This window comes from Tenacibaculum sp. IB213877, from assembly GCF_034043975.1.
In the GTDB taxonomy this organism is placed as follows: Bacteria; Bacteroidota; Bacteroidia; order Flavobacteriales; family Flavobacteriaceae; genus Polaribacter.
In genome coordinates this window covers 57,672-115,342 of sequence record NZ_JAXCHH010000008.1, presented here as the reverse complement: position 1 = coordinate 115,342, position 57,671 = coordinate 57,672, and the positions used below count along the sequence as shown (strand labels likewise).

The 57,671-nt window shown below is 31.3% G+C and carries 49 protein-coding genes (1 of these 49 only partly in view); 29 read left to right on the top strand and 20 right to left on the bottom strand.

The features are described 5' to 3' along the window. Together SLH33_RS09920 and kynU are read right to left on the bottom strand one after the other, a co-directional pair. Nucleotides 1-1,315, bottom strand: the 5' portion of a protein-coding gene (locus tag SLH33_RS09920; protein ID WP_320418936.1) for an NAD(P)/FAD-dependent oxidoreductase. 83 nt of this gene lie to the left of the window's left edge; 1,315 of the gene's 1,398 nt are visible here — the first part of the coding sequence; it begins with the start codon at nucleotides 1,313-1,315; its stop codon lies beyond the left edge, outside the window. Nucleotides 1,316-1,436: 121 nt separating this feature from the next. Then, complete coding sequence (gene kynU / locus SLH33_RS09915) at nucleotides 1,437-2,699, bottom strand: kynureninase (protein WP_320419003.1); 1,263 nt, start codon at nucleotides 2,697-2,699, stop codon at nucleotides 1,437-1,439. A 181-nt stretch (nucleotides 2,700-2,880) separates the two neighbouring features. On the opposite strand from kynU, the gene SLH33_RS09910 reads away from it, so the two are divergent. Then, entirely contained in the window at nucleotides 2,881-4,251 is a 1,371-nt protein-coding gene (locus SLH33_RS09910) for a hypothetical protein (RefSeq protein WP_320418935.1), read from the top strand. A 28-nt stretch (nucleotides 4,252-4,279) separates the two neighbouring features. On the opposite strand, the gene serA is transcribed toward SLH33_RS09910, so the two are convergent. Beyond that, nucleotides 4,280-6,172: a phosphoglycerate dehydrogenase gene (serA, locus tag SLH33_RS09905; RefSeq protein ID WP_320418934.1), complete on the bottom strand. Its 1,893-nt coding sequence runs from the start codon at nucleotides 6,170-6,172 to the stop codon at nucleotides 4,280-4,282. A gap of 134 nt (nucleotides 6,173-6,306) precedes the next feature. After that, on the bottom strand, nucleotides 6,307-7,128 hold the full coding sequence (locus SLH33_RS09900) for a hypothetical protein (RefSeq protein WP_320418933.1): 822 nt from the start codon (nucleotides 7,126-7,128) through the stop codon (nucleotides 6,307-6,309). A gap of 119 nt (nucleotides 7,129-7,247) precedes the next feature. Between SLH33_RS09900 and gcvP the strand changes: the two genes are divergently transcribed. Further along, the gene (gene gcvP, locus SLH33_RS09895; protein ID WP_320418932.1) at nucleotides 7,248-10,103 is read left to right on the top strand and encodes an aminomethyl-transferring glycine dehydrogenase; all 2,856 of its coding nucleotides are present in this window, start codon (nucleotides 7,248-7,250) and stop codon (nucleotides 10,101-10,103) included. A gap of 111 nt (nucleotides 10,104-10,214) precedes the next feature. Then, nucleotides 10,215-11,129, top strand: coding sequence for a mechanosensitive ion channel family protein (locus tag SLH33_RS09890; RefSeq protein ID WP_320418931.1), 915 nt, complete (start codon nucleotides 10,215-10,217; stop codon nucleotides 11,127-11,129). A gap of 124 nt (nucleotides 11,130-11,253) precedes the next feature. Here SLH33_RS09890 and SLH33_RS09885 read toward each other — a convergent pair whose 3' ends face one another. Next, complete coding sequence (locus tag SLH33_RS09885) at nucleotides 11,254-11,541, bottom strand: hypothetical protein (RefSeq protein WP_320418930.1); 288 nt, start codon at nucleotides 11,539-11,541, stop codon at nucleotides 11,254-11,256. 418 nt (nucleotides 11,542-11,959) lie between these two features. After that, nucleotides 11,960-13,597 carry an ABC-F family ATP-binding cassette domain-containing protein gene (locus tag SLH33_RS09880; protein ID WP_320418929.1) on the bottom strand — a complete coding sequence of 546 codons (1,638 nt, stop codon included), beginning with the start codon at nucleotides 13,595-13,597 and terminating at the stop codon, nucleotides 11,960-11,962. 245 nt (nucleotides 13,598-13,842) lie between these two features. On the opposite strand from SLH33_RS09880, the gene SLH33_RS09875 reads away from it, so the two are divergent. From SLH33_RS09875 to SLH33_RS09855, 5 genes are all read left to right on the top strand, one after another. Further along, the gene (locus tag SLH33_RS09875; protein WP_320418928.1) at nucleotides 13,843-13,974 is read left to right on the top strand and encodes a hypothetical protein; all 132 of its coding nucleotides are present in this window, start codon (nucleotides 13,843-13,845) and stop codon (nucleotides 13,972-13,974) included. A 4-nt stretch (nucleotides 13,975-13,978) separates the two neighbouring features. Then, complete coding sequence (locus SLH33_RS09870) at nucleotides 13,979-14,449, top strand: DUF6169 family protein (protein ID WP_320418927.1); 471 nt, start codon at nucleotides 13,979-13,981, stop codon at nucleotides 14,447-14,449. A gap of 296 nt (nucleotides 14,450-14,745) precedes the next feature. Beyond that, nucleotides 14,746-15,918 carry a histidine decarboxylase gene (locus SLH33_RS09865; RefSeq protein WP_320418926.1) on the top strand — a complete coding sequence of 391 codons (1,173 nt, stop codon included), beginning with the start codon at nucleotides 14,746-14,748 and terminating at the stop codon, nucleotides 15,916-15,918. Between the two features lie 477 nt (nucleotides 15,919-16,395). Beyond that, complete coding sequence (locus tag SLH33_RS09860; protein WP_320418925.1) at nucleotides 16,396-17,922, top strand: GH3 auxin-responsive promoter family protein; 1,527 nt, start codon at nucleotides 16,396-16,398, stop codon at nucleotides 17,920-17,922. 125 nt (nucleotides 17,923-18,047) lie between these two features. Next, nucleotides 18,048-18,533 carry a ferritin-like domain-containing protein gene (locus SLH33_RS09855; protein ID WP_320418924.1) on the top strand — a complete coding sequence of 162 codons (486 nt, stop codon included), beginning with the start codon at nucleotides 18,048-18,050 and terminating at the stop codon, nucleotides 18,531-18,533. 435 nt (nucleotides 18,534-18,968) lie between these two features. Here SLH33_RS09855 and SLH33_RS09850 read toward each other — a convergent pair whose 3' ends face one another. From SLH33_RS09850 to SLH33_RS09840, 3 genes are all read right to left on the bottom strand, one after another. Then, nucleotides 18,969-20,060, bottom strand: a complete 1,092-nt coding sequence (locus SLH33_RS09850; protein WP_320418923.1) for a class I SAM-dependent methyltransferase — start codon at nucleotides 20,058-20,060, stop codon at nucleotides 18,969-18,971. A gap of 17 nt (nucleotides 20,061-20,077) precedes the next feature. Next, a complete protein-coding gene (locus SLH33_RS09845) occupies nucleotides 20,078-21,607 on the bottom strand; it encodes an FMN-binding glutamate synthase family protein (protein ID WP_320418922.1) in 1,530 nt (509 codons plus the stop codon). A 93-nt stretch (nucleotides 21,608-21,700) separates the two neighbouring features. Then, on the bottom strand, nucleotides 21,701-21,952 hold the full coding sequence (locus tag SLH33_RS09840; protein WP_320418921.1) for a type B 50S ribosomal protein L31: 252 nt from the start codon (nucleotides 21,950-21,952) through the stop codon (nucleotides 21,701-21,703). A gap of 188 nt (nucleotides 21,953-22,140) precedes the next feature. On the opposite strand from SLH33_RS09840, the gene SLH33_RS09835 reads away from it, so the two are divergent. Next, on the top strand, nucleotides 22,141-23,184 hold the full coding sequence (locus SLH33_RS09835) for a glutaminyl-peptide cyclotransferase (protein WP_320418920.1): 1,044 nt from the start codon (nucleotides 22,141-22,143) through the stop codon (nucleotides 23,182-23,184). Between the two features lie 3 nt (nucleotides 23,185-23,187). After that, nucleotides 23,188-24,693 (top strand): hypothetical protein, encoded by a 1,506-nt coding sequence (locus tag SLH33_RS09830; protein WP_320418919.1) that lies wholly within the window; start codon nucleotides 23,188-23,190, stop codon nucleotides 24,691-24,693. On the opposite strand, the gene SLH33_RS09825 is transcribed toward SLH33_RS09830, so the two are convergent. Continuing rightward, nucleotides 24,694-25,974, bottom strand: coding sequence for an amidohydrolase family protein (locus SLH33_RS09825; RefSeq protein WP_320418918.1), 1,281 nt, complete (start codon nucleotides 25,972-25,974; stop codon nucleotides 24,694-24,696). A 117-nt stretch (nucleotides 25,975-26,091) separates the two neighbouring features. Between SLH33_RS09825 and SLH33_RS09820 the strand changes: the two genes are divergently transcribed. The 5 genes from SLH33_RS09820 (at nucleotide 26,092) to SLH33_RS09800 (ending at nucleotide 30,627) form a co-directional block, all read left to right on the top strand. Continuing rightward, the gene (locus tag SLH33_RS09820; RefSeq protein ID WP_320418917.1) at nucleotides 26,092-27,063 is read left to right on the top strand and encodes a YjgN family protein; all 972 of its coding nucleotides are present in this window, start codon (nucleotides 26,092-26,094) and stop codon (nucleotides 27,061-27,063) included. 6 nt (nucleotides 27,064-27,069) lie between these two features. Continuing rightward, nucleotides 27,070-28,164: a M48 family metallopeptidase gene (locus SLH33_RS09815; protein ID WP_320418916.1), complete on the top strand. Its 1,095-nt coding sequence runs from the start codon at nucleotides 27,070-27,072 to the stop codon at nucleotides 28,162-28,164. Between the two features lie 3 nt (nucleotides 28,165-28,167). Continuing rightward, nucleotides 28,168-28,851 carry an SDR family oxidoreductase gene (locus SLH33_RS09810; protein ID WP_320418915.1) on the top strand — a complete coding sequence of 228 codons (684 nt, stop codon included), beginning with the start codon at nucleotides 28,168-28,170 and terminating at the stop codon, nucleotides 28,849-28,851. An 84-nt stretch (nucleotides 28,852-28,935) separates the two neighbouring features. Further along, complete coding sequence (locus SLH33_RS09805) at nucleotides 28,936-29,529, top strand: SprT-like domain-containing protein (protein ID WP_320418914.1); 594 nt, start codon at nucleotides 28,936-28,938, stop codon at nucleotides 29,527-29,529. Nucleotides 29,530-29,550: 21 nt separating this feature from the next. Continuing rightward, a complete protein-coding gene (locus SLH33_RS09800) occupies nucleotides 29,551-30,627 on the top strand; it encodes a mannose-1-phosphate guanylyltransferase (protein ID WP_320418913.1) in 1,077 nt (358 codons plus the stop codon). A gap of 32 nt (nucleotides 30,628-30,659) precedes the next feature. On the opposite strand, the gene SLH33_RS09795 is transcribed toward SLH33_RS09800, so the two are convergent. Together SLH33_RS09795 and lpxK are read right to left on the bottom strand one after the other, a co-directional pair. Further along, complete coding sequence (locus SLH33_RS09795) at nucleotides 30,660-31,133, bottom strand: thioredoxin family protein (RefSeq protein ID WP_320418912.1); 474 nt, start codon at nucleotides 31,131-31,133, stop codon at nucleotides 30,660-30,662. A gap of 71 nt (nucleotides 31,134-31,204) precedes the next feature. Further along, a complete protein-coding gene (gene lpxK / locus SLH33_RS09790) occupies nucleotides 31,205-32,227 on the bottom strand; it encodes a tetraacyldisaccharide 4'-kinase (protein ID WP_320418911.1) in 1,023 nt (340 codons plus the stop codon). Nucleotides 32,228-32,279: 52 nt separating this feature from the next. On the opposite strand from lpxK, the gene SLH33_RS09785 reads away from it, so the two are divergent. The 6 genes from SLH33_RS09785 (at nucleotide 32,280) to SLH33_RS09760 (ending at nucleotide 39,285) form a co-directional block, all read left to right on the top strand. Beyond that, complete coding sequence (locus tag SLH33_RS09785) at nucleotides 32,280-33,374, top strand: Nif3-like dinuclear metal center hexameric protein (protein ID WP_320418910.1); 1,095 nt, start codon at nucleotides 32,280-32,282, stop codon at nucleotides 33,372-33,374. A gap of 2 nt (nucleotides 33,375-33,376) precedes the next feature. Next, nucleotides 33,377-34,147, top strand: a complete 771-nt coding sequence (locus SLH33_RS09780; protein WP_320418909.1) for a hypothetical protein — start codon at nucleotides 33,377-33,379, stop codon at nucleotides 34,145-34,147. A gap of 227 nt (nucleotides 34,148-34,374) precedes the next feature. After that, nucleotides 34,375-34,755, top strand: a complete 381-nt coding sequence (locus tag SLH33_RS09775; protein ID WP_320418908.1) for a hypothetical protein — start codon at nucleotides 34,375-34,377, stop codon at nucleotides 34,753-34,755. Further along, nucleotides 34,641-36,260: a hypothetical protein gene (locus SLH33_RS09770; protein ID WP_320419002.1), complete on the top strand. Its 1,620-nt coding sequence runs from the start codon at nucleotides 34,641-34,643 to the stop codon at nucleotides 36,258-36,260. The genes SLH33_RS09775 and SLH33_RS09770 overlap by 115 nt, the downstream gene beginning before the upstream one ends. A 309-nt stretch (nucleotides 36,261-36,569) precedes the next feature. Then, complete coding sequence (locus tag SLH33_RS09765) at nucleotides 36,570-37,589, top strand: hypothetical protein (protein WP_320418907.1); 1,020 nt, start codon at nucleotides 36,570-36,572, stop codon at nucleotides 37,587-37,589. 79 nt (nucleotides 37,590-37,668) lie between these two features. After that, nucleotides 37,669-39,285: a family 20 glycosylhydrolase gene (locus tag SLH33_RS09760; RefSeq protein ID WP_413818266.1), complete on the top strand. Its 1,617-nt coding sequence runs from the start codon at nucleotides 37,669-37,671 to the stop codon at nucleotides 39,283-39,285. 41 nt (nucleotides 39,286-39,326) lie between these two features. Here SLH33_RS09760 and SLH33_RS09755 read toward each other — a convergent pair whose 3' ends face one another. The 5 genes from SLH33_RS09755 to SLH33_RS09735 all read right to left on the bottom strand — a co-directional run bounded on the left by SLH33_RS09755 (nucleotide 39,327) and on the right by SLH33_RS09735 (nucleotide 48,408). Further along, nucleotides 39,327-41,168 (bottom strand): DUF349 domain-containing protein, encoded by a 1,842-nt coding sequence (locus SLH33_RS09755; protein WP_320418905.1) that lies wholly within the window; start codon nucleotides 41,166-41,168, stop codon nucleotides 39,327-39,329. A gap of 158 nt (nucleotides 41,169-41,326) precedes the next feature. Further along, entirely contained in the window at nucleotides 41,327-42,085 is a 759-nt protein-coding gene (gene aroE / locus SLH33_RS09750) for a shikimate dehydrogenase (protein ID WP_320418904.1), read from the bottom strand. Further along, nucleotides 42,063-43,073, bottom strand: coding sequence for a DUF368 domain-containing protein (locus SLH33_RS09745; RefSeq protein ID WP_320418903.1), 1,011 nt, complete (start codon nucleotides 43,071-43,073; stop codon nucleotides 42,063-42,065). The genes aroE and SLH33_RS09745 overlap by 23 nt, the downstream gene beginning before the upstream one ends. Nucleotides 43,074-43,094: 21 nt before the next feature. Then, on the bottom strand, nucleotides 43,095-44,015 hold the full coding sequence (locus SLH33_RS09740) for a DUF368 domain-containing protein (protein ID WP_320418902.1): 921 nt from the start codon (nucleotides 44,013-44,015) through the stop codon (nucleotides 43,095-43,097). After that, a complete protein-coding gene (locus tag SLH33_RS09735) occupies nucleotides 43,999-48,408 on the bottom strand; it encodes a translocation/assembly module TamB domain-containing protein (protein WP_320418901.1) in 4,410 nt (1,469 codons plus the stop codon). The genes SLH33_RS09740 and SLH33_RS09735 overlap by 17 nt, the downstream gene beginning before the upstream one ends. Nucleotides 48,409-48,596: 188 nt before the next feature. Here SLH33_RS09735 and tsaD point away from each other — a divergent pair, with 188 nt between their 5' ends. Both tsaD and SLH33_RS09725 read left to right on the top strand, forming a co-directional pair. Next, nucleotides 48,597-49,625, top strand: a complete 1,029-nt coding sequence (gene tsaD / locus SLH33_RS09730; RefSeq protein WP_320418900.1) for a tRNA (adenosine(37)-N6)-threonylcarbamoyltransferase complex transferase subunit TsaD — start codon at nucleotides 48,597-48,599, stop codon at nucleotides 49,623-49,625. 4 nt (nucleotides 49,626-49,629) lie between these two features. Beyond that, nucleotides 49,630-51,483: an LTA synthase family protein gene (locus SLH33_RS09725; protein ID WP_320418899.1), complete on the top strand. Its 1,854-nt coding sequence runs from the start codon at nucleotides 49,630-49,632 to the stop codon at nucleotides 51,481-51,483. A gap of 33 nt (nucleotides 51,484-51,516) precedes the next feature. Here SLH33_RS09725 and SLH33_RS09720 read toward each other — a convergent pair whose 3' ends face one another. From SLH33_RS09720 to SLH33_RS09710, 3 genes are all read right to left on the bottom strand, one after another. Next, nucleotides 51,517-52,134: a thioredoxin family protein gene (locus SLH33_RS09720; protein WP_320418898.1), complete on the bottom strand. Its 618-nt coding sequence runs from the start codon at nucleotides 52,132-52,134 to the stop codon at nucleotides 51,517-51,519. Between the two features lie 12 nt (nucleotides 52,135-52,146). Continuing rightward, a complete protein-coding gene (locus SLH33_RS09715) occupies nucleotides 52,147-52,665 on the bottom strand; it encodes a TlpA family protein disulfide reductase (RefSeq protein ID WP_320418897.1) in 519 nt (172 codons plus the stop codon). A 104-nt stretch (nucleotides 52,666-52,769) separates the two neighbouring features. Then, on the bottom strand, nucleotides 52,770-53,552 hold the full coding sequence (locus tag SLH33_RS09710; protein WP_320418896.1) for a S1/P1 nuclease: 783 nt from the start codon (nucleotides 53,550-53,552) through the stop codon (nucleotides 52,770-52,772). Between the two features lie 116 nt (nucleotides 53,553-53,668). Here SLH33_RS09710 and SLH33_RS09705 point away from each other — a divergent pair, with 116 nt between their 5' ends. From SLH33_RS09705 to SLH33_RS09680, 6 genes are all read left to right on the top strand, one after another. Continuing rightward, on the top strand, nucleotides 53,669-54,529 hold the full coding sequence (locus SLH33_RS09705; protein WP_320418895.1) for an SPFH domain-containing protein: 861 nt from the start codon (nucleotides 53,669-53,671) through the stop codon (nucleotides 54,527-54,529). A gap of 91 nt (nucleotides 54,530-54,620) precedes the next feature. Continuing rightward, nucleotides 54,621-54,779, top strand: a complete 159-nt coding sequence (locus SLH33_RS09700) for a DUF4177 domain-containing protein (RefSeq protein ID WP_320418894.1) — start codon at nucleotides 54,621-54,623, stop codon at nucleotides 54,777-54,779. A 2-nt stretch (nucleotides 54,780-54,781) separates the two neighbouring features. Continuing rightward, nucleotides 54,782-55,294: a hypothetical protein gene (locus tag SLH33_RS09695; RefSeq protein WP_320418893.1), complete on the top strand. Its 513-nt coding sequence runs from the start codon at nucleotides 54,782-54,784 to the stop codon at nucleotides 55,292-55,294. A gap of 89 nt (nucleotides 55,295-55,383) precedes the next feature. Continuing rightward, a complete protein-coding gene (locus SLH33_RS09690) occupies nucleotides 55,384-55,548 on the top strand; it encodes an Arc family DNA binding domain-containing protein (protein WP_320418892.1) in 165 nt (54 codons plus the stop codon). A gap of 65 nt (nucleotides 55,549-55,613) precedes the next feature. Continuing rightward, on the top strand, nucleotides 55,614-56,879 hold the full coding sequence (locus SLH33_RS09685; protein ID WP_320418891.1) for a DUF819 domain-containing protein: 1,266 nt from the start codon (nucleotides 55,614-55,616) through the stop codon (nucleotides 56,877-56,879). A gap of 40 nt (nucleotides 56,880-56,919) precedes the next feature. Beyond that, a complete protein-coding gene (locus SLH33_RS09680) occupies nucleotides 56,920-57,621 on the top strand; it encodes a DUF4369 domain-containing protein (protein WP_320418890.1) in 702 nt (233 codons plus the stop codon). Nucleotides 57,622-57,671: the final 50 nt, after the last annotated feature.

Sequence of the window (57,671 nt, the reverse complement as noted above, 5' to 3'; positions counted from 1 at the left end):
TAACTCCATCAAAATCGTGATGAGCCACTAAATTCAACAATGCCTTGTCTTGTGCACGACCTCTTTTCATGGCTTCATGATAGCCTATATCTTCATTGAAAGTAACCAATGAATACTTTGAAAAATATTGCGTTGGATAGTTTTTTTCCAACTCCATTTCAATTTTTCGTTTCTCTTTAAAAATAGGGTTTGCCACGTGATCTCGCATTTCAAAATAGTTTTCTACAGCTAAATCACCAATAGCATCAGCATCTTGTTTACGCGCTTTTTCATACTCTTTGAAAACGGTTCCCCAGTCTCCTTCAAACTCATTCAACACACTATCTAACACCCAAACATCTTCAAAAGACGCATTCATTCCTTGTCCGTAAAACGGTACCACCGCATGGGCTGCATCACCAAGTAACATGGTTTTATTTTGATAATGCCAAGGCGAGCATTTTATAGTTCCCAAGGCTCCGGTTGGATTGTTAGCAAATTCTTCTGCAATATTTGGTATCAGTGCTAAAGCATCTGGAAATTGCTTCTGGAAAAATGCTTTTATTTTTTCTTCGGAATCTAACTCTTTGAAGTTATATTCTCCTTCTTCATGACCTAAAAATAAGGTAACGGTAAAACTTCCGTCCATATTTGGTAAAGCGATTAACATATATTGTCCACGAGGCCAAATGTGTAAATAATCTTTACTGATTTGATGTTTTCCGTTAGCAGCTGCTGGAATTTCTAATTCTTTGTATCCGTGAGTCAAATAGTTTTGCGAAAAGCTAAACAAAAATTTCTTTTCTAAGTAATAGCTTTTACGCAACACAGATCCTGCTCCGTCAGTACCAAAAATGATATCGGCATCTACCGAAAATTTTTCTTGAGTATCGTAACTTTTAAAATGTGCTACCGTATTTTCAATATCTACCGAAGTACATTTATTATTAAAATGAACATTTACATTTTCGTGTTTTTCGGCTTCGTCTAACAACAACGCCGTTAAATCTTGACGAGAAATAGAATTGATATATTCACCTTGTCTACCCGAATAATTAGAAGCAAAGGTATTACCCTCAACATCATGAATTAAACGTCCGTACATAGGAATACATAACTCTTTAGCTTTATCTTCAACACCTGCTAAACGCAATGCTTTGAATCCGCGATCGGAAAGTGCTAAGTTGATAGAACGTCCTGCCGAAATATCTACTTTTCGTAAATCGGGACGACTCTCGTACATTTCAACTTTATATCCTCTTTGAGCTAAACGAAGCGCTAATAAGCTTCCGCATAAACCCGCTCCTATAATTAGTATTTTATCTTTTTTGTTCATTTATTTTTCCTGTCATTCCGAACTTGTTTCGGAATCTTATTATTTTATTTCTAGTTTTTAGATTCCTGCCTACGCAGGAATGACAAATTTTATGAGAAGCTGAAATAAATTCAGCTTGACGCTATAATAATCCTTTTAAAATCTCAACCATTCTATACACATCTTCAAAACTGTTATACATCGGTACCGGTGCACAACGGATTACATCTGGTTCGCGCCAATCGGTAATTACATTATTTTCAGTTAATTGATGATGTAAACTTTTATCGGCATTGATTACCTGAATTGATAATTGACAACCTCTTTCTTTTGGATTTGAAGGTGTAATAATTTTGATGCTGGCGGTATCAATTTGATTGACTAAGTACTCAAAATAGCCTGTTAGTTTTTCTGATTTCTCTCGCAAAGCGTCCATTCCTACTTCATCAAACATATCTAACGAAGCTCTAATCGCTGCCATGGATAAAATTGGCGGGTTACTTAATTGCCAACCTTCTGCTCCAGGCATTACGTCAAACGGTTGACGCATATTAAAACGTGTTTCTTTATTATGATTCCACCAACCCGCAAAACGTGGTAAATCTTTATTATAGGCATGTTTTTCGTGCACAAACAATCCTGCTAAACTACCGGGGCCAGAGTTTAAATATTTATAGGTGCACCAAGCAGCAAAATCGACTCCGCTTTCGTGTAAATTAGGCTGAATATTTCCTGCTCCATGTGCCAAATCAATACCAACCATACAATTTTTAGCGTGACCTAATTCGGCAATACGTTTTAAATCTAAATACTGACCTGTGTAATAATTTACACCACCAATCAACAACAACGCAATTTCGTCTCCTTGTTCACCCAGAATTTGCTCCAAATCTTCCATTCGAAGTAATTCTTCTCCTTCTCTTGGCTTCCATTCTATCAATCCTTCTTCAACATCAAAACCATGAAATTTTAATTGCGATTGAACTGCATATCTATCCGAAGGAAATGCATCACTTTCAATAACAATTTTATATTTCGTTTTAGTAGGTTGATAAAAAGACGCCATCAACAAATGCAAATTGGTTGTAAGCGTATTCATCACTACCACCTCAATAGGTTTTGCACCAACTATTTTTGCCATTTTATCAGTTAAAAACTCATGATATGGCAACCATGGATTTTTAGCCTCAAAATGACCTTCTACTCCGTAGTGAGCCCAATCATCCAATTCTTGCTGAATGTATTGTTGGGTTTGTTTCGGTTGTAATCCGAGTGAGTTTCCTGTAAAATATAACCAGTTGTTACCGTTTTTATCTTTTGGAATATGAAATTGATCGCGTAAGTAAGAAAGCTTATCTTCTTTGTCTAACTGTTGTGCGTATGCTAACGTATTTTGGTAGTTCATCAAATAAAAAAATGATTGTTTTCAAATATAAAAAACTAAACATAATTATTTCTAACTTACCTATTTCTTTTCATGACTTCTTTTGGTGTTCTTATACCTTAATTAAAATCGTTTGTACCTTTTTAAGATAGTTTCATTCATTTAAAATTTAATTTTATAACTGAAATCAAATCATTTACCTATGAAAACTATCAAACTTTTAACTTTGGTATTTTCTTTTCTAATTGTAGTTTCTTGTAATGAAGAGAATAAAAAAGAGGTTTACTCTAAAAAAGAAACGCTTGTAGAAAATTATCAATACCCTTCAGATTCCACAACTATTAATAAGTGGATAGCAAACAATAATTTTAATGCCATGTATAAACATAGTTGGTATATATGGAAACATTTGACCACACCTGTTGCAAATGACAAATTACGTTATCAAACATGGTCAAGTCCGGCTCAGATATTAGAAAAGATGAATCATCCGGAAAAAAACATGGTATCTGGAATAAAATTCAAAAAACCTAATCAATTTAGTCATGCTAAAATCAAACAAACTAATTTTGATGATACTGACATTGTTGAAATTGTAGCCTATAATGAAGCAGCAGAGAAATATGCTGTAGACAATAAAATCTTTTACATTTCAACTTTAAAAAAATTCCAAAAAGGAGAATATAGTCAAGTTCCAGAGTTTCCTGATGAAGCTATTACCATAAAACCTGTATACAAAGTTTTGACTCAAGATAAGTTATCAAAAGAAGGAGTTTATACCATGGCTGCATGGCATGGGCCAGAATATAAAAATAGCGGTTACCCTGAAAAAGAATGGAAGTCTTGTATTCATGTTAACACTAAAGAAAACAAATCAAATCCAAATGGAAGATTAGATTATAACTGTAATGATAAGAATGAAGATAACACTTACTATTTAAATGACTTTATCCATTTTAAAATAGACCAAACATTAGCTGATTCATACAATAGTGAAAATACTATTACGAATGACAACCAAAAAGCTCAGGCTGGTGATATTGCGTTACTAGTTGGTATGCATGTGGGTACAAAAGAAATTAAACGTTGGGTATGGCAAACATTTTGGTGGTCTCCAATGCCTTTAACTCCATCTATTCCTAGTTCAGATGATATCGCATCCTCTAAAAATGGTATTGGATTATCAAAAGCTGCAAGCCATTATGCCATGGACATTGCTTACTCAATGGTTATTCCTGCACAACCTTATATTGGGGGTAAAAATGAAGGTGAAATTGTTGTTGGCTTTAATCCTTATTTAGAATCTGGTTTTGGCACTAATGTGTTCAACACAAAAATGAGTTATGTAGAAAATAGCGGTACAAAAATAGCAACAAACCTTGGTGCTACCTCAAACTGTATGAGTTGTCATATGGCAGCTGCTGTTCACACTAACGGTAAACCTTCAAACGGTTATGATTCTCCAGATTATATTGGAGATAGATATTTGAGTTATAAAGACTCAATATTTAAAAATAGATTGATGTTAGATTTTGCATGGTCAATACAATCAAATATAGATTCTTTAAAATAAAGAAAGCCAGTATATACTGGCTTTTTTATTAATATAATACTCTGAATCTTATCGTTCCTTCTACTTCTTTTAATTTGGTAATGACATCTTGATTGTATTCTTTATCGACATCTGTAATTACATATCCTACTTTTGCATCCGTAGATAAATATTGACCTGTAATATTCAACTCATACTTAGCCAATTGCTTATTAATCTTAGCCATAATTCCAGGTACATTCCTGTGAATATGTAAAAAACGATGTGCATTTTGCTGTTTTGGCAAACGAATATTTGGAAAGTTTACCGCATCAACTGTATTTCCTGAATTGATATATGCCATAATTTTACCTGGAACAAAATCAGCAATATCTCTTTGTGCTTCCTCTGTGCTTCCTCCTACATGTGGCGTTAAAATCACATTGGGTAATCCTTTTAATTCTGTATAGAATTCACCATTTTTTCTTGGTTCTTCAGGATAAACATCTACTGCAGCTCCTGCTAACTTTCCAGATTTTAATGCTTCAACCAATGCTTTGATATCCACAACAAATCCGCGAGAAAGGTTTACTAAGTGCGCTCCATCTTTCATTTGAGATATTTCTTTTTCTCCAATGAAGTTTTTATTCAACGAATTATCATCAATATGCAATGTTACTACATCAGAAATTGATAATAAATCTGACAACGAGTTCATTTTAGTTGCATTCCCCAAGGCTAATTTATCTTCAACATCATAGTAATACACATCCATCCCTAAAGCTTCCGCTAAAACCGATAATTGTTTACCAATATTACCGTAACCTACAATTCCAAGCTTCTTACCGCGAACTTCTCTTGAACCTTGTGCCGTTTTATTCCACTGTCCCTTATGCAACTCTGTACTACGCTGAAAAACACTACGCATTAGCATAATAATTTCTCCAATTGCTAATTCAACCACCGAACGGGTGTTGCTGTATGGAGCGTTAAAAACCACAATTCCGTTTTCTTTGCAAGCCTCCAAATCAATTTGTTTTGTACCGATACAAAAAGCTCCAACCACTAATAATTTTGGTGCGTTTTCAATTACTTTTTTAGTTACTTGCGTTTTAGATCGGATTCCGAGAACATGAACATCTTGTAACTTTTCTATTAATTCTTCTTCTGATAAACTTCTAGAAATGGTTTCAACGCTAAATCCGTCTTTGGTAAATTTCTCTAACGCATCAGGATGCACGTTTTCTAACAGTAAAATCTTGATACGGTTTTTTGGGTATGATATATTTCTTGGCAAATCGTTGATATATAAAAATTCGTCTAAATTTGGAGTGATATAATCGGCATTTTTAATCGTTTTTTCTCTGGTTACATTTTCTGTAAAAGCAAAAAACTTATCTGCAACACCTGCTTTTCTTGTTACTGCATCGCTATAACCATCTCCTATAACTTGAATCTCTCCTTTTAAATTCAAATTGCGTAAGCACTGTATTTTTCCATCATGGACAGACAACACATTTTCACGATCAAATCCAATAATTTCGTCATTACCATTAAACTCAAATGTATTGGCAAAAACTCTTTCCGAAGGAATATTGTATTGAGCAACAATGGGGTCAATAAACTCTTTAAATCCCGCTGAAATTACATAAATATTTTCTGAAAATTTCTCAAAAAACTCTTTATTTCTTTCTATTGAAGCAGATACATGTTTTTTTAATTCTGTTGTCAACACATCTAAGTCAGACTTTTTAGCATTTAATAATTTAATGCGTCTTTCTAATGATTGAGAAAATGAAATTTCACCGTCAATGCCCAAATTAGTAATATTTACAATTTCTTGAACTATTTCTTCTCTCTTCGGATGGTTAGTTAAGGTGATTTCTGCTAACACATCCAAAGCTTCAACCCTTGTTAAAGTGCTGTCAAAATCGAAAATATAGTTTCTTTCAGGTTTAGCCATAATTGAAAAACTGATTTCACACTCGAAAAATACAAAGCTTTTTACAGATACCCTATTTTATTTTCTATAAAATTATGCTTTTACATAATTAGATTTTTATGAATATTTTGATTGAAAAATCATTAAAAAACAACCTAATTTTTAACAATAATTAAAAGAAGTATCCACCAAAAAATAGGTATTGCTTCAATCCAAAATGAAGCATAGTATTTTGTTTGTTTTCTTTTTGCTCGTTGTAAAAGCACTAACAACACAAAAAACACAATTAAAAAGGCCGTTTTAAAATCTGTATTGGGTGTGATAAAAAACTCGATTAACATTGTTAATCCTAATAGAATAAATCCGAACTTTTTTGCACGTTCAATTCCTATTAACTGCGGAATGGTTTGCAGATCTTTTTTATCAAACTGTAAGTCTCTAATATCAAACGGAAGTGTAAGTACAATTACAAATAACAATCTTTGAATAAAATGTAAGATTACTTTTGAATCAATTAATTTTTCAGCATTTATTATTGGTACTAAAACCGTGGTTCCTGCCCAAACTAACGCAATTACTAAAATCTTAAGTGAAGCTATATTTCTTAAGTTTTTAGACAATCCGTTTAAAAAAGGAATTGCGTAAAACAACGTTAACAACCCAAAAGGTAAAAACCAGAGTAAAGTGGAGAATTGTATTTGAACTCCGTAATACACCATCAACACAAAACAGATCAAAGAAAATATTTGTATCAATCGTAAGTTTTTAGTCAAACTTCTATGATGCAGTTTAGCAACCCCTGCGTACTTTACAAAATTATACCCCGTAATGCTTCCATAGAAAATAAAATAATCTAACGGTTCATTGTAAGGTAAGCCAAAATACAGCTCGGTTATTCGTACTAAAGCATACACCGCTAAGGCAACATGAATGCTGGAGTTGATATAAAAATCAAAAAAGGATTTAAAATACTTCACGCAGCAAAAGTAATCTTTTGTTAATAACCATTCAAAACGGTTAATAAATTACATTTTAGAAGCATAAAAACTCTTGTAATTTCATTATTTTTGAACCACAAAATAACAGACAACACAAAATGAATACAAATTCGTTTCAATTACGCCATATAGGACCTCGTTCTAATGAGCAAGAAACTATGTTAAAAGCAATTGGAGTTGAGAGTTTAGATCAATTGATTTACGAGACAATTCCAGATGATATTCGCTTAGGCAATGAGTTAAGTTTAGCTCCTGCTATGAGTGAGTACGAATACTTAAATCACATTAACCAACTAGGTGCTAAAAACAAAGTTTTTAAAAGCTACATTGGTTTAGGATACCACGAAGCTATACTACCAAGTGTTATTCAACGTAATATCTTAGAAAACCCAGGATGGTATACAGCTTATACTCCTTACCAAGCAGAAATTGCTCAAGGACGTTTAGAAGCGTTGTTAAACTACCAAACTATGGTTTGCGATTTAACAGGGATGGAATTGGCAAATGCTTCTTTATTAGATGAAGGAACCGCAGCTGCTGAAGCTATGGCATTATTATTTGATGTTAGAGAAAGAGCTAAAAAGAAAGCCGGAGCTAATAAATTCTTTATTTCTGAAGAAATTTTACCACAAACATTATCGGTATTACAAACACGTGCTATTCCTATCGGAATTGAATTAGTGGTAGGTGATCATACAAAATTTGATTTTGCTGATGATTTCTTTGGCGCTATTTTACAATACCCGGGTAAACACGGTCAAGTTTTTGATTATTCTGATTTCGTTACAAAAGCAAACGAAAAAGAAATAAAAGTAGCCGTTGCTGCTGATATCTTATCATTGGCAGTTTTAAAAGCACCAGGTGAATTTGGTGTAGATGTTGTGGTAGGTACTACGCAACGTTTCGGAATTCCGTTAGGTTATGGAGGTCCACACGCCGGATATTTTGCTACCAAAGACGCATACAAACGTAGTATTCCGGGTCGTATTATTGGTGTTACCAAAGATACAGATGGCGGTCGCGCACTTCGTATGGCTTTACAAACACGTGAGCAACATATTAAACGCGAAAGAGCTACTTCTAACATTTGTACAGCACAAGTATTGTTAGCGGTAATGGCAGGAATGTATGCTGTATATCACGGAAAAAACGGAATTGAATTTATTGCTAACAAAGTTCACACTGCAACAACAACATTAGCAGCTTCGTTGAACAGATTAGGCTTCATCAACAAAAACACATCGTATTTTGATACGTTATTAATTGAAGTTGAAGCAGCTATTTTACGTCCGATAGCAGAATCAAAAGGAATTAACTTTAATTACGTTGATAAAAATCATGTTTCTATTTCATTAAACGAAACAGTTGATTTAAATGAAATCAACGCAATTGTTGATTGTTTTGAGCAAGCTTTCAATATTAAAGATATTATTGTTACTGAATTTGTTTCAGAAGATGTAATTCCACAAAACGTAAAAAGAAATACTTCTTTCTTAGACAATGAAGTATTCAACACGTATCATTCTGAAACAGAAATGATGCGTTATATCAAAAAATTAGAACGTAAAGATTTAGCGTTAAACCACTCTATGATCTCATTAGGTTCATGTACCATGAAGTTAAATGCAGCTTCTGAAATGTTACCTTTGAGTAATCCGCAGTGGGGAAATATTCACCCTTTTGTTCCTTTACATCAAGCTGAAGGATATCAAACAGTATTAAAAAATTTAGAACATCAACTAAACGTAGTAACTGGTTTTGCAGCAACTTCATTGCAACCAAATTCGGGTGCACAAGGTGAATTTGCTGGTTTAATGGTGATTAGAGCGTATCATGAAGCCAATGGAGATTCTCACAGAAACATTTGTTTAATTCCTGCTTCTGCACACGGTACCAATCCTGCATCAGCAGTTATGGCAGGTATGAAAGTGGTTGTTACTAAAACCGATGATAAAGGGAATATTGATGTTGCTGATTTACGTGAAAAAGCTGAGAAACATAAAGATAATTTAGCGGCTTTAATGGTTACTTACCCTTCTACTCACGGAGTATACGAAAAAGCCATTAAAGAAATTACGCAAATTATTCATGATAATGGCGGACAAGTATATATGGATGGTGCTAACATGAACGCACAGGTAGGATTAACCAATCCTGCTACTATTGGCGCTGATGTTTGTCACTTAAACTTACACAAAACCTTTGCGATTCCTCATGGAGGTGGCGGACCTGGAGTTGGACCAATTTGTGTGGCTCCTCAATTAGTTCCGTTTTTACCAACCAACCCTGTAGTTTCAACTGGTGGAGAAAATGCTGTTACAGCAATTTCTGCAGCACCTTGGGGTTCTGCATTAGCGTGTTTAATTTCTTACGGATACATTACCATGTTGGGTGCTGATGGATTAACCAATGCTACCAAGTATGCTATTTTAAACGCTAATTATATGAAAGAGCGTTTACAAGGTCATTTTAAAACCTTGTATACCGGTGAAATGGGACGTGCTGCACATGAAATGATTTTAGATTGTCGTGCTTTTAAAGAAAACGGAATTGAAGTAGTTGATATTGCAAAACGTTTAATGGACTACGGTTTTCATGCTCCAACAGTTTCATTCCCTGTAGCAGGAACCATTATGGTTGAGCCAACTGAAAGTGAAAGTTTAGCTGAGTTAGATCGTTTTTGTGATGCGCTTATTTCTATTAGAAAAGAAATTGATGCAGCAACCAAAGATGATACTAACAACGTATTGAAAAATGCTCCTCATACACAAGAAATGTTAACTTCGGATGAGTGGACGTTACCTTACACCCGTAAACAAGCTGCTTTCCCATTAGAATACATTGCAGATAATAAATTCTGGCCTTCTGTACGAAGAGTGGATGATGCTTATGGAGACAGAAACTTAGTTTGTTCTTGTAATCCTATTGAAGATTATATGGAAGCAGAAGCTTAAAAAATATTTACATATAAATTAAAACCTCGCCAATGGCGAGGTTTTTTTGTTCTCCCTTAGTTCCGAATTAAATTAATTTCAGTTAAATTAGCTAACAGCTAACTACCAAATATGAATACTTTAACAGAAATAAAAGATTGGATGTTACAATATCCTACTTTCACTAGCTTTCTAAAGTATTTGCTATATGTGGCTTTGGTTATTTCTATAGTAGTTATTTTACGTCGCTATTTAAGAAAAAAACTCCCAGACACTTCTTTACGATACAAATCACAAAAAGGAATTGAATTTCTTGGGTACTTCATCATCTTACTTATTTCCATATCTTATTTTACGGGAAGCATCAAAGACCTGGGACTTGCCATTGGCTTATTAACCGCAGGTATCACCATCACCTTACAAGAACTGATCCTTAGTATTGCAGGTTCTTTTTATATTTTTTTGGTAAGAGTTTATAAACCTGGAGACAGAATAGAAATCAACGGAATAAAAGGCGATGTAATAGATATTGATAGCATTTATACCACCATGATGGAAATTGGCGAATGGGTATCAAGCGATAATTATAGCGGAAGAATTGTTAAGCTAAGCAATGCTTTTGTTTTTAAAGGACCGGTATACAATTACTCTCAGGATTTTCCTTTTGTGTGGGATGAATTCAACCTTCCTATTCGTTATGGTTCAGATGTTGAGCTCGCAAAATCAATTATCATTCAAATTGCAACAGAAAATCTTTCTCAGTATGTTTCAGAATCTATTGCCAACTGGAAAAAAGTAGTTGATAAATATTATATAGAAGATGCTCAGGTTAATCCAACATTAGCTATCACTATGACCGATAATTGGATGCAATTTAATCTACGTTATATTGTAGATTATAAAAAAAGAAGATACACTAAGCATCTTTTAAACGAACTCATCGGTAAAAAAATTGAAGAAACCCACGGTAAGGTAAAATTAGCATCGGCTACTTTTGAAATTGTAAAAATCCCCACAGTAAACCTTAGCACAAAGACAAATAACTGAAAACAAAAAATAGTATTTATCTTCATAATCCTCAATATAAAGTTTTTGAGAATGAGTTATAAAAACAAAAAACTTGGAAACCAAAATTTCCAAGTTTTTTGTTAAATTAAAATGGATTTAACTATTAAGCAACACTAATAATTCGTTCTAAAGGAATGATAGTAGATTGTTTTAGGATTACTGCTTTATCAGTAACACCCCAAATAGTGGTTTCTACTTTTTTAATTCCTGAATCATCAGCAAACAAAATTTTAACTTTTTCTCTTTCTAAGTTCCCTAAAGAAAGTGCTCTTTTAAGATTTAAAAAACGATTGACTTGATCGTTTTTTTCACTTAATACATCTTGTTTTGGAAAGTGTAAAAATTTAATTTTTTCTTTTGCAATCATTTGAAAACTTGCGTCTGTGGTCATAATTATGGGGATTTTAGGGATTAATTTAATTATGCTATTACTTAATTCAACAAGAAAACAATAACATTATATTAATCATAAATATAAAAACCATTTATTAGAAAAACAACATTTTTTATTGAAAATAATTTTACAATCAATAAAAAATAAATGTTTTAACAGCAAAATCAACAATTACAGAAGTATGAAAAAATTTTGCTTTAAATCAAAATGATATTTGACCACCGAGAATCGGAGTCTTGATACTATAGCATAAAAACAAATAGTTCTCGATACAATTTTTACTTTGTAACACCTCTCGAACTGACAATAATTTTCTCCGTCATTACGAGGCATTTATTGAGCGAAGTCGAAATAATGACGAAGTAATCTGTTTATTTATACTAAGATTGCTTCACTCCTTTCGCAATGACAAAAATTAACTCATTAAGTTAATATCTGCAATTTTATCAATACGATTACGCTCTAAGAAAGCATCAATCGTTTCAAAATGTTCAATAACACGTTGATCTTTGAATTCGAATACTTTTTTAGATAATCCTTGTAAAAAATCACGATCGTGAGACACCAAAATCAACGTTCCGTCAAAAGACTGTAAGGCTTCTTTTAACACGTCTTTCGATTTTAAATCTAAATGATTCGTAGGCTCATCTAAAATCAGCAAGTTAACAGGTTCTAACAATAATTTTACCATTGCCAAACGCGTACGTTCACCACCAGATAATACACCTACTTTTTTATCTAAGTCATCGCCACTAAACATAAAACGACCTAAAATATTCTTGATCTGTGTTCTGATATCACCTTCAGCAACCTCATCAACGGTTTGAAAAATAGTTAAATCAGGATCTAACAAAGCAGCTTGATTCTGAGCAAAATAACCCACTTTTACATTATGCCCTAACTCACAGGTTCCGTCCACATCAATTTCACCTAAAATAGCTTTGATCATGGTAGATTTTCCCTCTCCGTTTCTACCCACAAAACACACCTTCTCCCCTCTTGCAATCGATAAATTAGCATCTGTAAACACCACTTTATCTTCATAAGATTTAGCCACATCTTTAACTGTAACCGGATAATCTCCTGAGCGTGGTGCCGGAGGAAAACGTAATTTTAAAGCTGAATTATCAATCTCATCAATTTCAATAATTTCTAACTTTTCTAACATACGCTCACGCGAAGCCACCTGATTGGTTTTAGAATACGTTCCTTTAAAACGCTCAATAAACGCTTTGGTTTCGGTAATAAATTTCTGTTGCTCATCGTATGCTTTTTGCTGATGCGCTCTACGTTCTTTTCGTAATTCTAAGTAATGTGAATAGTTAGCTTTATAATCGTAAATACTACCCATGGTAACCTCAATAGTACGATTGGTAATGTTATCAATAAACGCTTTATCGTGCGAAATTACCATCACCGCATTGGCTTTGTTGATTAAAAAATCTTCCAACCAAATTACCGATTCAATATCAATATGGTTGGTAGGCTCATCTAATAAAATTAAGTCGGGTTTTTGCAGTAAAATTTTAGCCAACTCAATACGCATACGCCAACCACCACTAAATTCGTTGGTTTGACGGTTAAAGTCTTCTTGTTTAAAACCTAAACCTTTCAACGCTTTTTCAACCTCTGCATCGTAATTTACCTCTTCTAACGCGTAGTATTTTTCACCCAGATCAGAAACACGCTCAATAATTTTCATGTACGCTTCACTTTCATAATCGGTACGCGTTTCTAACTCTTTGTTTAAACGATCCATTTCATCACGCATTTCAAAAACGTGTTTGAAGGCTTTGGCTGTTTCTTCAAAAACAGTACAATCATCTTCTGTAAGTAAGTGCTGTGGTAAGTAAGCAATTACTGTTTCTTTAGGCGCACGAACCCCACCACGTGTAGCTTTTTGTACACCTGCCACAATTTTCATCATAGTAGATTTTCCTGCACCGTTTTTACCCATTAAGGCAATTTTATCGGTAGGATTAATTACAAACGATACATCACTAAACAAGGTAGAACCACTAAACTCTACCGCTAAATTATCTACAGAAATCATACGTTGTTTTTAAGCCTGCAAAAGTAGGAAAAAGACAATGGATTTAATTTATTTTATTAACCTGATTGTTAAAAACTTAATTTTTTTATCAAACTGATTATTTTAAAGTTGTCAACTTTAATAAACATAATTTATTATAAAAACAATTATTATAGATTTTATTTTTGTAACGTTAACACTACAATTGGTACGTTTATTGTATATTTGTATCTGTATTACAAACAAATAAGTATAATTAAAGCATTATGATACGTTCGACAACAATTAAGACTAATATCAATACTATTAAAGTATTGGAAAGAATGTCTCATGAAAAAGACGTTCATAGAAAGAACATAATAGCTAGAATAAAGCAAAAAGCTAAGGATAACAAATAAAAACATGTATAAATATACAAAAGAACAAGGGGCTGAAGGCCCCTATTTTTATTTTTACACTGAAAATAACCTTACATATTATGTTGCTTTTAGAAATATGTCTCAGGATAGTTATCCATTAAATAATTTATATTCTTTGGATTTTGGTGAAATAGACAATAGAAAAGGAAAAAATGATATTAAAATATCTTCTACTATTCTCCACATTATAATTCAATTTATAAATTTTGATCAATCAATAGTATTACATTTTTTATGTGATAGCACTGATAAAAGACATTTAAATAGAAAAAGATTATTTAGTCGTTGGTTCTCAATCTCTCATAAGAGCAATTGGATAAAATACGATTATGACTTTGATAATGCTGACTATAATATTTCTTTCCTCTATTGTTCAGATATTTATGAAACTCAAAAAATAGAAAGCGAAATTCTATTAACATTAGATGTTTACGAAAGAGCAAAAGACGAATAATAATTTCTTAAATTCTAAATACTTTTAATAATTAATTTTTCAATATCAAAAAACATTAAACATTTTTTTAATTTCAACCAATACAACAATACCTTAGACTGACTCTACAATATTTCACAGATACAAAAATTGCATTACTATTCAACGAAAATCTCTCATCAAAATCATCAAAAGAAAACACTTATTAGATAATTTTTCTTTCAACAGGAACAACTAAAGAAAAATAATCTCTTTTTACAATAATTCATAGTGTGTTTTTACAATAACTACTACATTTGCCGGCTAAAAAATAAACCATGGCAACGCAACCAAAACCGTTAAACGCACAAAACAAAGAACAATTAGATAAATTACAACAAGAGTTAACTACGGCACGTGATACATTTTTAGGGTATCCGGTATCTAAAGACTTTGATTATAGCGAGTTGAATACGTTTTTTCAGTTTCCTATTAACAACTTAGGTGATCCGTTTGAACAAGGTACCTACCGTGTACAAACCCATGAAATGGAACGTGAGGTAATAGCGTTTTTTGCAAAGTTGTTTAGAGCCAACCCTAAAGATTTTTGGGGATATGTAACCAACGGAGGATCGGAAAGTAATTTGTACGGTTTGTACCTAGCGCGTGAGTTGTACCCAAAAGCCATGGTGTATTATTCAGAGTCTACTCACTACAGTGTGCGTAAAAACTTGCATTTATTAAACGTACCGAGTATTGTTATCAAGTCACAACCTAACGGTGAAATGGATTATGAAGATTTTGAAAATACGGTGCGTATGAATCGTCATAAACCTGTAATTGTGTTATCTACCTTTGGTACTACCATGAAAGAAGCTAAAGATGATGTGGCAAAAATCAAGAGTATTTTACGCAATTTGGCTATTCAAGATCATTATATTCATTGCGATGCTGCTTTGGCAGGAACTTTTGGTCCGTTTATGGAACCGCGTTTACCGTTCGATTTTATGGATGGCGCCGATAGTATTTCTATCAGTGGTCATAAATTTATTGGTTCTCCTATTCCAACTGGAGTATTGATTGCAAAACGTTCGAATCGCGATCGAATTGCGAAAGGAATATCCTACATCGGTTCGTTTGACACGACCATTACCGGTTCGCGTAACGGACATTCGCCTTTGTTTTTATGGTATGCCTTAAAACGTTTAGGTATGGAAGGTTTAAAAGCACGTTACCAACATAGTTTAGCTATGGCTGAATATTGCGAAGCGCAGTTAAAAGCTATTGGTATTGATGCGTGGAGAAATCCGAATGCCATCACAGTAGTTTTACCAAAAACCGCCAAAGCGATTAAAGATAAATGGCAATTGGCTACCGAAGGTGACATCGCACACGTTATTTGTATGCCTAATGTTATCAAAGCTCAAATTGATGAGTTCATCAACGATATTAAAAATTGTGCTGAACCTGTAAATGATGATGAGTTTTCGTATGATTTTTCTTTGAGTTAAGTAGATTCCTGTCTACGCAGGAATGACAAAAAATCGCCATTTCGAGTGAAATAAAATGTAATGAAGCAATCTCTATTTCATGTAAACAGATTACTTCGGCATCATTTCGACTTCGCTCAATAAACGCCTCATATTGACGGAAAAATTTATTGTCAGTTCGAGCGCAGTCGAGAACTCTTTCTTATCAAACCTAAATGATTTGACACTCTCCTGCTAATTGTATGCCTGTTGTTACTCGTCATTGCGAGTGAAATAAAATGTAACGAAGCAATCTCTTTTTCATATGAACAGATTACTTCGGCATCATTTCGACTTCGCTCAATGAACGCCTTGTAATGACGGAAAAATTTATTGTCAGTTCGAGCGCAGTCGAGAACTCTTTTATTACTAATACAAAACCAATTGCATTCACTTTTTATCGGTTTGAGTTAATCTTTATTACTATAATCGGCTATTTTCGAATAAATCTTACTCAAAATGGCTATACTAGGAACAATTATTAAAGGATTTATCGATTTAAAAGATACATTAACTTCAGAACCCGATCATGTTGAGGCACAAAAAAATGTACTTAACAACTTATTAGAAAAAGCAAAAGATACTCAATTCGGGAAAAAATATCGTTTTGATGATATTCTTGCTTCTGAAGATATTCCACAGGCTTTTGCTACGTCAGTTCCATATTTTGATTATAATTCCATTCATCATAAATGGTGGTATAAATTACATGAAGGAGAAGAAAATGTTACATGGCCGGAAAATCCGTCATACTTTGCATTAAGCTCAGGGACAACAGGAAAATCTAGTAAGAGAATTCCTGTAACTGATGATATGATTGAAGCCATAAGACAATCGGGAATCAAACAAATTTCTGCACTCAGCCATTTTGATCTACCTGCGGATTTTTTTGAAAAAGAAATTATGATGTTGGGTAGCTCTACCGATTTAAAGGAAAGCAACAATCATTTAGAAGGTGAAATTAGTGGTATTAGCGCGAGTAACATTCCTTTTTGGTTTAAAAGTTATTATAAACCTGGAGAGGAAATTGCTAAAATTGATAATTGGGATGAACGCATACAACACATTTCTGACAATGCTAAAAATTGGGATATTGGCGCATTGAGTGGCATACCCGCGTGGATAGAGCTAATGCTTCAAAAAGTTATTGAAGATCATCAATTAAATAACATTCATGATATTTGGCCCAATCTGCAAGTATACACTTCTGGCGGTGTTGCTTTTGGACCTTACGAAAAAAGTTTTCGTGCTTTACTGGGAAAACCGGTTAGGGTTATTGATACATATTTAGCTTCTGAAGGATATATTGCTACACAAGTTAGACCCGAAACAGATGCCATGCAATTAAATACAGATAATGGTATTTATTTTGAATTTGTTCCCTTTCATCCAGACTACATAAAACAAGATGGTTCCTTAAAAAAGAAAGCTCCATCAGTTACCTTAGAAAAGGTAAAACCAGATCAAGATTATATTTTAATTATTAGCACCGTAAGTGGTACTTGGCGTTATTTAATTGGCGATACTATAAAGTTTACGGATGTTGAAAAGGCGGAAATAAAAATAACAGGAAGAACTAAATTCTTTTTAAACACCGTAGGTTCACAGCTTTCAGTAAACAAAATGGATGATGCTATGAAACACTTAGAGGAAAAGTTTAAAACTACAATACCGGAATATACCATATGCGCTAAAAGGCTTGACGATGGTGAATTTTACCATTGTTGGTATATAGGCTCTGAGGATGAAAATTTAAACAATGAAGAAGTTGCTAATGAGTTAGATTGCTTTTTGAAAAACGCTAACAAAAACTATAAAGTAGCAAGAAGCAAAGCACTAAAAGGCATAAAAGTATCTGTAATCTCTCCTGAAGTCTTTTATAATTGGAGCGGTAAGAATAAGAAAAAAGGCGGGCAAGTAAAGATGGAGCGTGTTATGAAAGAAAAAAAGTTTAATAAATGGGAAAAGCATGTTCAGAATCAATAAAAATAACTCATTAATATAGAAAGTGTTATAATTTTATGAGTTAATCATTGTTTTAAATGAGCTAAGAAAAACGCTTTACTTATTTTAATTTTGAATAAAAATAATAACCAAAAAAGATTAAGATTATGAGAACTTTACAAGACTTATTTGAACATGAAATAAAAGATTTATACTCAGCAGAAAAGCAAATGTTAGAAGCACTACCTAAAATGGTTAAAGCTACATCTGATAAAAAATTACAAAAAGCTTTTTCTGATCATTTAGAGGAAACCAAAAAACAATTTGATGCTGTACATAGCATTTGTGATGAATTAGATATTAACCCTACAAGCACAAAATGTAAAGCTATGGAAGGATTGATAAAAGAATGTGACGGTATGATTAAAGAAGATGCCGTAGCTGATGTTAAAGATGCAGGACTAATTGCATGTGCACAACGTATTGAACATTATGAAATTTCAGGATACGGAACTGCCGTTCGTTTTGCTAAAGAACTAGGGCATAACACTATTGCTAGAAAATTACAAGACATTTTAAATCAAGAATATAATGCTGATAACCTTTTAGATAAAATTGCAGAGAATAGAGTAAACGAAAAAGCTATGAGCTAATTAAGATTAAAAACTCGGGAATATCCCGAGTTTTTTTATACTATTTTCTCTTCAACTCTTTTTCCTTACTATTCTTCAAATTATTTTGACTCTTTAAAATAAAAATCAGTTAAACACTTCTTACTTAATAAGGTAAATTATATACGTACCATAAGGAAAAACACCCAAATAATTTCAATTTAACATATCAAGCCAAAAAAAAGTGTTAATTATACCGACTCCAATTTTTTATTTAACCAAAATTAGTATTATCATGAAAATTCATTTACAAAGTCGTACAAAAGGTTTAGGTGGCATTAAGACTAGACAAAAATTTTTATTTGTTCCGCTTATACACAGAAAAACTCTTTATTGGTTAGAGAAAGTTAAACTCCACTATTGCTGGAATGGTTCTAGATGGGTTATTATTGACATTCTTGATGTAGCGTAAGCGCATTATTTAAAACATTTTAATATTTCAAATCTTTTATTGTTTTTGACTGTAACCACTTTTTGAAATATTTTTTTTAAATGTGTGCTATAATTCAAATGCCTATTTGCAATTAACAGGAATTTACCTCCATGTTTTAAGCATGTATATACATCTTCAAACAAGGATAAAGTTACCTCAATGTTATTCTCATGCTCAAAATGAAACGGCGGGTTACTCACAACCAAATCAAAATTTTGATTGTGTAAACTCAAAAGGTTTTCTGCACAAAGAAAAGAGGCTTTTTTGCCTTTTAGATTTATTTTGGAAGATTCAACAGCTAAGTTGAAATCGTCAACCAAAGTTACCTCAGCTTTTGAATTTTGTTCAGTAACAAAATGAGCAATTACTCCGTTACCCGAAGCTAGATCTATTACTTTATTTTCATCTGGTTGAATCTGCAAATGCTCTAAAAAGAATTGCGTACCAATATCTATACTTCCCGATGAAAATACTCCGTAATGTTGCACAAACTCTTTGCCTTTGAATTCAATAGTATTAACAAGCTCTTCGCTCTCAATTTCTTTTTTTGGTTGTTTTAACACTAATAATCGAGCTTTTTTCCACGCTTTGGTTTGCTCAACCTCATCAAAATATTTTGAAGCTATTTTTAACATTGTAACACTAAAATACTTGGTCATAAAAGCACATACTACCGTAGTGCTATTATCAGAAGCTTTATGGATTTGTTGTAAAAACAACTCAAATAACTCTAACGATTTTGGAACTTTTACTAATGCTAATTCAACATTACCTAATCTATCTAAAGCGGTTTTATAATTTACTTTAACAGATAAATTGTTCAATGCTAGATTTTGTTCAATTGCTTTTTGCTGACTAGCATACGTCCAAACCGTAATAAGATTTTTATCTGCTAAAGTGCAGTTCCACACTCCAAATCTATCATTAAAAATATGGATGTTATTAATATTTAAATCAGCAATAAAATCCAACGCTAACAATTCAGCATTGCTCCATGCACGTAGTGAAGCATCTGATGTTTTAGGATAGCGTTGAAGCTGATATGTTTTTGAATTAAATTGAAGTGTATTTTTCAAAAATTGGAATTTGAATATTAGTGTACCGCTACTTTTTCAGTGAAATAAATTTTATCAAATGATGTAATTTCGCCTCCTTTATTTCTTCTAAAAACGTGTTTAGCTTCAATATCATTTATAGAATTTTTACCCATGGCTGCTACCATTTCTTTAAGCGCATCAATAGTTTTATCGTGGTAATTCTTCACACGTACATTTTTATACTCTACAACCAAAGCTTCTACCAAATCTTCATCTTGAGTAGCCACACCAACAGGACAGGTATCTAAATTACACTCACGCGCTTGAATACAACCTAAACTTAACATAAAACTACGTGCCATACCTACTGCATCTGCCCCCATAGCTTTAAGTTTTACAATATCAAAAGCATCAATAGCTTTACCACTTGCTATAATTTTTATTTGATCTTTTAAATTATACTTAACCAGTGTTTTGTAAACAAAAACCAATCCTTCTGTTAACGGAGTTCCCATATAATTTGAGAATTCTAAAGGCGCAGAACCTGTACCACCTTCTCCTCCATCTACTGAAATGAAATCTGGATAATTATTAGTTTCTACAAAAGTTTTAATCATCTGCTCTATTTCATCAGTATCACCCACACAAAATTTAATTCCAATTGGTTTCCCACCACTTAATTCACGTACTTTTTGAATAAATTCTACCATTCCTTTAAACTCGTTAAAAGCAGAATGACCTGGAGGAGAATCTACACGCGTAAAAGGCTCTACAGAACGTATTTTAGCAATTTCTTCTGTATTTTTCTTTGCAGGTAAAATTCCACCATGACCTGGTTTTGCACCTTGTGATAATTTAATTTCAATCATCTTTACTTCTGGTCTAATAGCATTCGCCTTAAAAACATTTTCATCAAAAACACGTTTTCCGTTTACAGTTCTACCTGCACCGAAATACCCTGTTCCTACTTGAAAAATTAGATCTCCTCCTTGTAAATGGTAAGGAGAAATTCCTCCTTCACCAGTATTATGAGCAAATCCACCCATTTTAGCTCCTTGGTTTAAGGCCATTATTGCATTTTTACTCAACGATCCAAAAGACATAGCAGAAATATTGATGATAGAAGCTTCATATTTTTGAGAGCATTTATCGGATCCGAAAATTACTTTATCTCCCGTAACTTCATGATGATCTGTTGGGAATAACGAATGTTTTACAAACTCATATCCTTTAGCATACACGTTATGTTGTGTACCAAACGGAACGGTTTCTATTTCTTTTTTAGCACGCTGGTACACTATACTTCTCTTTTCACGATTTATTGGTTTTCCACTTAAATCATCTTCAATAAAATATTGTTGTATTTTTTCTCTTTCCTCTTCAAATACCCAACGTAAACGAGCAACTATTGGAAAAGCTCGCATTAGCGAATGCTTTTTTTGAATAAAAGCATCATAAATAGCCAATAAAGTAATTGCAGATGAAATAGTTAATAAAATTACGTTTCCCATTTGAGGAATAAAATATACTAAAACTCCGCATAAAACAGTAGCAACAATACAAACTGCTAAAATGGTATCTCTCATTATGTTAATTTTTGTGAGTTAAAAATACAGATTTTATCCATAAAAAAAGCTCTAACCAAGGTTAGAGCTTTATATATTCTGAATACACTAAAATTACTTTTTAAATTTTGCGTATTTGTTTTTGAATTTATCAATACGTCCTGCAGTATCTACTAACTTAGATTTACCAGTGTAGAATGGGTGAGACGTTCTAGAAATTTCTAATTTGATTAATGGATACTCTACTCCATCAACATCAATAGTATCTTTTGTATTAGCTGTAGAACGAGTAATGAACACATCATCGTTAGACATATCTTTAAACGCTACTAATCTATAATTTTCTGGGTGTATACCTTTTTTCATTTTATTAATCTTTTAAATATTTTGTTTGAAATTGTTAAAAGTGGTAAGTTTTTATCGCATTCAAATAAATCAAAACACCTGCAATGGCTATTTGAGGGTGCAAATTTAACCCTTTTTTTTAATTTGCAAACAAATAAATTGCTTTATTTGTATAAATATTTATAAAATTCGATATCAAGACTTCAAATATGAGATTTTTAAAATACTTTTCACTAATTTTAACAACATTTTTAACTATAACCTCTTGTAGTGATGCAGGTTACAAATTTAAACTAAATACCTCTAAAAAAGTTACTTTAGGCGAAAAAGCTACAATTAACTTTGAACAAATAAAAGGAGAGCAAATTGATAGTGTTAAGTTATATGTTAACGGTATTTTACTTCCTAAAGAAGACAAAACTATTACTGTAAATTCAAGTGATTTTGGTGTAGGTAAGCATGCTGTAACTGCTTTGGTTTTTTACCCTGGTAAGGTTAAAAAAGTTAACAACTCTATAGAAGTAGTTGCTAATAAAACTCCAGATGTTTATAACTACAATATTGTAAACACCTACCCACATGACACCAAGGCCTATACTCAAGGATTAGAATATCATGATGGATTTTTATACGAAACCACAGGTAGAAAAGGAGAATCTTGGTTACGAAAAATAGAAATTTCTTCAGGAAAAATAGTGCAACAATATGATTTAGACGAAAAATATTTCGGCGAAGGAATGACTATTTTTAATGACCAAATTTACTGGTTAACATGGCAAGCAGGAAAAGGCTTTATATACAACTTGTCAGATTTTTCTAAAAAAGGTGAATTTTTATATAATAAGAGTGTTCAAGGATGGGGATTAACCCATAGTGATACAGAGTTGATAAAATCTGACGGAACTAATAAAATTTGGTTTTTAAGCACCGATAATCAAAAAGAATTAAGAAGCATTCAAGCATACACCAACAAGTACCCGGTTGATAACCTAAATGAACTTGAATACATAAACGGAAAGATTTATGCTAACAAATGGCAACAAAACTCTATTGTAATTATTGATCCGCAAACAGGAGTTGTTGAGGGTGTTGCAAACTTAAACGGATTACGTGATATTGTTGCTAAAGAACAAAAGTTAGAACCTGCAGATGATGTATTAAACGGTATTGCATACGATGCAAAAAACAATCGTTTATTTGTTACTGGTAAGCATTGGGGAAAACTTTTTGAAATTGAATTAATTAAACAATAGTTCATGAAAATTTTCCAATCTATTTTACTTGTAATTATAGTTATTGCTGTTAGCTCTTGTAGAAAGGATTTTAGTACAGTTCCTAGTTTTGGAAATTTAGAATTTTCTAAAGACACTGTTTTTTTAGATACAGTTTTTACCAATATAGGTTCTGCTACTTACAACCTAAAAGTATACAATCGCAGTAACAAAGCAATTACAATTCCACAAATACGATTGGAAAACGGAAATGCATCAAATTACAGATTAAATGTTGATGGGAATCCGGGAAAATCTTTTGATAATATAGACATACTTGCCAATGACAGCATGTATGTATTTATTGAAACGACTATCGATTTTAACTCAATTCCAGACCCTCTATATACAGACCGAATTTTATTTGATACAGGAAATAATCAACAAGATGTTGACCTAGTTACTTTGGTACAAGATGCAACGTTTATTTATCCGGGTAAAGACCCTGTTACTATGAAAATTGACAGTTTATCTTTAGATGGCACACCAACCACCATTAAAGGTAGATTTTTAGAAGACAGCGAACTTACTTTTACCAATGAAAAACCTTATGTTATTTACGGATATGCAGCTGTTGCTTCAACTAAAACATTGACTATTGAAGCTGGAGCAAGAATTCATTTTCATGATAATTCAGGATTAATTATTGACACTGATGCTACTTTAAAAGTGAATGGAACTTTAAACGAAAAAGTTGTTTTTGAAGGTGATAGATTAGAGCATTCATTTAGCAAAATACCAGGACAATGGGGAACTATTTGGATGCGTGCCGGAAGTACAAACAACGAAGTAAACCACGCACAAATTAAAAACGGAGTAATCGGATTTTTGGTTGACAGCATTGGTTCTCCTACTACTCCAACCTTAAAACTTGAGAACACTGAAATTTACAATCATACCAATTTTGGTATTTTAGGAAGAGAAACCAATATTGAAGGAAACAATGTAGTTGTTGGAAATGCAGGTCAAACCTCTTTTGCAGGAACTGTTGGTGGAACGTATAACTTCACCCATTCAACTTTTGCTAACTATTGGAATAATAGTTTCCGAACATTGCCAACAGTTTTGATAAACAATTTCTTCATAAGAGAAGAAAACGGACAGGAAATTATTGAAACTCGCGATTTACATGCGGCTAATTTTACAAATTGTATTATAGAAGGCACTAACAATATAGAGTTTGTTTTAGATAAAGTTGATGGTAATCTTTTTAACTACAACGTTTCTAATTGTTTAATTAGATTTAATGACCTAAACAATTCATATACTAACACTCCAGAACTTGATTTTAATAATGCTACGCATTACCAAAACATTATTTTAAACGGTAACCCTGATTTTAAAAATCCTTTTGATGAGGAGTATATTATTGGTGAAAATAGTGATGCAGTAAATAATGCAGCTCCAACATCTATCTCTTTTGATATTTTAGGTGTTGATAGAAGTACCAACCCAGATATTGGAGCGTATCAGCATATTATATTTGAGTAATTATTGTTTATAAACCACTCCATTTTTCATTACAAAAGTTACGTTTTCCATAGTATGGATATTTTGAGTTGGATCTTCATCTACCGCAATGATATCTGCATAAAATCCCTTTTTGATTTGCCCTAACTCATTCTCCATTTTTAAAATTTTTGCTCCTATAATAGTTGCCGATTGAATGCTTTCTATAGCAGGCATGCCTGCTTCTACCATATAACCAAATTCTTTTCCGTTATTACCATGCTTAAACACACCAGCATCTGTACCAAAAACAATTTTCACTCCGTTTTTATAAGCTTTTGCAAACGTTCCTTGAATTTGCGGACCAACAGCTAACGCTTTAGGAACAACAATTTCAGGATAAAAACCTTCTACTTTTGCCTTCTCCTCTACTTCTTTTCCTGCAGTAATAGTAGGTACTAAATACGCATTATGCTTTTTCATAAGCTCCATGGTTTTATCGCTCATATAAGTTCCGTGCTCAATAGTTTTTACACCTCCTAAAATAGCCCGTTGCATACCTTCATCTCCATGGGCATGAGCAGCTACATGCATTCCGTAGTCTTTTGCCATATCGCAGATAGCTTTTACTTCTTCTAAAGTAAACTGAGGATTATCTCCACTTTTTGCAACACTTAACACTCCTCCTGTAGCAGTTATCTTAATACAATCTGCTCCGTTTTTATAACGTTGACGAACCGCTTTTTTAGCATCTTCAACACTATTAACCACTCCTTCTTTTGGTCCAGGATTACCAGTAAGCTTTCTACTACTTCCGTTAGTAGGATCTGCATGCCCACCAGTAGTTGCTAATGATTTACCTGCAGTAAATACTCTTGGTCCCGGAATTTTACCCGCATTAATAGCATTTCTAATTGAAATATTTACTCCGGTTCCTCCTAAATCACGGACTGTTGTAAACCCGTTTAACAATGTACTTTTAGCAAATCCAACCGAATTAAAAGCAATATCTGCTTCATTAAGTATATATTTATTTAATTGTGTTTTGGCATTAAATTCTTGCTCAATATGCACATGCATATCTATCAAACCAGGCATCACAACTTTAGTTTTTAAATCAATCAATTTATCAACTTCATTTGTAGACTCTATATAACCATTTATAACATCTACAACTTTATCTTTATGTACTACAATTGTTTGTTTCGCTTTTATCTTTCCAGATTTTGCATCAATTAATTTACCGCAGTGTATATAAGTATTTTGGCTTGTTACCACTTGAATAACAGCTAAAAACACAATAAACAAGATTTGCTTTTTCATTAGTTTAAGTTTTACCAAGTGTTAAATATATCAAAAAAAACATTTAGTACTTAGTAGGTTGTAAAACCGAAAATAAAATTGCATTTTTGATTTCTAATCCCTACTTAAAACATAACTATGGAAGTTCTCTCAAGCTTAAAAGCAGATCAAAAACGCTTTAAATATGTAGGCAAAGGAACCCAATTTGCTATTATTTACTTTAAAAACTTACTTTTTACTATTTTTACTTTAGGCATCTATTACCCTTGGGCCAAAGTAGAAGAATTAAAATATCATTACCAATATACAGAATTGCACGCAACTCGTTTTACATTTCACGGTACAGGTAAAGAGGTTTTTAATGGTTTTATGAAAGTATATATTCTCTTTTTTTTACTTGTTACTTTTTTAATATTTGGCCTACAATCTCAAAATGAAATATTAGCTACTATATCAATAGGTATTTTTTACCTGTTTTTTATTTTAATTATTCCTTTTGCAATTCATGGAGCTATAAGATATCGCTCATCTAGAAGTTCTTGGAAAGGCATACATTTTAAATATTTAGGAAACAAAATGGAATTGTTCTGGAAATACATAACCGGAACTCTTATAACCATTTTTACACTTGGCATTTATGGTTCTTGGTTCATGGTAGATGTAAGAAAATACATATTAAGTCATTTACGCTTTGGTAATTTATCTTTTGATTTTAAAGGAAAAGGCGAATCATTATTCTGGATGAATTTAAAATTTATACTTCTATTTATTCCTACTTTCGGAATTTATTCTTTTTGGTATTATAAAAATCTTTGGAAATTTTATGCTGATTATACTGAAATTACCCAGAACGGTAAAAAAGTAAACTTTAACTTTTCTATGAAGACAGGCGACCTTTTTGAACTAATACTTATAAATTTTTTATTAGTTTTTATTACCCTAGGAATAGCTACTCCATGGGTAATGGTCAGAACCTATACGTTTATGTTTCGCTTTTTAGAAATTAATGAAGGATTAGATACAAACAGTATTCAACAAGTTTCATATGATACTTATACTGATGCCTATGGAGAAAGTTTAGTAGATTTTTTAGATTTTAATTTTATTTAAAAAACTATGTCTTTCAACGCAAATTATTTTAACGGAGAGTCGTCAAAAACCTATAAAGCCATTATAACTCCAATTTCTTTAGGATGGCAAATTGTTTATAATGATGAACTAAAAGGGCAAAAAGAAATTCACTGGAAACTTGATAAGATAAAAAAATCAGAAGTGTATACAAGTGGATTAGTTACTTTTACCTACAATAATACTTTTCCTTTTCAAAAAATTGAAAGCACAGATAAACGTTTTATTGAATACATAAACCAAAGTAATCATAAAAACCTCAACAACAAAGCTAACTCTTGGCTACATACATCACAAAAAAAAACAATCATAGCTTTCCTCTCAATCATTATCGCTTTTACCATAGCAATATATTTTTTTATCATTCCTGCTATTACTGTAAATTTTGCTAAAAATATGCCTACAGAAAGTGTTGTAAAATTAGGGAATCATGTATATAGAAAAATATCAAATGAATTAGAAATAGATTATAGTAAAACAAAAAAATTACAAAGCTTTGTAAATTCAATGAAAATTGATTGCGAGTTTCCTATAAAAGTATATGTTTCTGAAAATGAAGATACAAATGCATTTGCTATTCCTGGAGGTATAATTGTAGTTTATACTTCATTACTAGAAAAAATTGAAAATGAACATCAATTAGCTGCCCTAATAACTCATGAAGCAGCACATGTTAAAAATAGACATGTGCTTAAAAACATTACAAGAAATTTATCAGGAGCTATCTTTACATCTGTTTTATGGGGCGACGAAAGTAAGATAACAAAAATTATAGGTGAAAATGCTCATCGCGTTTCGCTACTTTCATACTCAAAAAAATCAGAAAAAGAAGCAGATATGTTTGGGTTAGAAACTATGCTAAAAAACAATCTTGACCTACATGGAATGGCACAATTATTTGAAATTTTAGAAAAAGAAACTAGTATTGATGTTCCTTTGTATTTTAACAATCATCCTATAACAAAAGATCGTCTTCAATATGTAAATGAAATAGTAAGCAAGCAAAAATCATTTAAAGAAAATGAAAAATTAAAAGATGAATGGCTAGATTTAAAACACTCTTTTAATGATAATGAAAAATAAATAATGAATAAAAACATAGTAATAACAGGAACAAGCAGAGGAATTGGATTTGAGTTAGCTAAACGTTTTGCAAATGCAGGTCATAATGTATTGGCTTTATCAAGAAATACCAAACCTCTAGAATTAATAAAACACAAAAACATTACTGTATTTTCAACAGATTTATCTTTAGAGGCGGATGTTGAAAGAGCCACTAGTTTTGTGAAAACTGAATGGAAACACGTAGACATTCTTATCAATAATGCTGGAAAACTCATCAATAAACCTTTTGATTTGTTAACACCTAATGATTTTTTAGAGGTATATAAGGTTAATGTTTTTGCTGTTGCAGAATTAACTCGACAATTACTTCCGTTTATGAAAGCAGGTAGTCATGTAGTTACGATAAGCAGTATGGGCGGAATTCAAGGAAGCATGAAATTCCCGGGGTTAGCAGCCTATAGCTCTGCCAAAGGAGCGGTTATTACCTTATCTGAGTTATTAGCAGAAGAGTATAAAGAACAACAAATAGCTTTTAATGTGTTAGCCTTAGGTGCTGTACAAACCGAAATGTTAGAAGAAGCTTTTCCTGGTTATAAAGCTCCGTTATCAGCAAAAGAAATGGCCAATTATATTTTTGATTTTGCACTTACAGGAAATAAATATTACAACGGAAAGGTGCTACAAGTTTCAAGTTCAACACCTTAAATTCCTTCTAAATCTCATTAAAGGGGAGAAAAAAACATATGCAATTACTTGAAAAATAACACATCACATAATGCCACTCTCACTTTGAGAAAAATACAATGGGCTAAACACATCCCAGAAAAAGCAATACCCTTGGTTGAGTATTTGATTATTGAGCACAAAATCAATTTAAAAATTGTTAATGAGCGTCAGACCAAACACGGTGATTTTAGAACTTTTTCTAACGGAAAAACCCAAATTACAGTTAACAACAATTTGAATCCACATCAATTTTTACTAACTTTAGTTCATGAGATTGCACACCATGTAACCTATAAAAAATTTGGTAGAGTACAACCACACGGAAGAGAATGGAAAGCTGTATTTCAGCATTTAATGCTACCATTTTTACATCCAGAAATTTATCCGAAGGAAATATTACCCTTATTAGCTAATCATTTTAAAAACCCTAAAGCCAGTACAGATTCTGACCCCAAACTTTCTTTAGCTTTAAAAGGAGGTATGGCAAATAACGGAAAGAGTTTTATCTTTGAACTTCATAACGGAAGTGTTTTTAAATTTAAAAACAACTTATACAAACGTGGTATGAAGCGTAGAACACGTTATGAATGTTTGAATTTAGCAAATAAACGTGTGTATCTATTTAATCAAAATGCAGAAGTTTTACTCATTGAGTAAAGCTAAAAATCAATATAAAATATGAATAGTAACTATTATGCAGTGATCATGGCAGGAGGAATTGGCTCAAGATTTTGGCCAGTGAGTACTCAAAAATTCCCTAAGCAGTTCCATGATATGATGGGAACTGGACAATCATTAATTCAGCGTACTTTTGAAAGAATTAATGAACTAGTACCAACCAATAACATTTTAATTGCCACCAATACTGCCTATGAAAAATTAGTACTACAACAATTGCCTCAATTAAATAATAAGCAATTATTGTTAGAGCCTACTATGAGAAATACGGCTCCTTGTATTTTGTATGCTGCATTAAAAATATATAATCAAGATCCAAATGCAGTAATGCTAGTTGCTCCTTCTGATCATTGGATAAAAGATGAAAGTGAATTTTTACGTAATATCAAAACTTCATTTGAAGCATGCGCTAACAATGATATTTTAATGACATTAGGAATACAACCTGACCATCCAAATACCGGGTATGGGTACATTCAGTTTGAAAAAAATTCTTCCGAAATTAAAAAGGTTAAAAACTTTACCGAAAAACCCAATTTAGAAGTTGCCAAAGAGTTTTTAAATAGTGGAGATTACTTATGGAATGCTGGAATTTTTGTGTGGTCTGCCAAAAGTATTATTAATGCATTTAAAAAGCACTTACCAGAAATGGTTGATGTTTTAGATGATGGAAAAAATGTTTACAATACTGATTTTGAAGATGATTTTATTAATAGCAACTATAAAAAATGTGAAAATATATCTATAGATTTTGGTATTATGGAACGCGCTAATAACGTACATGTTTTACCTGTTGATTTTGGTTGGAACGATTTAGGTACTTGGGGCTCTTTATACGGAAAACTTAAAAAGGATGAGAATGAAAATGCTGTTGTGGGTGCCAATGTTATTTTTAGAGATTCAAAAGGAAATATGGTAAGAACTGATAGTGGTAAAAGGGTTGTTATTCAGGGTTTAGAAGATTTTATTGTTGTTGAAAAGAAAGATGTTATTTTAATTTGTCCAAGAAAGGATGATCAATATATTAAACAAATAATGGCCGAAGCCAAAGAATCATTTGGTAAAAAGTATGTATAACAAAAAAATCCGATGAAAATTCATCGGGTTTTTTATTTATTCCTTTTAATAGTTTCTTCAAAGAACGGATAATAATATTCCGTCATGTAAGAGCCATTCTTTCTTCCCAAAACTTCTCCTTTATCATTAATCATAATCAATGTTGGAAAAGATGTTTGTGCATATCGTGCACTCAATTCTTCATTAGTAGATTTATTTTCAGGAGTCACCAAATCTCTATTTCTAGGGTAATCTGCCATGTATAAGATCATATTTTCATCAGCAAATTGCTTAAACTTTTCTGTATGAAATAAATCTTTATCCAAACGCATACAAGGTCCACACCAATCAGATCCTGTAAAATAAATTAATATAGGTTTACGTTCTTTTCTTGCTTTTTTAACCGCATCTTTAAAAGTAACCTCCCAAGTTATATCAATAGTATTTGCAGTTGTTTCATTTTCCTGAGCTACAGCTATAGTTGCAACTCCCAACATCATCAAAATTCCTAAAACAAATTTTCTCATAAAAGTTTACTTTTTCTATCTAAAAAAACTCTTTAGTAAAAGTCAAAAACAATGCCAATATAATAAATTTATTAATTGATTATGTTGAAGATAGCCGTTTTAAAGGCTTCTTCATTATTCAAAAAGACACTTTCAATAGAAATATAACTTAATTCGTTTATTTTATTTTTAAGCCTCATAAAATCTTTTTCTGTAGTAAGCATGAGTTTATCTTCTAACTCAATCTCTTGAAAAGTTGTATTGATTTTTAAAATATCTTCTGATGTAAAATTATGATGGTCAGGAAATTTTAAATGAGTAAATTGAACTTCTTTTATTTTTAAAAATTCTAACAAAGGATTTGGATTCGCTATTCCAGTAACCAATAAAACTTGTTTATTCTTTAATTCGTTAATAGTAAATTTTAAACTTCCATGTAAGCGCTCATCATATGAAATTGTTGAAAAAAATAACTGCTGATAAGATTTTAATTGAAGCTTTTTTTCAATTTCCTTCTGTTGATTCTTTGATAAGTTAGGCGGACATTTAGTTACCACTACTAATTCTGCTCGTTTTACTCCTCTCTTACTTTCTCTTAAATTACCCGTGGGCAATAAAAAATCATCCACATACAAATCATTATATTTGGTAAGCAAAATATAGCTTTTTGCTTTTACCTTTCTATGTTGATACGCATCATCTAATAAAACAACATCCGGTTTTTCTTTGAGTTTCAACAACTGAGAAATGCCATTAACTCTATTGGCATCAACTGCAACAGTAATCTCATTTTTATATTTTTTATAGAACTGTAAAGGTTCATCACCCACATCTTCTGCTGTATGAGCATCGTTTATTAACTGAAAACCTTTTGTTTTACGTTTATAACCTCTACTTAATACTGCAATTTTATAATCATTTTTTAGCAATCTTATTAAATATTCTATCTGCGGAGTTTTACCTGTACCTCCCACACTTAAATTTCCTACAGCAATTACAGGAATATCAAACTCGGTTGATTTTAAAACACCTATAGTAAAAAACCAATTACGAATTGTTGTAATAAAATCATACACTACGGCAAATGGAAATAATAAAAATCGAAGTAGTTTCATTGCAACGAAAATACATTAAAAATCTTAACTTTGAATTTGTTAAATTGTAACTATGCAAGTAAAAGATATTACTAATTATATAGAGCAACTTGCTCCACTTTCATACGCTGAAGATTTTGATAATGTAGGTTTGCTAATAGGAAGTTATGACACAACGGTTACTGGAGTTTTAGTAACCTTAGATACTTTGGAAGAAACCGTTGATGAAGCTATCGCAAAAAATTGTAATTTAATCGTAAGCTTTCATCCTATTATTTTTACCGGATTAAAAAAGTTAAACGGCAATAATTATGTTGAAAAAGTTGTACTTAAGGCCATTCAACATAACATTGCTATTTATGCAACTCATACTGCTTTAGACAATTCAAACAACGGTGTATCCGCTAAAATGAGTGAAGTTTTAGGTTTAGAAAACTGTAAAGTGCTTATTCCTAAAAGCAAAGTTATTAAAAAACTTACCACATTTGTTCCGCATGAAAGTGCCTTTGATGTAAGAGAAAAGTTATTTGAAGCGGGTGCCGGAAACATCGGTAATTATGATATGTGCTCTTTTAATTTTGAAGGAAGAGGAAGTTATAGAGGTAATGAAGATTCAAACCCTACTATTGGTAAAAAAGGAGAATTAATATCTGAAAAAGAAACCTGTATTACAGTAGTTTTTGAGAGTTATTTAGAAGGAAAAATTCTTAAAACACTATTCAAACACCACCCATATGAAGAAGTAGCTTATGAAATAATTACGCTTGATAATTCAAACCAAAATGTAGGTATGGGAATGATTGGTAATCTTCCTTCGGGAATGGATGAAAAATCGTTTTTACAATTTGTAAAAAAAACATTTAAAACTGATTGTGTTCGTCATTCACAACATATAGGCAAACCTATTAAAAAAGTAGCTGTTTTAGGAGGTTCAGGTAGTTTTGCTATTAATAATGCTATTAAAGCAAATGCAGATGCCTACATAAGTGCAGATTTTAAGTATCATGAGTTTTTTAAAGCAGAAAAAAAGATACTATTAGCAGATGTTGGACATTATGAAAGCGAACAATTTACAAAAAATCTTTTGGTTGAATATCTTAACAAAAAATTTAGTACTTTTGCAATTATTTTAAGCGAAAAAAGTACAAATCCAATACACTATATTTAAAGATGGCAAAAAAAGAAGTAACGGTAGAAGAAAAATTAAGAGCGTTATATGATTTACAATTAATTGATTCAAGAATTGATGAAATTAGAAGCGTTCGCGGTGAATTACCTTTAGAAGTTGAAGATTTAGAAGATGAAGTTGCCGGATTAAACACCAGATTATCTAACTTAGCTGAAGACGTTGCAAACTTAGAAACAGACATTAGTAATAAAAAACAAGCAATTACAGATGCTAAAGCTTTAATTACTAAATATGAAGAGCAGCAAAAAAATGTACGAAATAACAGAGAGTTTGATTCTTTAAGTAAAGAAGTTGAGTATCAAGAGTTAGAAATTCAATTATCAGAAAAACGTATTAAAGAATACAAAGCAAAAATTGCTCAAAAAAATGAGATTATAGATGCTACTAAAGAAAAATTAACTACTCAAGAAAGTCATTTAGCACATAAAAAAGGTGAGTTAGACGCCATTTTAAAAGAAACTGAAAAAGAAGAAAAATTATTACAAGAAAAATCTGAAGAATTCTCTAATTCTATTGATAATCATTTATTAGAAGCATATAAAAGAATTCGTAAAAAAGTTAAAAACGGATTAGCAGTTGTATCTATTGAACGTGGAGCTGCAGGAGGTTCTTTCTTTACAATTCCACCACAGGTTCAATTAGAAATTGCAAACCGTAAGAAGATAACAATCGACGAGCACAGTGGGCGTATTTTAGTAGACGCAGGTTTGGCTACAGAAGAAAAAGAAAAAATTGATAGCTTATTCTCTTAATTTTTTCATCAAAAATATACTTTTAAAAGAGCTCTCGTTTTCGAGAGCTTTTTTGTTGTAATAAGTTAAATAGTTGCATTTTAACTTATTTTTATTGAAATTCGTTATTTATGAATATATTTTTCTAAAACAATATGTATTCTTAATTAATTGTTCGTAAACTTTTCTTGTAAAAAAGAACAGAATTACTACATGTAACTTACATTTTATTCTAAAAAAATACAACTATGAAAAAAATTGTTGGCTTTATTCCGTTTTTCTTATTCATTCTTTCTCTTAATGCCCAAGATAAGAATACTCAACTTACTTTAAGTTCAGAAATGATCTTGGCTCCAACTATTTTAGACAAAGAAAACAATATTGCTGTCATGGGCTTATACAGAAAAAACAATGGGACACCTGTAAGTGTAGTGGAAGCTGGAAATTTGTTAAACCAAACCATTAACGCACAAAAGCCTACCAATTTCACACAGATTACTATGTACAGCGGAAAATACAGTTCGGAGGGTCAAAAATACAATATAGACAACGATTTTCAAAAGGCCAATTTTACTGTAAAGGATTTAAAAAAATTTCTGGAGAGGTTACCATCAAAATATTTCCTGTAGAATATAGACTAAACGTCAAAAATAGTATTGTAAATGACCTAAAAGTATTAGATGTCTCAGATTCTTCCAATACTACATTATTAGCGCATTATAAAATAAGCGGAAATACAATCATTACGTATACATATAAAGGAGGAAAACTCGACAGTAACGAAGAGACAAATGTAATTTCAGACCTTCAAGCGTGTAAAGACGCTATAGATAAATTAAAAACTACTGAATGTTATTATCATAACGGAAAAGTAAATATAAAATGTACTTATGATGAAAATGGCAAAGAAAACGGACTTTGGGAATATTTTTATGAAAATGGACAACTTTCCGTGTCGCAACAGTATGTTCATGGAAAGAGAGATGGTAAAAATATAAATTATTATGAAAATGGAACGTTGCAATCTTCAGGTGATTATTTACACGGAGAAAGAAACGGAAACTGGAAATATTATGACAAAAACGGAACACTAACCGAAGATGTTAATTACGACAATGGAGAGCTTATTTCAAGCAACACAAAGCCTAAAGAAAATAATGAATCCACAAGTTCTAAAGTAACTAATGGAGGTTTGTATACACAAATTGTAAATAACGCAAAAGAAAGCAATAAGCCCAAAGAAATCAAAGAGTACTATGATAACGGTCAACTTAAAGCGATAGGTTTTAAAAATATAAATGGAAAATTACAAGGAGAATTAAAAACTTATTATGAAAACGGTCAACTTAAATCCATTGATCAATATAAAGATGGTGTTATATATGATAAGTTAAAAGGCTATCATAAAAATGGTAACTTATTTTATGAAGGAAACATTACCAATGGAATTGTCCAAATAGTATATTATAGAGAAAATGGTAAAAAACAAACTACAGGTAAATTCAACTTTACCAATAAAACCAAAATAGGCGAATGGAAATATTATGACCAAAATGGCAGTTTATCACAAATAAAAACATACAAAAATGGTAAAGAGATTTCTACAAAAAAGGTTGAACAGAAAGATTATGATTACAATATTTTTGGAGGAATTTCTAGTTCAAGAGTAACAAAAAAAGATTGGGAAGCCGTTGATAACTATAAAAATAACATCAAATTAATGCAATCGGTAAATATGGAAATAATTAAAGATATATCAAGTTATTTCGGAAAAGATGATACCGAAACATATTATTTTCAATGTTATCGAGACCGTAATACAGATGTTTTATTTATTAGAACAAAATTTAAAAAGGATAAGGTTTATTTTAAAGGTAGGTATGTATATGATGTTATGTACGAACTTCAAATAAAATTTAGCGATGTAATATCTGTAGAAGAAAGAGGAAATACTGTTTATTTTAACTTAAACAGTAACGGGTTTAATAGAAGAACAAAAGTACCAGGTGAAAATTGGACACAATATTTTCAATTTAAAAACGATTTTCAATTAACAATTTATAATAGTGAAAAAAGAAAAGAAGCTTTAAAAGCATTTAAATATTTAGCCAAACATCCTTACAAAAAAAATTAATATCTAATAACTTATCTGAATAACTTATAAGTCTTTACAGCATAAAAATCCTTTTTTATTTTTTTTACAATGTGTAACTTTTCTGTTTGAATCTTAGTAAAGCCTAAGACATATTAGACAAACAAATCTAAAATAAACTAAAGAGAAAGAGAAAAATGTCAGGTTTTATTCACTCGTAAAAAACAATGAAAAATGGGGATATAGATTGATTGAAAAATGTAGTTTTAACAGATAGTTTTTTTGATAATAGTAATAATATTTTTATTTAATATAAATGACTCAATAAAGCTTACTTTAGTAATTTTATAAATGAATCTTCAACCCCTAAAAATACCATCTGGCTGGTTAGTAGAGTGGAATTTGTTAACAGATACAGATCCTACTGAAGACACCATACACGAGTTTACTGGCAGTTCTCTATTGCTCATCAATTCACCTACAAGATTAAAAGCTATTGATGTGTCTTGGAAACCAGAAGGAGATATTAATGGCGCTTACCTTTTGCAGGTTATTTATTTACTACCAAAATTCAATATTAAAACTAATACACTAGATTATGAAGGTGTTTGGGAAGCTCCAGAGTTAGAATTTTCTACCAAAAACCGACTAGAATTAGTTGATAAGTTAAATCATTTGCTGTTTTATTTAAAGCCTTACACTGATACTCGTATTTTACTACAACCTGGTATTGTAGATGAGCCTAATGAAGCTATAAGGCAAGAATTGTTAGACAATGGTTTAACGCAAGAAATTGCAGAAAAAATAATAGCATCTAACCATAAAAAACTTCAGGAATTACTATTAAATCACAAAGCGGTTTCGTATACGGATGTCGAAAAATTAGCACGACAAGGTGCTACTAAAGGCGTTAAAAACAAAGCAAAGCAACTACTAAATAGCAAACAGTTTAGAAATCAGAAATTCAATACACCACTAGAAATTGACAAGGCTAAACTCATTTCATCCATCACAAATAAGATGGAAGCTGTTCTTACGGAGTTACAACACCTAAAGCCAGAAAAAGAATTCACACTTACAACCCATGAGCCTAATGGATATTGGAGCTTTCATTGGAAAAGCACAAAGCTTTGGAAAACCGAACATTATTTAAAAGAATGGTTTACCGTTAGTTTATATGGTAATATTGATACTTTTTCATTAAGTGGGCATCATGGCATTAAAGATATTTTTGAACAACTTGAAGACAGACATTTTCTATATAAGAAAAAAACAACAGAAATGCTTTTTAAAATGGTTAACACTATTAAAAAGCAAACCAAAGAAGCTGTTTTAAAAGCCATAGACCAACAATTTGATCCTAGTTTTTAAAATAAATCAACACTGTACCATAAAAATTTCATCGGATCAGACTTTCTTTCACTCCGATTTAAATTACTAAATGAAAAACATGAAAAATTTTATACTCATAAAGCTAACTGTTTTATTCCTCTCAATAAACTTTATTGCTTATACGCCTAAAAAAAAGAAACGAGTAATTAATTTTCCAAAAACTGATTTATCATCAGAAAATTTAATACCAAAACCTTTAAAAATTAATGTAACCAACAAAGGTTTCCCCCTTGATAAATACACAACTATTCATACTTCAGAAAAAAGCGATTCTTTTAATGAAATCGGCTTGTTTTTATCAGAAAAAATAAAGGCTAAAACCAATTTAGACTTATCTGTAAATGCAGAGAATATTCTAAATTATGAAACTATTATCTATTTAAAAAAGACCAGTAAACTTGATGTAGATAAATCAGAAGCTTACCAATTAACTATTTCTCAAGATTCTGTAATTATTGCTTCAAATACAGCAAATGGTGCATTTAGAGGTATTCAAACATTACGACAAATTATTCCTGAGCTAAGCAATGATACACTTGCTAAAAATAAAATATGGGTTATTCCGACTGGTAAAATAATTGATGAACCTCAATTTGAATACAGAGGTGCTATGTTAGATGTGGCTCGTCATTTTTTCACCGTACAAGAAGTAAAAAAGTATATTGATCTGTTGGCTTATTACAAATACAACACATTGCATTTACATCTTTCTGACGATCAGGGTTGGCGTATCGAAATTAAATCGTGGCCCAAACTTACTGAAGTTGGTGGAAGCTCAGAAGTTGGTGGCGGTCCAGGTGGTTTCTATACACAAAAAGAATTTTCTGAAATAGTAGAATATGCTGCCTCTCACTATATTACAATTATTCCTGAAATCGATATGCCAGGACATACCAATGCTGCTTCTGTTTCCTATCCTTTTTTAAACGGAAATGGTAAAACTCCAAAAATATACACAGGTATGAGAGTTGGTTTTAGTACGCTTGATACACATAAGGATACTGTTTATAGTTTTATTGATGATGTTGTACGTGAAATAACTGCATTAACTCCCGGACCATACTTTCATATTGGAGGCGATGAAAGCCACGTAACTAAAAAGAAAGATTACATTCATTTTGTTAATAAAGCAGAAGAGATTGTACAAAAACACGGAAAACAAATGATTGGTTGGGATGAAATAGCCTCTGCAGATGTTGACTCTACTTCTATTTCTCAATTCTGGAATAGTAAAAAAAATGCGCAAAAAGCAGTAAGCAAAAACATGAAAATCATCTTATCTCCCGGAAAAAAAGCATATTTAGATATGAAATATGATGAGGATTCTAAGTATGGTTTAGATTGGGCAGGATATATCCCAACTGATAGTGCTTATATATGGAACCCAGAATCATATGCTGGCATTCCTTTAAAAAACATTTTAGGATTAGAAGCTCCACTTTGGTCAGAAACTATTACTAATAGTGCTGAATTAGAATATTTAGCTTTCCCAAGAGTTATAGGGTTTGCGGAACTTGGTTGGACAATTCCAGAAAACAGAGATTGGGAGAATTATAAAATCCGTTTGGCTAATCAAAACCCTTATTTAAAACGTATGAATGTTAATTATTATCCTTCTCCTTTAATTGATTGGAAGAAAGGTGAAGTTAATCAAAATAAAAAGCTCAAACCTTAAGTTTGAGCTTTTTAAATATTAATAGATTCAATCAATCTAATCTAGTAATCTAATCCTTTTAAATAATCTAGTTTAGTTTGTAAAATATCAAGTTCATCTTTAAAACCTTGAATACCTTTACGAACATTTTGCACTAACGGATTATCTTCTGTTGCATTGGAAATAAAACTTAAATTATTCTCTAACTGTTGCATTTCACGCACAGTTTCATCAATCTTTCTACGGATAAATAGTTGTTCACTATCTAACTTTCTATAATCTTCTTGAGAAAGGTAATTATCAACTACATTCTTAAACTTTAGCATTTCAATTTCTTCTTTACCTAAATTTTGGTTTTCTAACAAAGCATCAATCGCTTTATTGAATTTACCATCTAAATGGCGTGCATTTCTTGGTAAAGACCCCATTTCTCTCCATTTAGCCATAGCATCTTTAACCTCATCTAAACTTGCTTCTGCCTTAGCTTTTAATTGCTCTAAATACTCTTTTTTTGCATCTACTACAGCTTGTAGTTCTTCTCCTAATTCATTTTTATGAGCATGAAATTTATCAAAATAGTAATTACATGCTGCTTTAAAACGTTTCCAAATTTCATCAGAATATTTACGAGGTACATGACCAATTTTTTTCCAATCTGCTTGAATACGCTTCATGGTATTGGTTGTTTCCTCCCATTCTTCACTATCCTTTAAACTTTCGGCTAACTCAACTAATGCTATTTTTTTCTTCAAATTATCACTCTGAACATTTTTTTCCTCTTTATAAAAAGCATTTTTAGCTGAATTAAATTTTTGAGTAGCTTCTTTAAATTGTTGCCAAACAGCTTCACTTTTGTTATAGGGAAGTTTTCCTGCATCAAAGTATTTTTTTCTAAGCGCTTCAATTTCTTTTATACTTTTTTGCCAATCGTTGTGGGTTTGGTTGTTAGAAACATCATAAGCGTTTATTTGCGCAACTACTTCTAATTTAGCATCAATAATTTCTTGATGTTTTGAACGCAACTTTTTTAATTGCTCATGGCGTCTATCATGAAGTTTTTTAGTTACATCACTAAATTTACTCCAAACTTCTTCTCTATGTTCTTTATCAACAGGCCCCACCTCTTCTTTCCACAAACGGTGTAGCTCTTGTAATTCTTTGAATGAATGATTTATGTCTTCATTATGCAACAATGCTTCTGCTCTATCAATCAATTTTAATTTTTCTTCTAAATTATGCTTGAACTCTAACTCTCTAAAGTCTTTGTTTAAATGTAATAAATCATAAAAACGCTCAACATGGTGGTGATAAGTGCGCCAAGTATCATTGTATTTTGATTTTGGTACAGGACCTATGCTTTTCCAACGATCATTTAATTTTTGATATTCGTTGTACATCGTTTTAGGATCGGCATCTTCAATAAGAGCTTTTAGCTCTTCAATAATTATGTTTCTTTTTTCTAAATTATCGTTTAATTGACTTTCTAATTGCTTATAATAAGCGTCTCTTTTGATTTTATAATCGCGAAGTAAGCTGTTATATTCAGATTTTATAGGACTTGAAAACTGAAAATCGATGGAATTTCCTCCTTCTTCTAAAAATGCTGCCTTTTTTTCTGCCAACAATTTTCCAAACTTACTGTTAAATGCGTTTTTAACTGCATCTACATTGTCCTTAATTTGTTGTATTGGATTATTTTTAATTAATTTTTTTAGTTCATCAACCAATTTTTCAAGCTCCATAGATGCATAATCCAACATTGGTATTTCATGCTTTTCTGCAGATTTTTCTGAGCTTTCTGCTACTTCATTTTCTACTTCATTTACTGCATGATCATTTTGGTTTACAGCTTCATTTTGGTTGTTTGTTGTTTCTTCTACGTTTTTCTCGCTATTTTCTAACATATCAATGATGTTTAAAGTTCCAATAATTTAGATTATAAAGATAAGGATTATTGTATAAATGCAAATTTTAATTTTTGAAGACCCTTTTTCTGTTTTATTTGAGAAAATAATAGGAAGAACAAAAACTTTGTTAAGAAAAGAAGTGTTTATAAATACAGTTATTTATTCCAAATTTTCCAAGCTTTTTCTGCTTGCAATTCCAGCATTTCTAATCCGTTTTTAATAGTAGCATCTTTATCTAATCCTTTTTGTAAAAAAGTAGTGATTGATGGATTGTAAATTAAATCATATAATAAATGATTTTCATTTAAGAATTTATACGGAATATTCGGTGACTGCTCTATGTTAGGATGAGTTCCCAAAGGTGTGCAATTGATAAGAATTGTATACTCTTTTAGTAAAGCCTCATTGATTTTTTGATAAGAAATTTCATTTTCTTGTCTTGGGTTTCTGGATACAAATAAAAACTCAATATTCAATTTTTTAAGCGCATAGGCTACCGCTTTTGAAGCCCCTCCAGTTCCTAATATTAATGCTTTTTTATGATGTGGTTTTAACAAAGGCTTTAATGATTTTTTAAATCCGTAATAATCAGTATTAAATCCTTTTAGTTTTCCTTTTTTAGTAATTGTAATAGTATTTACTGCACCTATTTTTTTTGCTTTTTTATCAACTTTATCTAAATATTGAAAAATTTCTTCTTTGTAAGGAATCGTTACATTCATTCCGCATACAACCTCTTTATATTTTTCAAAAAGTGGAGGAAATTCATCTATAGATTGGATATCAAAATTAACATAGGAATGATTGTTCAAACCTAATAAATCAAATTTTTCAGTAAAATAACTTCTAGAAAACGAATAGGAAATATTTTTACCTAAAAGAGCAAAAACTTTATTTTTTTCTTTTTCTGCCATAATAATCAATAGCTAAAATTAATATTACTCCTAACAGAACAAAACCTATGGCCACCCATGTTTCTGTGTCTTGAATATTAGGAATATATCTATCATAATTTTGAATAATCTTGTTACCGTTCTGGTCTAGTAAAAACGTTCCATTTTGTGTTTTAAATATAGTTTCTTTCCAAGGCCATACAATTCCTAAAGAACCTGTAATAAAACCTATAATTACAGCTGTAACTAGTTGATGCCATCTTTTTAACACATATCCGAGCATATGAGAAATTGACACCAAACCAAATGCTGAGCCTGCAGTGAATGTACCTATAATTTTTAAGTATCTTATTTTTATCGGATCTTGTAAAACAGTAAAATTTCCTGCAAACAACTGTGTAATTACACCTCCTAAGGCGTTTACACTATCAACCAATAATAGCACATAATTACCTAAAAGGATAAGTATAAAAGAGCCTGACAACCCTGGTAACGTCATCCCCGAAACTCCAATAATTCCGCATACAAAAACAAACCATAAATTATCATTTTCTACTGCTGGTGTCATAAAACTGATAGATATTCCAATCAATGCTCCTGCAATTAATGAAATGATATTCTTTGGCCTCCAATCACCAAAATCTTTGGATATATAATAAATAGATCCGATAATCATTCCGAAAAACCATGCCCAAACATACAGTTCATAATTTTTCAAAAAATAATCTAAAACCAACGATACACTAAAGTAGCTAAACACACTTCCTAAGAGAATTAGTCCTAAAAATTGCATGTTGGTATACTTAAAAAAACTTTTAAACCTACCATTAAACAACAGCTTAAAAGCTTTTCCGTTGATCCTTTGAAAGCTGAAGATTAACTCTTCATAAAACCCCATTACAAACGCTACCATGCCTCCCGAGACACCTGGAACTTTGTTTGCACCTCCCATAGCTAATCCTTTTAAAAAAAGATTAATTTTTTGAAGTAAAGTTCGGTTTTCGTACATGTAGCAGTTAGTTTGTGAAAGTTATTTGGTATTTGCTACTCTTTCTAAGAATAAAATTAGACTAAACCCAGCTAAAGCTAATAAAACAGCATATAGCAATTGTGGATCTCCTTCATATGAAAACGGAGATACAGAAAGCTCATTAAACGGAACCTTTTCTCCATGTGAATTGGTTCTAAAAGTCAACACTTTCTTCCATGGCCAAATTTTATTAAGTGATCCTACTATAAAACCAGTTAAAGCCACCAGTGTATAATTCTTATAATTGGCAAATAACCATTTTAATACTCTAGAAAAAGAAAGCAGCCCTACTACAGCTCCTAATCCTACAGCTGCTATGGTAGCAAAATTACGGCTATTTACTGCTGATAAAATAGGTTTATAAGCCCCTAGTAAAACTAAAATAAATGAACCTGAAATACCTGGTAATATCATAGCACAAATAGCGATGGCTCCTGCTAAAAACATAAAGAAAAATGAAGAATTTTCTGAAACCATTGGGTTTAATGTAGTAATATAATAAGCTAGAAGTGCTCCTATAATTAAAAGAATAAAAGCAATAACATTCCATTTGGTTACTTGTTTAGCGATGTATATAATACTTGCCAAAACTAATCCGAAAAAGAAAGACCACAATAATACAGGATGATGATCTAACAACCAACTTATAACTTTAGCTAAGGAAACTATACTGATAAAAATTCCAGAAAATAAGGCTAGGAGGAAATTTCCGTTAAGTTGTTTCCAAGCTTTTGCAAAACCTTCTTCTTTCAAGGTTTTAAATAAACTCAAATTAATGTTACTTATAGATTGTAATAGTTCTTCATAAATTCCTGATATAAATGCTATGGTTCCTCCTGAAACTCCTGGAACTACATCTGCAGCTCCCATTGCCATCCCTTTTAATGCTAATAGTATATAGCTTCTAGTTGTTCGGTTCATTCTTGACTTTGGTTGTGTCTATTTTCCTTTTAAAATTAATTAAACTTCGCTCTCTTGCAATGATAGTATCTTTTTTCTTTTCTTTTTCCTTCTTTTTCAAACCAATTTTTTCTTTTAGCTCTTTCATATTGTTAAAATTTACTTGATATGAAAGACCTAAACCTTGAGTGTAACCTTCATCTTCTAAAGAATATTGAACATCATTTGGTTTATTAAAAAATGTACCTCTAAGTGTACCTTGTTCATTTAGTAATACTTCAACTTTTACTTCTCCAACTACACTTGTTTGTGTATTTGTTCCTACAGGCACACCTACTTTTCCGTTTACAATTACCCTATCGCTTAATTGGGTTGATACAGATACATCTACCTGATCATCAATAGCATTTGTTAAACGATTAACATCTGCCTTATCTCCTTGTGTATATCCTACCCCTACTTGAAATTTACCATCTTTACTATTAATCATATTTGATAAAATACCTGTTGCTACTTGTGCTGCTGTTCCTGTAATTCCTGCTGACGCACTATTACCAATGGTTTCTTCATTATAAAAAGTACCAAAAGCTAATAAAAATGTAAAATGCTGCATTTTGGTATTTAAATCATTTTCATTGATTTTAAACTCTAATTCTGAGGTTACAGTAGAGTTTGCATTGGGTATTTTTATATCAAAATCTTGTTTAGAGTTAAATAACCCTCCTGTTATTCTAGTATATAGATCTATTGGAATTTTTCTTGTTGAGTTAATATTATCTAATAATTGAGCAGGGTTTGCTTTGGTTCTATAAACGGCTGTTAAATCAAGTTCAGCATCTAGCGGATCTCCATTCCATGATATAGTTCCTCCTTTTTGCACTGTAAATGGTTTGTTTACTATACCTCCGTATCTAAAATTATAAACACCATTGTCTATAGTTACATCTCCATACATGTTGAATTTACCCCGCGTATCAATTTCTATTTGCAAGTTTCCTGTTCCGCTTCCTTTTAGGTCACTTCCTGAAACTTTATCAATAACCACCTGAGCTACTGCATCTTTAGTTACAGTTAAGTTTATTTTTAGGTTTAACCCTTTAAATTTATCAATATTTAATATGTTTTCATCAACATCTTCTACTGTTTTGAAACGAATTAATCTATAATTATTAACTGTAGTGACATCGCTTAATGGAATGACAAATATGGTTCCTGGTTGAGTACTTCCATTTACATCAATACTTAAATTACTACTTAGACCTCTTATTTGTGCATTTCCTCTTAAAAAACCTGTTCCATAATAAGGAATATTATCTGCTTCTTTAGTGTCAAGCACCAACATATTTGGTGTGTTTAAATCAAGATTTAAATACCATTGCTCAAAATTTTGATGCGTTACACTACCTGATAAGTATCCTTTTGTGTCATACTTTGTATCTTCCAACACTATGTTTTTAACTAAAAAGGTTTGGTCTTGCAGTTTAATGTTTGCATTCTCAATAAAATCGTAATCAATATTTAAATAAGGAAATGTTACACCGGCTTCAATTAAATTTAAGTTACCTTTAAAATTAGGGTTGCTAATAGATCCTTTTGAAGTAAAATTACCCGATAACCTTCCTCGAAGGTTTGAGATTACATCTCCTCCAAAATCACTAAACCCGTTAAGTTCGTACTCTCTAAAATTTACTGCTAAATCCATTGTTGGATTGTTAGAAGAAAAATCTAAAGAACCTGTAGCTTTTACGTTATCAAATTCATAATCTCTTATAGAAAAATCTACATTATACTTATTGAATGAATTTTGTCCTTCTACTTTAATTTTTAATGTACCCTGAGAAAATTCATTTACAATTAAGTCATTCACTGTTAAATTTGCTACAGGCTTAATAATATTATTATCTTGTTTTAATGCTGCTGTACCGTTTAATGAACCGTTTAGTTTTAGGTTTTCTATTTCTGGTAATAACGCTTCAAGGTGCACGCTTGAAAAACTTGCTTTTAAATCTTTGTAGTTTTCACCTTGCATATCTCCTTCAAAAGCAATTTGCATATTTTCTGAAATTAAAGAGAATGGACTAAAGCTAAAGCTATCATTGGTTAAATCAAAAGCAACGTTGTTTAAGTTATTATCCTCCGGATTTATTTGCCAATCAAATCCGTTGTGTTTAAAGGTTGATTTTTGTATACCTACTACTGATTTTCTATCTTCATTAATAGTGTAATAGAAGTTTAGATTAAAATTATCTTCAATTTTTTTTCTTCCTCCTTTAAATGTAGTTTTAAAAAATAAGGTATCATTAACCGTTCTGTTAAGCAAATTCAAATCGGTAACGTTATAGTTTTTATTTGAAATTTTTTGTGCGGTAAAGTGAGTATTATAGAGTTTATTTTTATTATCTAAACGAAGTACAACTTCTTCAATAGCATTTTCATACACATCTAGTTCTGGTGATGAGAAGGTAAGTTTTACAGAATTTTCATTTGAGTTTATTTTTCCTCTAATTTGCGTATCTGCTCCTATTGATACTTTGGGCAGAAAAATATCTACTATTTGGTTATAAATAGTAAAATTAAAATTTATGTATTGATTTGGTGCTACCGGAATTGGCTTATAGTTAGTATATACACTACCAAGAGCATTTTGAAAAACAGGCAATAACTCATTAAACGTAAATTTACCTTCTAACTTGCCTTCTGCAATGTCTTTTGAATCTACTTCAATAGTTTTTACACTATCTTTTACGGATGAATTTATTTCAAACTTCTTAAATTCATAACTCTTTTTTTGATTGGTATATACTAAATCTTGGAAAGTAGCTTTACCAACCACATCATCTAATTTATTCCCTGAAACATCTAATTTAATAGTTCCTTTTAAGAGGGAAATACTATCTCTTTTAAAAAAATTGGTTTTAAGTAAGTCTATTTTATCAATATCTGCTGTAAAATCAAAATTATTAATGTCTGATGAAAAATCTGCAAGACCTTTAAAGGTCATATTGAAATTTTCATCTTTTGACTCTAGGTAACCATCAAACTTTTTATTTTGAAATTCTCCATTAACATTTACATCTTTGTAGGTATAATTATTGTATTCAATACTTGAAATTTTTCCTATTACTGTAGTATTAATATTATCAACATTAAACCCTTTTCCTTGCACATCTGCTCTTAATGAAACTTTACCAAGAGAAGAGTCATTGGTTATTACTCCTAAATCAAAATTTATAAACTCTATTTCACCGCTGTATTCAGCGTTATCCATATTATCAATCCCAGTAATAAGTAAATCTGACGTAGTGTTTCCTATCTCTGAATTAACTCGTAAAGTGGCATCCATTTGTTCTGGAGTTACTTTTACAAGTCCCGACATGGTAAAGCGTCCTATTTTTTTAAAATCACTTGGTAAAGTTCTTCCAAGTACATTTGGTAAAATATTTCTTAACTGATTATAGGTTGAAGAAACTTTATCTAATTCTGCATCAAAAATAAAGCCTCTATCTGTATTAAAAGCATTCACAAACCCCATATCTCCTTTAACTTGCATTCCGTTTTTAGAATACATATCAAAATTTGACAAGCTAAAATTATTAAGAACTCCGCTCATTTTCCCTGTAAAATATGCCATATCTGCACCACCTAATTCACCATAGAGCCTATTTAAATCTAATACTGAAATGCTACTCTTTTTAAAATTTCCAGTAACTTTTACTTTATCTATAAAGTCAGCAAAATCTTTTCTTTTATATTTAAATTGAATATCTGCATTGACATCAGAACCATTGTCTGTTTTCAAAACAGTATTTTTAAAAAGCATGTTTGTTTTTGTATAGGCAAAATCTGTTGATAAACTTGTTATATGTACACCTCTGTTTTCAGTAAAATACAAACCTTTAATATCTGCAGTAATATTAGGTCCTATTAAAGAAAAATTTTGCAAATTACCTCCTGCATTATAGGCTGCAAATTGTAAAGTATTTTCTTTGTTTTCATTAATAAGTTTATAGGTTAAATCATCTATGTAAATATTTTTAGTACGAAGAATAAATGGTGTAACACTTTTTGTCTGACTTCCATTATCAAAATTATCTATGAAAATATTCATGTTATCACTATCCTCTCCTTTGTAGGTTTTCATGTAAAAATGAACTCCGGTAAGAGTAGCATCTCCTAAGTTCACTTTATTATCTAAAACCATTTTAGCATTGCGCAGAGAAGTTTTTAAATTTTTAACAAAAATAAGTGTGTCTTGGTGATGATCTCTTATTTCAATTTGTTTTAATTGAATACTTCCTAATAAGGATAAGTCAAGTTTTTTTACTACAATATGAGTATTGAACTCTTTATTAATAAAGTTTGTAGCTATTTTTGCAAGTTTACTTTGAACTGCTGGAATAGATAGAAAAAGCATTAAAAAGAGTAACAGAATCAATATGATTCCAAAAACCTTTAATAGTATTTTCCCCGTTTTTTTTATGATTTTTTCTTTTTAGAGTTATGTTGAAAAACATCAAAAATATTGCCTTAGTACAAAGAAACATCAATTTTAACGAAAATCTAACGTATAATGAATATTTTTGTAGCTAAATCTACAAATAATTGAGCAAGAAAAACATATATATTCTAGGCATTGAAAGTTCTTGTGATGACACAAGTGCTTCAGTAATTTGTAACGGAAAAGTGTTGAGCAATGTAGTGGCTAATCAAGAAGTTCATGCACAATACGGAGGTGTAGTTCCTGAATTAGCTTCAAGAGCACATCAACAAAATATTGTTCCGGTTGTAAAACATGCACTTTCTAAAGCTAAGGTTCATAAAGAAGAGCTAAATGCCATAGCTTTTACAAGAGGTCCTGGGTTAATGGGCTCTTTACTGGTAGGAACTTCTTTTGCAAAATCACTTGCTTTAGGGTTAAACATTCCGTTGATCGACGTAAATCACATGCAAGCTCATATTTTAGCTCATTTTATTAAAGAAGAAGGAAGTAAAATTCCTCCGTTTCCTTTTATTTGTTTAACCATTAGTGGCGGACATACACAAATAGTAAAAATCACCAATCATTTTGAAATGGAAATTTTAGGTGAAACTATTGATGATGCAGTTGGTGAAGCGTATGATAAATCTGCTAAAATTTTAGGTTTACCCTACCCAGGTGGACCATTAGTTGATAAATATGCCCAACAAGGAAATCCGAAAGCATTTAAATTCACACAACCTAAAGTAGGAGATTTAGAATTTAGTTTTAGCGGATTAAAAACCCAGATTTTATATTTCATTCAGAAGAACAAAAAAGAGAATCCAAATTTTATTGAAGAAAACTTAAATGATATTTGTGCTTCTATTCAGTATACAATTATTGAAATATTAATGAATAAACTGAAAAATGCGGTAAAACAAACAGGCATAAAACACGTTGCTATTGCCGGTGGAGTTTCTGCAAATTCAGAAATTAGAAAAAGATTAGCTTTAGCAGAAAAACATTGGAAGTGGACTACCTATATTCCTAAATTTGAATACACGACCGATAACGCCGCAATGATTGCCATTACAGGTTATTTAAAATATTTAAACAACGATTATTCGGATGTTTCTATTGCTGCTAAAGCACGATTAAAAGTTACAGAATAACCCTATGAAATCATTAAAAAATAGACTTTTATTTAGCGTTTCTTATTTTTTTTTATGGATAATTTACTTTGCTTTTGCAAGGTTAATTTTCTTAGTTTTTTATTATGATAAAACCAAAGAATTAGATTTTTTAACTATTCTAAAAACTTTTTTTTTCGGAAGTAAGTTAGATATTTCTTTTACAGGATATATAGTTGCCTTTCCTTTTTTACTTATTCTTTTATCTATATGGATACCTAAAAAAATCATATCCGCTATATTAAAATCATACACTTTTATTATCCTATTTTTAATCACTTTTTTAATGCTGATTGATGTTGTTTTATACAAATCATGGGGCGTTAGAATTGATTCTACTTTACTGAATTATATAAACACCCCTAAAATAATGTTAGCATCGGTATCAACTGGATTATTGGTTGGTGGTATATTCATTTGGATTGCTTTATCATTATTTATTGCATACCTTTTTAATAAAAAAATTAATAACGACATCAATAAAATTGAAAGAGGTAAGTTGTGGGAAGCTCCTATTTTTCTTTTACTCATTGGTAGTTTAATTATACCTATTAGAGGCGGGTTTCAAACAATTCCTATTAACCAAAGCAATGTATATTTTTCTAAAAAAATGTTTGCCAATCATGCTTCGGTAAATTTTATTTGGAATTTTGCAAATGCACTTACCCATAAAACCGAAGACAAAAACCCCTACATCCATTTCAGTAGTAAAAAGGCACAAAAAATAATTAACGAGGTAAAAAACAACCTATATACTAACAACACTGATTCTATATTAAATACCCAAAAACCAAACATCATCTTAATTATTTGGGAGAGTTTATCTGCTAAATCAGTGGGAGTATTAGGAGGTGAACCTGATGTTACACCTAACCTTAACCAACTAGCAAAAGAAGGTATTTTGTTTACAAATTTTTATGGTAATGGTGATCGTACCGATAAAGGTTTAGCTGCAATTTTAAGTGGCTACTACCCTCAACCAACTTCTAGTATTATTAAAATTCCTAGTAAAACAAGGTCATTACCTATGCTTACACAAGAAATGAAAAACTTGGGATATTATACTAGTTTTTACTATGGAGGAGATAGTAATTTTGGAAATATGATTACTTTTTTACGAAATGGAAATATTGATTATATAGTCGATGGAGAAGAATTTGACGATGAAGATTGGAATTCAAAATGGGGTGCGCATGATCATATTTTTTTAGAGCGTTTTATGAAAGATTTATCAGTTCCCGATCTTAAAAAACCTTTTTTTAGTGTCGCTTTAACACTTACTAGTCATGAGCCTTATGAATTTCCAGATGAATATAAGTTTGGTAAAAACTCTCAAGAAAATTTATACAAAAGTGCTCAATCTTATACAGATAAAGCTATTGGTAAGTTTATTGATGAGGCAAAAAAACAACCTTGGTGGGATAATACTCTAATTGTAATTATGTCCGATCATGGTCATCCACTACCTAAGCATAAAGGATATTTTAACTCTCCTAAAAAGTTTCAAATACCTATGGTATGGTTGGGTGGTGCTTTAGCCAAAAAAGGAATTACTATTGATAATTTTAGTGGACAAACTGATTTTGCCTATACTATTACCGATATGCTACAAGGAAATGCATCACAGTTTTTCTTTGGAAAAAATATTTTTAATTCTTCAGATAAAAACTATGTTCATTATGTGTTCAATAAAGGTTTCGGAACGCTTAACAAAAACGGGATATTTGTTTACGACTACGTTAGCAAAAAACCAGTAATTAAAGAAGGAGATTATAAAGAATTAGAAACACTAGGTAAAGCTATTAGTCAAGAAGCATATCAAGATTTTTTAGACCGATAAAAAAAGCTCTCAAAATTGAGAGCTTTTTTATTTTTAGCTTGCCACCTTTATACTACAACCAATGGTTTTGGTCAATGTCTTTTCAGGTTGCTTTCCTTCTAGTAAACTATTAACCGCTTCTTCAACATATAATTCATTTGCACTAGCCGCATCTCTTGCGTTATTATCAATAGCTCCGATGTACGACACTACAAATTTATTGTTCGCAGCTTTTTTTAATACAAACACATGTGGTGTTCTTGTTGCTCCAAACTTTGGATATACTTTTTGTCCGTCATCAAATAAATACGGAAATGTAAATCCTTTTGATTTTGCTCTTTCTTTCATTGATTCAAAATCATCTCCTGGTGAAGCTGAAGGATCATTCGGATTGATAGCCACCACAGGATATCCTTTTTCTTTGTACTTCTTATCCAATGCTATAATACGGTCTTCGTACATTTTAGAATACGGACAATGGTTACACGTAAAAACTACGATTACTCCTTTTTCATTGTTATAATCAGATAATGAAACCATATTACCATCAATATTCTTTAAGGTGAAATTTCCTGCTACATCACCTACTTCATAACCCGAAGAGGTTTTAACTGTAAATGCTGTTGCTACTAACACAACGGTTAATATTAAAATACTTTTGAATGTTTTCATAATTGTTAATAGTTAATTAATAAATTGCTTTAGTTCATTTTCTAAAGTTTGATAGTCAAATGGTTTTTCAAAAAATTTTCTCTGATTTTTATTATATATCAAAGTTGCTGGTAAAGCCCCAGACCAACTTTTATCTATTTTATTTATCCATTCATTCTGGTTTGGATCATCAAATAAAACTACATGGCTTTTAATATTGTTATTTTCAATAAAGGGTAACAAATCAGATTCTACTTGATTAGGAAAATCTAAGCTCACTAATAAAACCTCTACATTTTGATTTTTATAATTATCATTTAATTTTTCAAAATACGGAAGTTCATCTACACAAGGCTTACACCATGTTGCCCAAAAATTCACCACATACGTCTTACCATCATTTTTATGTAATAGTGGCTCTAAACTACTGTAATTATAACTTTTAATGGATTTAGGATTTTGCTTTTCAACTTCTTCTTTCTTCTCACTTGTATTTGTTTTACAAGAAAAAAGAATTACCGGAAGTAATAGTGCTATTAATTTTAATTTCATGTTATAAATTTATCAATAAGAAATTCTCAAAGAAAAATATTAACTCTTTTTAACTAAAAAACCTCTTTTAAAAAAGAGGCTTTGCTTTGTGTTTTATCAATTTTCTAACAAAAAATATCGTTTAATATTTTAGCTAATCTAATTCCGCCTTTTTGTAATTGTTCTCTTACAATTGGAAAATACTCATACGAGTAACGATAACGTAAGTTTTCTCCTATTTCAACAGATGCATATACTTTTTTGGTAATTTCATGAGTTTCTTCAACCCAATCAACAACATTACCTTTCTGCAATTGTTTAATTTGTTCTTTTGAAAGGTTTTTTGTGTTGTTTGCTAATTCAGCATAACTCATCTTCCACTCTTCAATCATATTCTCATCCCAAACACGGTGTAAATTAGTTCCTCTTTTAAACCATTGTAATTGTACAGTATTTCCTCCTTTGTCTTCTTTTTGACCAATATGCATTGGCTGATGTAAATCTCCCACCAAATGCACTAACATTTTTAAAAAAAAGCGTTTCTCTTCATCAGATGATTTTTCATCCTTCAATACTTTAATACAATGATTAATACCAGTTACCAAATCTCCTTTCGGATTTTTCTCTGAAGAATGATAATGACCATCTAAAGGCATGTTTATATAGTGCCATGTATAATATTGACTATATTTTCTATCAGATTTTATTTCATCTGCAAACGTAGATACGAAAGCTAAACTTTCTCCTTGTAAGAGTTTTTCAATCTTACGTTTTGCTTTATTTTTTAAATGCTTCTCAGCAATTTTTCCAGTAGTTCTATGTCCTGTTGGACCCCAAATATCTGTGTTTGAAAAGGCTGATACACTTAAAGACAGTAACAGTATAAATAGTATATTTTTTATTTTCATCTTGATTATAATTTTTGCTAAAGTAAAAAATATTTTTAGCCCTACTGTTTGGAAAAATTAAAAATTTTTATATATCTTTATGATATCATTTTAATATCAATATAAATTCAACTACTATGGAAACAGAAAAAGTTACAAAGCCTACCAACGGGTACTTAATGCTATTTATAGTATTACTATTAATTTTTGGAGGAGTATATCTCTCTTTTGCTAACAAAGCTCCTATTTACATAACTATGATATTATTAGGGCTTTTTCTGGCTCTAGGATTTATTTTAGTGAATCCAAATACATCAAAAGTTTTGTTACTCTTCGGAAAATATGTGGGAACCGTTAAACAAAATGGTTTGTATTGGGCAAATCCATTTTATACTAAAAAGAACATTTCTTTAAGAGCTAGTAACTTTGATAGTGAGCGTTTAAAAGTTAATGACAAATTAGGTAACCCGGTAATGATTAGTACCATTTTAGTTTGGAGAGTGACAAACACTTATAAAGCTGCTTTTGATGTAGATAATTACGAAAACTTTGTTCGTGTACAAACTGATGCCGCAGTTCGTAAACTGGCAAGCATGTATCCGTATGATAATTTTGCAGATGATGGTCATGAAGAAGACATTACGCTTCGTTCAAGTGTTAATGAAGTTAGTGATGCTTTAGAAAAAGAATTGGAAGAAAGATTGGCAATTGCAGGTATTGAAGTTTTAGAGGCTAGAATTGGTTACTTAGCGTATGCCCAAGAAATTGCCAATGCCATGTTAAAGCGTCAACAAGCTACCGCTATTGTTGCTGCAAGACATAAGATTGTTGAAGGTGCTGTAAGCATGGTTGAAATGGCTTTAGATGAATTAGGTAAAAAAGAAATTGTGGATCTAGATGAAGAGCGTAAAGCTGCTATGGTTAGTAATCTTATGGTTATTTTATGTGGTGATAAAGATGCGTCTCCAATTGTTAATGCCGGAACATTAAACCATTAACTATGAAATGAGCCATAACAATTCTTGATTCCAACCAAGATGTTTATTAGCAAATTGCATCTCATCAATAAAAAACAATAAATTAAAATAGATGAAAGAATATAAAGTCATAAACTGGAAAATGGGTTTAACAGGTAACAACCAAAAATTAGAAGACACCTTAAACAATTATTCAAGAGAAGGATGGAAAGTCATTCATATTGCTGAACATTCTGCAAGAATAGTTTTTGAAAGAAATAAAAATCGTTAATCATGAAAGTGTTTATTGAAGAACAAAAATACACGCAATGGTATATTTGGATTACGCACCTCTTTAATTTAGGTATGATTGGTCTTTTTTTGTACGCACTTTACTCTCAACTAATTTTAAACACTCCTTTTGGCGATAGTCCTTCTCCTAATTGGGTGTTAGTTGTCTTAATTGGAGTTATGATTGGTATATCAGCATTAATTTATTCAATGAAATTATCGACTAGAATTGATGAGAAAGGAATTCAATATAAGTTCTTTCCTTTTCATCAATCTTTTAGAAAAATTCCATGGGAAAATATAAATAAAGTATATACTAGAAAGTACAATCCAATAACAGAATATGGTGGTTGGGTTTTACGTACAGGCTTTTTAAGTAAAAAAGGAAAAGCAGTTAATATATCAGGAAATATAGGAATTCAGTTAGAATTAAAAAACAACAAAAAACTATTAATCGGTACTCATAAAGAGCAGGATGCTAAACTTATACTCTCTACTTATAAAAATAAATTTTAAAACCATGATACAATTTATCTTATATCTGGTGATACTCATCATAACTTTAATTAGTATTATAATTTAGTAAATGAATTAAAAACAAATAAATGGCTAAAAAGAAAGCGTTTGCATTACGAATAAATGAAGACATGCTCAAAGCAATTGAAAAATGGGCTGCTGATGAGTTTCGATCTACCAACGGACAGATTGAATGGATGCTTATGCAGACTTTAAAAGATGCAAAACGAGAACCTAAAAAGAAGGAAGAATAGCCATATTCATTCTAAAAAGAACATCCCATATATTTTTGATACATTAGCGAAAATTTATTCTTCTAATGGAAAATCAACCGCTTTTTTCAAATGATGCTATAGTATTTGGTATCTTAATGATTTCACTCGGATTCGTATTTTATACCGAAAGTAAAAAAACAGGGTTTTGGTCTAAATTCTATAAAATTGTTCCCGGATTATTAATGTGTTACTTAATTCCGGCAATTTTTAATTCCTTAGGATGGATTTCTGCTGATGTATCTCAAACCTACTATATCGCAAGTAGATTTTTATTACCCGCATCTTTGGTTTTAATGACTTTAAGCATAGATCTAAAAGCCATTTTTAATTTAGGTCCTAAGGCATTAATTATGTTCTTTACAGGAACTATTGGAATCATTATTGGAGGTCCAATTGCTATTTTATTAATTTCTTTAGTATCCCCAGAAACTGTTGGTGGCGTTGGTTTTGATGCTGTATGGCGTGGACTTTCAACCCTTGCAGGAAGCTGGATTGGTGGTGGAGCAAATCAAGCAGCAATGTTAGAAATTTATCAATACAATCCACAAAAATATGGAGGAATGGTATTAGTAGATATTGTTGTTGCTAACATTTGGATGGCGTTGATTTTAATAGGAATAGGAAAATCTAACAAAATTGATAATTGGTTACAATCAGATACTTCTGCCATTGAAGAATTAAAACAAAAAGTAAGTTCATTTGCCGAAAGCGTTACTCGCAATCCGTCATTAACCGACTTGATGATTATTTTAGCGCTGGCTTTTGGTGCGGTAGGGTTTGCTCACTGGGGAGCAGATGGTATTTCATCTTTCCTAAAAAACAATTTTGAAGCTGTTTCTGATAAGTCTTCTGCCCTATCTTCTTTTTCATCTAAATTCTTTTGGATGATTACCATAGCCACAGCTATCGGAATTTTATTATCTTTTACCAAAGCAAAAAATTACGAAGGAGCTGGTGCCAGTAAAATTGGTAGTGTTTTTATTTATGTGTTAGTAGCAACCATTGGTATGAAAATGGACTTATCAAAAATTGTTGAAAACCCTGGTTTGATAGCTATTGGTTTAGTATGGATGGCTATTCACGCTGGATTACTAATTTTAGTAGCAAAACTAATTAGAGCTCCTTATTTCTTCTTAGCAGTAGGTAGTCAAGCTAATGTGGGTGGAGCTGCTTCTGCACCTGTAGTTGCTGCCGCTTTTCATCCTTCTTTAGCTACTGTGGGAGTTTTATTAGCTGTTTTTGGATACGTTGTAGGTACGTATGGTGCTATTTTATGTACAATTTTGATGGAAATAGCATCAAAAGTTTAAATGAATTCTGCATATTTGCAATCGATAATTTTAAGATACAATGAAAAGATTTATAGCTGTTTTAGTATTTGCTGTCGTTGCTTTTTCTTGCTCAAAAGAAAAAGGAAACATGGTGGTAAAAGGTCAAATTAAAGGATTAAAAAAAGGTACTTTATATCTTCAAAAAATGAATGATACCTTGTTAGTATCTGTAGATTCTGTTAAATTATTTGGTGATGATAAGTTCTTACTTTCTGATAATGTTGAATCTCCTGTAATGTATTATTTAACTTTTGATGGAAATACTCAAGAGAAAAAAATAATGTTTTTTGGTGAACCGGGTGAAATTACAATTAACGATAATGTTGAAGAGTTTGGTTGGAAACCTGGAATTTCAGGATCTAAAAACCAAGAAGTAATGGATAAATTCAATGAAATTAATCAACAATTCAAATTAAAAAGGTTAGATTTTATTGCAAAAGACATGGAAGCTCGTGCTAAAAAAGATACTGCTGCTATGGATAGTTTAGAAAAAGAGTACAAAAAAATGGTACGTCGTCGTTTTCTATTTACAACTAACTTTGCTGTTGCTAATCCTGACACTGAAGCGGCACCATACATTGCTTTATCTGAACTTTTTGATGCTAATCTTTATTTATTAGACACCATAAATAACAGCTTAACTAGTAGAGTTAAAAGTTCTGATTACGGTATGCGTTTACAAAAGTTTATTGATGATGTAAAAGCTCAAGAAAAAAAATAATCATTTTTTATAAATCATTAAAAAGGCTCAACAACTTTGTTGAGCCTTTT

Excerpts from the sequence above, each read along its gene's own strand:
- kynU (WP_320419003.1), bottom strand. The coding sequence starts at position 2,699 with ATGAACTACCAAAATACGTTAGCATACGCACAACAGTTAGACAAAGAA.
- SLH33_RS09910 (WP_320418935.1), top strand. The coding sequence starts at position 2,881 with ATGAAAACTATCAAACTTTTAACTTTGGTATTTTCTTTTCTAATTGTA.
- serA (WP_320418934.1), bottom strand. The coding sequence starts at position 6,172 with ATGGCTAAACCTGAAAGAAACTATATTTTCGATTTTGACAGCACTTTA.
- gcvP (WP_320418932.1), top strand. The coding sequence starts at position 7,248 with ATGAATACAAATTCGTTTCAATTACGCCATATAGGACCTCGTTCTAAT.
- SLH33_RS09890 (WP_320418931.1), top strand. The coding sequence starts at position 10,215 with ATGAATACTTTAACAGAAATAAAAGATTGGATGTTACAATATCCTACT.
- SLH33_RS09885 (WP_320418930.1), bottom strand. The coding sequence starts at position 11,541 with ATGACCACAGACGCAAGTTTTCAAATGATTGCAAAAGAAAAAATTAAA.
- SLH33_RS09880 (WP_320418929.1), bottom strand. The coding sequence starts at position 13,597 with ATGATTTCTGTAGATAATTTAGCGGTAGAGTTTAGTGGTTCTACCTTG.
- SLH33_RS09875 (WP_320418928.1), top strand. The coding sequence starts at position 13,843 with ATGATACGTTCGACAACAATTAAGACTAATATCAATACTATTAAAGTA.
- SLH33_RS09870 (WP_320418927.1), top strand. The coding sequence starts at position 13,979 with ATGTATAAATATACAAAAGAACAAGGGGCTGAAGGCCCCTATTTTTAT.
- SLH33_RS09865 (WP_320418926.1), top strand. The coding sequence starts at position 14,746 with ATGGCAACGCAACCAAAACCGTTAAACGCACAAAACAAAGAACAATTA.
- SLH33_RS09860 (WP_320418925.1), top strand. The coding sequence starts at position 16,396 with ATGGCTATACTAGGAACAATTATTAAAGGATTTATCGATTTAAAAGAT.
- SLH33_RS09855 (WP_320418924.1), top strand. The coding sequence starts at position 18,048 with ATGAGAACTTTACAAGACTTATTTGAACATGAAATAAAAGATTTATAC.
- SLH33_RS09845 (WP_320418922.1), bottom strand. The coding sequence starts at position 21,607 with ATGAGAGATACCATTTTAGCAGTTTGTATTGTTGCTACTGTTTTATGC.
- SLH33_RS09840 (WP_320418921.1), bottom strand. The coding sequence starts at position 21,952 with ATGAAAAAAGGTATACACCCAGAAAATTATAGATTAGTAGCGTTTAAA.
- SLH33_RS09835 (WP_320418920.1), top strand. The coding sequence starts at position 22,141 with ATGAGATTTTTAAAATACTTTTCACTAATTTTAACAACATTTTTAACT.
- SLH33_RS09830 (WP_320418919.1), top strand. The coding sequence starts at position 23,188 with ATGAAAATTTTCCAATCTATTTTACTTGTAATTATAGTTATTGCTGTT.
- SLH33_RS09825 (WP_320418918.1), bottom strand. The coding sequence starts at position 25,974 with ATGAAAAAGCAAATCTTGTTTATTGTGTTTTTAGCTGTTATTCAAGTG.
- SLH33_RS09820 (WP_320418917.1), top strand. The coding sequence starts at position 26,092 with ATGGAAGTTCTCTCAAGCTTAAAAGCAGATCAAAAACGCTTTAAATAT.
- SLH33_RS09815 (WP_320418916.1), top strand. The coding sequence starts at position 27,070 with ATGTCTTTCAACGCAAATTATTTTAACGGAGAGTCGTCAAAAACCTAT.
- SLH33_RS09810 (WP_320418915.1), top strand. The coding sequence starts at position 28,168 with ATGAATAAAAACATAGTAATAACAGGAACAAGCAGAGGAATTGGATTT.
- SLH33_RS09800 (WP_320418913.1), top strand. The coding sequence starts at position 29,551 with ATGAATAGTAACTATTATGCAGTGATCATGGCAGGAGGAATTGGCTCA.
- SLH33_RS09795 (WP_320418912.1), bottom strand. The coding sequence starts at position 31,133 with ATGAGAAAATTTGTTTTAGGAATTTTGATGATGTTGGGAGTTGCAACT.
- lpxK (WP_320418911.1), bottom strand. The coding sequence starts at position 32,227 with ATGAAACTACTTCGATTTTTATTATTTCCATTTGCCGTAGTGTATGAT.
- SLH33_RS09785 (WP_320418910.1), top strand. The coding sequence starts at position 32,280 with ATGCAAGTAAAAGATATTACTAATTATATAGAGCAACTTGCTCCACTT.
- SLH33_RS09780 (WP_320418909.1), top strand. The coding sequence starts at position 33,377 with ATGGCAAAAAAAGAAGTAACGGTAGAAGAAAAATTAAGAGCGTTATAT.
- SLH33_RS09775 (WP_320418908.1), top strand. The coding sequence starts at position 34,375 with ATGAAAAAAATTGTTGGCTTTATTCCGTTTTTCTTATTCATTCTTTCT.
- SLH33_RS09765 (WP_320418907.1), top strand. The coding sequence starts at position 36,570 with ATGAATCTTCAACCCCTAAAAATACCATCTGGCTGGTTAGTAGAGTGG.
- SLH33_RS09760 (WP_413818266.1), top strand. The coding sequence starts at position 37,669 with ATGAAAAATTTTATACTCATAAAGCTAACTGTTTTATTCCTCTCAATA.
- SLH33_RS09755 (WP_320418905.1), bottom strand. The coding sequence starts at position 41,168 with ATGTTAGAAAATAGCGAGAAAAACGTAGAAGAAACAACAAACAACCAA.
- aroE (WP_320418904.1), bottom strand. The coding sequence starts at position 42,085 with ATGGCAGAAAAAGAAAAAAATAAAGTTTTTGCTCTTTTAGGTAAAAAT.
- SLH33_RS09745 (WP_320418903.1), bottom strand. The coding sequence starts at position 43,073 with ATGTACGAAAACCGAACTTTACTTCAAAAAATTAATCTTTTTTTAAAA.
- SLH33_RS09740 (WP_320418902.1), bottom strand. The coding sequence starts at position 44,015 with ATGAACCGAACAACTAGAAGCTATATACTATTAGCATTAAAAGGGATG.
- SLH33_RS09735 (WP_320418901.1), bottom strand. The coding sequence starts at position 48,408 with ATGCTTTTTCTATCTATTCCAGCAGTTCAAAGTAAACTTGCAAAAATA.
- SLH33_RS09725 (WP_320418899.1), top strand. The coding sequence starts at position 49,630 with ATGAAATCATTAAAAAATAGACTTTTATTTAGCGTTTCTTATTTTTTT.
- SLH33_RS09720 (WP_320418898.1), bottom strand. The coding sequence starts at position 52,134 with ATGAAAACATTCAAAAGTATTTTAATATTAACCGTTGTGTTAGTAGCA.
- SLH33_RS09715 (WP_320418897.1), bottom strand. The coding sequence starts at position 52,665 with ATGAAATTAAAATTAATAGCACTATTACTTCCGGTAATTCTTTTTTCT.
- SLH33_RS09710 (WP_320418896.1), bottom strand. The coding sequence starts at position 53,552 with ATGAAAATAAAAAATATACTATTTATACTGTTACTGTCTTTAAGTGTA.
- SLH33_RS09705 (WP_320418895.1), top strand. The coding sequence starts at position 53,669 with ATGGAAACAGAAAAAGTTACAAAGCCTACCAACGGGTACTTAATGCTA.
- SLH33_RS09700 (WP_320418894.1), top strand. The coding sequence starts at position 54,621 with ATGAAAGAATATAAAGTCATAAACTGGAAAATGGGTTTAACAGGTAAC.
- SLH33_RS09695 (WP_320418893.1), top strand. The coding sequence starts at position 54,782 with ATGAAAGTGTTTATTGAAGAACAAAAATACACGCAATGGTATATTTGG.
- SLH33_RS09690 (WP_320418892.1), top strand. The coding sequence starts at position 55,384 with ATGGCTAAAAAGAAAGCGTTTGCATTACGAATAAATGAAGACATGCTC.
- SLH33_RS09685 (WP_320418891.1), top strand. The coding sequence starts at position 55,614 with ATGGAAAATCAACCGCTTTTTTCAAATGATGCTATAGTATTTGGTATC.
- SLH33_RS09680 (WP_320418890.1), top strand. The coding sequence starts at position 56,920 with ATGAAAAGATTTATAGCTGTTTTAGTATTTGCTGTCGTTGCTTTTTCT.